This window comes from Actinomadura sp. KC216, assembly GCF_004348535.1.
GTDB lineage: Bacteria > Actinomycetota > Actinomycetes > Streptosporangiales > Streptosporangiaceae > Spirillospora.
Genome location: NZ_SMJX01000036.1, coordinates 1 through 42,131 on the forward strand (window position 1 = coordinate 1; position 42,131 = coordinate 42,131).

Below are 42,131 nucleotides of genomic sequence, written 5' to 3' on the forward strand. Positions count from 1 at the left end.
GCATCCACCCGTCCCCCCGGACCACCGCGCGCCGCAGCGCCGCCTCGCTGTGCCCGCCGACCAGGATCGGGAACGGCCGCGCCGGCGTCATCTTGATCGCCGGGATCTCGAAGAACTCGCCGTGGAACTCGAAGTACCCGCCGCCGCTGAGCCCCCGCACGATGTCGATGGCCTCGTCCATCCGCCGGCCGCGCCGCTCCCACGGCACGCCCATCACCGCGAAGTCCTCCCGCCACGGGCTGATCCCCACCCCGAGCCCGAGCCGCCCGCCGGTCAGGCACGCGGTCGACGTGGCCTGCTTGGCGACCAGCACCGGCGGCCGGACCGGCAGCTTCAGCACGAACGGCGTGAACCGGAGCGTGCTGGTCACCGCCCCCATCGCCGCGATGAGCGTGAACGTCTCGATGAACGGTTTGTCCTCAAGGAACTCCCTGCCGCCGTCCGCGGTGTAGGGATAGACCGAGTCCGACTCCTCCGGATAGACGAGCGAGTCGGCGACCGACATGCTCGTATACCCCGCCGCCTCGGCGGCCCGGGCCAGCGGCAGATAGAACGACGGATCCGTCATCGCCTCGGCGTAGGTGAACCTCATGCCCCGGATACTAGAACCTGTTCCACCTACTGGCCAGGCGGCGTCCACTCACCGGACGCGCAGAAGGAGGGGCGCGCAAAAGGGGCAGGGCGTGCGCTTCAGCGCACGCCCTGCCTTTGGGGTGGGTTCGTCAGTTGGTCAGCGGAGGCCGCCCACCGAGGCGGTTCTCGGGGAGTCCTGGGTCAGGACGTAGGACTTGCCTCCGAACGTGAGGACGAAGTTGGACGGTGTGGAGATGGGCAGTTTGTAGCTCAGGGCGATGTCGGCGGAACCGCCGTTCGGGATGCTCGACCAGGTCGGGACCGTCAGGGTCGCCTTGTGGAAGTCGCCCTTCAGGCCGCCGGTGTTGTTGCCGGTATGGCCCGGCTGGATGGAGAGCGTCCAGCCCGTCTGCTGGGACATGTCGCCCGGGGCGGACGTGCCGTAGTCGAACTTGAAGGTGGCGCCGCCCGGGATGGTCTGGCCCGACCTGTTGGTGATGCGCATCTTCGGGGTGATCGGGTAGTTGGCGTCGCCCACCGGGAAGTTGACCAGGTCGACCTTCACGTCGAGGACCTCGGTGGGCATCGTCGTGCTGGACTTGAGGTTCCCGTACGGGGCGGCGTTCTTCAGGCCGTCGTGGATCACGTTGATCAACGTCTTGCCCATGAAGTACTCGCCCTTGCCCTCGTTGCGGGCCGGGTCCCAGGCGTAGTCGCCGGACAGTTCCCAGATCATGATTCCGCCGATGCCCTTGTCGGCCACGTACTTGGCCTTGGCCGCGAGCGACTCCTCGTCCTCGGTGGACAGGAAGACCTTCTCGGTGGCGTTCCAGAGCCACGGCGTCTTCATGGTGCTGTTGTAGTTGCGGGTGTAGGTCCCGACGAGACGGTCGTCGGGGTCGGTCGCCGGGTCGAGGCCGTAGTCGCCGATGTAGCTGCCCTGGATTCCCTTTTCGAGGTTCTTGGCGTGCCACATCGGGTTGCTGCCCGACGCCATTTCCTTGCCGTTCTCGAGGTCGTGCCAGATGTTGTCGATGCCGATTCCTCCGTCGCCGCACGGCGTCGTGGAGCCGACATCTCCCGCGGTGCCCTTCGGACACTGCTTCTGGTCGGGCAAGGCGGACTTGCCCCACAACCCGTTCGTGCCGCCCTGGACGTTCTTCCACCCGCGGGTGTAGAACGGCACGCCGATGTTGATACGGCCGGCCTGCATCGAGCCTCGGAAGTAGTGGTAGGCCCAGTCGGTGTTCAGGTACCCGATTCCGTAGGCGTTGTAGACGCCGCCCTCCTGGAGTTCGTTGTCCTTGCCGTCGTCGTACAGGGCGGCGTTGGGACCGACGAAGTGGTTCCAGGTTCCGTGCAGGTCGTAGGTCATCATGTTGGCGAAGTCCAGGTACGGGACGACCTGGTAGCTGTCGTGCCCGCGCAGGATCCAGCCGGACGCCGAGACGGCGGCGGTCAGCAGGTAGTGCTTGCCGTCGGCCGCGCCGGCCGCGTCCAGCTTCTCGCGCAGCGTCTTCATGAGGGCCACGTAGCCGGCCATCAGCTTGGCGCGCCGCGGGTTCGAGAACTGGAAGTCGTCCGGGTGCCCGGCGTACTGCATCGAGGTGGCGTACTCGTAGTCGATGTCCGCGCCGTTGAACCCGTACTTGCGCAGGAACTCGACGACGGAGTCGGCGAACGTGTTGATCTTCGCCTGGCTGTCGGTCATCGTGTAGAACCCGCCGGAGGCGACGCGTTCGCCGTTCTCCTTGAGGTAGCCACCGGTCTCCGCCCAGCCGCCGATGGAGATCAGCGTCTTGACGTTCGGGTTCTGCTTCTTGTACTTGTTCAGCAGGTTGAAGTGGCCCTTGTACGGGAGGCTCGGGTCCAGTTCCGCGCCCGGAACCTCAGGCCATTCCATCCCGGTTGCGGGGTTGTTGGGGCTGTCCGCGCCGACCGAGACCTTGTTCTGCTCGTCGACGTGCGCGAACGCGTAGTTGATATGGGTGACCTTGTCCCACGGGATGTCGCTGGCGAGGTAGCGGGGCTTCTTGTCCTTGCCGGTCCGCCAGCTGGTGAAGTAGCCGATGGCGCGACGGGGGTGGCCCTCTCCCATCTTCTCGCGGCCGCCCTCGTCATAGACCTCGCAGTACGCGGGGGTGACGCCCGGCGTCTGGTAGAGGCCGTCGGGGCGGCAGCCGCCGGTGCCGGCACCGATGGTGGCGGTCACCTCGTTGCTCAGCTCGGAGAACTGGCCGATCGAGTCCTTGGCGCGGACGGCGAACCGGTAGCTTCCCGGGCGGAGGCCGGAGACCTTGGCGGTCGTGGCGGTGACGGTCTGGGCGACCGAGCCGTTCTGCAGCACGTCGTATCCGGCCACGCCGTTGTCGTCGGTCGCGGCCTTCCAGGCGAGCTCGACGGTGTCGCCCTCGGTCGAGACGACGCGCAGCTCGGCGGGCTGGGACGGGGGAGCGTCCTCGCCCGAGCCGGGGGTGGTGAAGGTGACGGGGGCGCCGACCTCGGAGAGCTGGTCGGCGGTGTCGCGGGCGCGGACGGTGAAGGTGTAGCGCGTGTTCGCCGTCAGCCCGGTGACCTTGGCGGTGGTGCCGGTGACGGTGGCGGCGACGGCGCTGCCGTTCAGCACGTCGTAGTTCTTGATCCCCTGGTCGTCGGACGCGTTGTCCCAGGCCAGGGAGACCGAGGTGGGAGTGACCTCGGTGGTCCGGAGGTTGGCGGGCGGGCTCGGCGGGGTGTCGGACGGGCCGCCGTCGCACGGCTGGCCGTCGAGCTTGCAGTTCTCCGGGCCGCTCAGCGTCCCGGTGAAGGACACCAGGAAGCCGAAGGAGGCGGCGCTGCCCGGGCTGATCGTGCCGTTGTAGTTCCGGTTGGTGAAGGTGTGGTGGGTGCCCGAACTGGTGAGGGAGGCGTCCCAGTACGAGCCCATCCGGACGGTGGAGGCGAGGTCGAACTCCAGCTTCCAGCCCGATGTGGCGGAGGTGCCGCTGTTGGTGATCGTGCAGGTGTACTGGGCTCCGCCGCCCCATTCCTGGACGGTGCGGCAGGCCGCGGTCGGGCCCGCCGCGGCGTTGGCGGGCGTGGTCATGGCCACGGAGAGGCCGAACATCAGGAGAAGCGCGGTGACTCCGGCGACGATGCGCCGGAGCGGGGGTCTGGTGCGCACGGCTATCTCAGTTCCCTTCAATAATTAGGAAACTATACTAATTGTGAGGAACATAACCGCACTTCAACAGGTGTGCAAGGACCAAATTTCTACCGTGCCATTCGGTTGGAACCGGTCCAGCATGCGGACTAGACCGGTGAAGGGGACGCCCGAAAAGGGCGTCCGGAGCCGAACGGGCGATCACCCGGCGTGGCCGTCCGGCGCCACTTCCGGCACAAGAGAACGGCCGCCGCGGTCATGCCGCGGCGGCCGTGTGAGCGCGATCCGTACTACCCGTGTTCGCCCGTGTTGGAGACCCGGACGATCGTGTGCTGGTCGAGGTCGGCGCCCGACAGGCGGGCGGCGACCTCGCCCCGGTAGAAGACCAGGACGCTGTGGCACAGCTCCGCCAGCTCTTCCAGGTCGGTCGAGGCGAGCAGGACCACCGCGCCGTCGGCCGCGGCCTTGCGGATCAGGTCGTGGATCTCGGCCTTGGCGCCGACGTCCACGCCCCGGGTCGGGTCGTCGAGCAGCAGGACCGTTGGCGCGGCGTCCAGCCACTTCGCCAGCACGACCTTCTGCTGGTTGCCGCCGGAGAGCAGGCCGACGCGCTGGTCCACGTCCCGGCAGCGGATCCGCAGCCGGTCCACGTGGCCGCGGGCCCTGCTGCGGAGCGCCGACTTGCGGACGACCAGGCCGTCGCGGCTCAGCCCGATGGAGCGGACCTGGCCGATGTTCTGCCAGATCGGCTGGTCGAGCATCAGGCCGCGGCCGCGCCGGTCGCCCGACACCACCGCGACGCCCGCGCCGATCGACCGGCGCAGCCCGCGGGGGACCGGGCGATCACCGGGCAGCCGGACGCTCCCGCTGGACGGCCGCCGCAGCCCCGCGACCAGCTCCAGGACGGCGAGGTGCCCCGCCCCGGCCAGCCCCGTCACGCCGATGATCTCGCCGGCGTGCACGCGGAGGTCGACGTCGGTCACGACGTCGTCCACCGACACCCTGTCCAGGCGCAGCTCCGGGCCGTGCGCGGCCCGCGGCGGGGCGGGCGGCGGCGCCTCCCGCTCGGACTGGGGGCCGAGCATCGCCGAGACGATGTCGTCGATCTGCAGGTCGGCGCGGTCGGCCCCGCTGAGGACCGTGTGGCCGTCGCGCAGCACCGTGATCGTGTCGCACAGCTGCATGACCTCTTCGAGGATGTGCGACACGAAGACGACGCCGACCTGGCGTTCCCGCAGGACCTCCAGGATGCCGAGGAGGCGGTCCGAGCCGTCCCGGTCCAGGGCCGAGGTGGGCTCGTCCAGGATGAGGACGCGCGGCTCGGCCAGCAGGGCGCGGGCGATCTCGACCAGCTGGCGCTGCCCGAGGGACAGCTCGCGGACGAGCGTGCGCAGGTCGACGTCCAGGCCGAGCCTGCTGAGGATCGGCGTGGCGGCGGCGACCATCGCGCGGCGGTTCAGGAACGGGCCCCGCCTGGGCTCGCGGAGCGGGAAGAGGTTGGCGAGGATGTCGAGGTCCGGAAACAGGTTCAGTTCCTGCGACACGACCGCGACGCCGTGGCGGACCGCGTCCGCCGTGTTGTGGAAGGCGACGGGCCGGCCGTCCATGGTGAGGGTGCCCGCGTCGGGACGGATCGTCCCCGCGAGCACCTTCACCATGGTCGACTTCCCGGCCCCGTTCTCGCCCAGAAGAGCATGCACCGAGCCCGGTTCGACGCTCATCGCGCCGTCGGCGAGCGCGGTGACGCCGCCGTAGGTCTTGGTGATGTTCTGTGCGCGGAGCACCGTCATGTCAGCTGGCCTTCACTGTCGGGTGGCCTTCACCATCAGTTGGCCTGGTTCAGCGGCTTGAGGTACTGGCTCGGGTTCTTGACCTGCTTCTCCGCCTCGGCCTTGAAGAAGGCGTTGCGGCTCTGCTCGTTGGCCTGGCGCTTCATGACCTCGTCGATGTTGCCGGAGTTGACGACGAGGGTGCCGGGGTTCCACCAGCCCTCGGGCAGCTTCTTGCCCTCGCGCTTGCTCTGGATCAGCAGCGAGATCGCGACGTAGCCCTTCAGCCAGTGCTCGGGAGAGGACAGGGCGAACAGCTGCCCGTCCTTCACGGCCTTCAACGCGGCAGGGTCGAGGTCGCAGGAACCCGCGAGGAACTTGCGCCCGGTCTGCTTCTGGATCAGCGGCAGCGAGACGCCGTCCTGGGCACCGACGCCCAGGTAGGCGATCGCCTTCGGGTTCGCCTTCACGATCGAGTTCCAGGCGTTGAAGTTCTCGGTCGGCTCCGACTTGGAGTCGAACGGGCCCTTGATCGTCAGCTCGGGACGTTCCTTCTTGATGACGGCGGTGAGCCCCTCGACGCGCTGCTCAAGGAGCCGGAGGCCCGGAATCGCGAGGCCGATGACGACCTCGCCCTTGGTGCCCGGCGGGACGCTCTTGACGAATTCCTCGCCGAGCGCGCGCCCGACCTCGGTGTTGCTGTTGCCGACGAAAAGGTTCGTCTTCGTCCCGGGCGGCGCCGCGGCGTCCACGGCGACCGTCGGGATGTCGCTCTCGGCGGCCTGGTTGAGGGGACGGACGAACAGGTCGGGCGCGAGGGCCTGCAAGCCGATGCCGTCGGGCGAGCTGCGGATCGCGGAGCGGAAGAGCTGGGTCTGAACCGGCCCGTTCACACCGGTGGGCGCGGACGCGTTGAGCGTCACATTCCCGTCGGCGTTGGCGGCGGCCTTCGCGCCGTACGCCATTTCCTGGAACGGGTTCTGCGTCGTGGTCGCGTAAATGAATCCGAGCTTAAGCCTTCCGGACTTCTTCTCGCCCGAGCCACCCGAGCCGGATCCGCATCCGGCCAGCGCGACCGAGCCGATCAGCACTGTGGTCAGGGTCAAAGCTCTGATCTTCACTTGTTCTCCTAGGGGTGCGGGGTGTCATAGACCGAGCTTGGCGCTCTCTCGCCGCCTGCGGCGGCGCACCAGGCTGTCCAGCGCGACGGCGGCGAGAATGACTCCACCCGTCGCGAACGCGCTCCAGTTGGCGGGAATGTTGAAGTACTGCAGACCACTGGTGACCACACTGAGGAGCACGGCGCCGAGACAGGCGCCGATGACGGTGGCGCTGCCGCCGCGCAACGGCGTTCCGCCGATGATGGCGGCGGCGATCGCCTGGAGTTCGAATCCGGTTCCGATGTTCGGGTCGCCGGAGGTGAAGAACGCCAGGCCGAGCACGCCCGAAAGACCGGCCAGCAGGCCGATCAGGACGAGCGCCTGCATGCGGACCTTCGCGATGGAGATGCCGGAGAACGTCGCCGCGTCCGGGTTGGACCCGATGGAGCGCACCCGGTAGCCGAACGGGGTGAACCGCAGGACCAGGGTGAGCAGCACGGCGACCAGGATCAGGACCCACACGCTCGTCGGGACCCCGAACGTCTTGCCGCCCAGCAGGGTGAAGAAGGAGCTCTCCAGGGGCAGGCCCGTGACCTGCTTGCCGTCGCTCAGCGCGAGCGTCAGGCCGCGGAACACCGACAGCGTGGCGAGGGTGGCCACGATCGCCGGGATGCCCACGAAGTGCACGATCAGTGCGTTGACGAGACCGAGGAAGCCGCCGAGCACGATGCCGAGGACCGCGGCCGGCCACGGCGGCAGCCCCTCGTTCATCATCAGCCCGGTCGCGACCACCGTGAGCCCGAACGTCGACCCGACCGACAGGTCGATCTCGCGCATCGACAGCAGATATGCCATGCCGCAGGCGAGGAGTCCCACGTAGACGGCGGACTGGAGGGTGTCCAGCAGCTGCCCGACCCGCAGGAACTCCGGATGCAGGATGCTGATGAACGCGACCAGGGCAACGGTCGCGACCAGAACGCTCGTGGCCTCCCCGCGCCCGGCCCTGACGGCGAGCGAGGGAAGCTTCGTCTGGGTCAGCGCTGCGGCATGTCCCCAGCTCCGAGGCGCCGGATCGACCTTTTCGCCGGTATCGGACTGCCGGTGGGCGGTCACTGGCGGCTCCCTTCTTCCTCCCCGATGGACGGTCCGGAAAGTCCACCGCCTTCTTCGCCGGTGCTCTTGGCTCTGGCGGAACAGTCCTTGTCTTTGGCGGCATGGCCTGCGATTTCCGGAATCTTACACAAATCCCCCCGAAGTACGCTCGCTTCACGCGAGTCACGTTCGTTTCAGCACGCATTCGCCCCGGGAGGCCATCCATGAGCGGTGAAAGTCGGCACCGGGCCGAGGTGATCGTGGTCGGTGCCGGGTCCGCGGGGGCGGCGCTCGCGCGCCGGGTGGCCGACGCGGGACGGGACGTGCTGGTCGTCGAGGCGGGCCCGCACCGGGACGAGCCCGCGGTGGACGATCCGTCCCGCATGCACGAACTGTGGGACTCGCCGCTCGACTGGGCCTTCCGCACCGTCCCGCAGGAGCACGCGCAGGATCGGCGGCTGCATCTACCGCGCGGACGCGTCGTCGGCGGATCGCACGCGCTCAACGCGATGATCTGGGTGCGCGGCAATCCGGCGGATTACGACCATTGGGCCTCTCTCGGCAATAAGGGCTGGTCATGGCGAGAAGTCGAACCGGTGTTCGCGCGGATCGACGGCCTCGGCACCGGCGAGCCCGGAACCCTCGACGTCCTCACCGGATACGAGCCGGACCCGGTGCACCGTTCGATCGTGGCGGCGGCACAGCAGGCCGGGGTGCCGTTCAATGTGGACTACAACGGCGTCCGGCAGGACGGCGCCTCCTACATGCAGTTCACGATTCGCGACCGGCGGCGCCTCACAACGGCCCGCGCCTATCTGACGCCCGTTTTGGGGTCTGGCGTCACACTCGTCCCGAATGCAAATGTGCGGCGGCTGCTCCTGGAAGGGCGGCGATGCGTCGGCGTCGAATGGGACCGCGACGGGATCGCGGAACGCGCCTACGCCGATGAGGTGGTGGTGTGCGCGGGCGCGATCGGGTCACCCGTCCTGCTCATGCGCTCCGGGATCGGGGACGCGGACGCGCTCGGCGGTGGCACGGCCGCCGTCCACCTGCCGGGCGTCGGCCGCAACCTCCAGGACCACTGGCTCGTGCCGGTGATCGCCTCCGTCGACCGGACGCCCACCTTCTCACCTGGGCTGCCCTACACGCAGAGCCATCTTTTCTGGCGGAGCCGTCCGGGCCTGCCGGTGCCCGACCTCCAGCCGATCCATTTCGGCGTGCCGCTCTACGAACCGTGGATGGACGGGCCGCCGGACGGCGTCTCCCTGATGGCGGGGCTGGTGCGCCCGGCGTCCCGCGGCGAGATCCGCCTCGCCGCCGACCCGTGGGACGAGCCGCTGATCGACCCGCGCGTGCTGTCGGACGGCGCCGACCTCGAAGCGCTCGCCGCCGCCGTCCGCCTCTGCCAGGAGATCGTGGCCGCCCCCGAGCTTCGCGGCACGTGGGGAGCGCGCGAGCTGTACCCGGGGCGGCTCGCGGAGAGCACCGACGTCCTGCACTCCTATATCCGCAGGTCGGTCCTCACCTATCACCACCAGGCGGGCACCTGCGCGATGGGCGTGGACGACGGCGCGGTCGTCGACCCGGAGCTGCGGGTCCATGGAGTGGAGGGCCTGCGCGTCGCGGACGCCTCGGTCATGCCGGTGATCCCGACCGGCAACACCAACGCGCCCGCGATCATGATCGCCGAGAAGGCCGCCGACCTCCTGACCGGTCAGGTCACGGCATCCGCAGGATCGGCTTGATGACCTCGCCCGCGTAGGAACGGTCCAGCGCGGTCTGGACGTCGGCGAGGTCGAAGTACTCCACGAGCCGGTCGAACGGGAAGCGGCCCTGCGCGTACAGGTCCATGATCGCGGTGATCAGCTCCTCGCTGCGCCCGCCGCCGCCCAGCACGCCGACGACCCGCTTGCCCCACAGGGTGGTCAGGTGGTCGAGCGCGAACTCCGCGCCCGCCGGCGCGCCGCCGATGAGGACGCAGGTGCCGAGCATCCCGACCGAGTCGGCGGCCTGCCGGACCACGTCGATCACCCCGGTGCATTCCAGCGCGAAGTCGGCGGGCCCGCCGCACAGGTCGTGGACGGCGCCGACGACGTCGTCCTTCGCGGCGTCGACGGTGCCGGTCGCGCCGAGCTCCCGCGCGAGGTCCAGCCGGGACGCGTGCCGGTCGACGGCGACGATCCGGGTGGCGGCCGAGTTCCGGGCGGCCATGATCGCGGCGAGCCCGACCGTCCCGGCCCCGAAGACCACCAGCCGCGCCCCGGGCCGCGGCCGGACGGTGTTGAACACCGCGCCCGCGCCCGTGGACACCCCGCAGGCCAGCGGCCCCATCAGCTCAAGAGGCAGGTCCCGGGGCACGGGCACCAGCGCGGCGGCGGTGGTCAGCGAATGCGTCGCGAACGCCGACTGGCCGAAGAAATGGCTGGACACGGGCTCGCCACCGGGACGGCGCAGCGCCGTCCCGCCGCCGTCGAGACGCCCGCCGCCGCACAGCGCCTCCGCGAGCCGCAGGCAGTACCTGGGCTCACCGGCCCGGCAGTTCCGGCACGCCGCGCACGACGGCCAGCCGATGACGACCGGGTCGCCCTCCGCGAAGCCGGTGACGCCGGGACCGACCGCCGCGACGGTGCCCGCGCCCTCGTGGCCGAGCACGCCGGGCAGGGGGAAGGGCAGGTCGCCGTGGCGGGCCAGCCCGTCGGTGTGGCAGATGCCGGTCGCGGCCAGCCGGACCAGGACCTCGCCGGGCCCGGGGTCGTCCAGCTCCAGCTCCGTGAGGACGAACGGGCCGTCCCGCTCTTCGACGAGGGCCGCGGTGATCTGCAAGACGACTCCTTCGGTCTTCCCTATGGACCTATAGGGTCAGGGGGCGTGAGCCAACCGTACGTCCCTGCGCAAACGCCGCCCACCGGACAGCCGTCCGGCGTCAAAGACCTGTTCAACGGTGTCGGATACCTGCTGCGCGGTATCGCGTGGATGGCGCGGCACCCGGCTCAGTGGCTTTTCGGGCTGATCCCGGCGCTGATCGTGCTGACCGTCTACGTGACGGCGCTCGTCTTCCTGGCCTTCCAGATCGACGACCTCGCCGGATGGGTGACGGGATTCGCCGACGACTGGTCGGACACGCCGCGGACCTGGGCCCGGATCGTCGCCGGGACCGCGATCTACGGGGCGGCGCTGTTCCTCGCCGTGCTCACGTTCACGGCCGTGACGCTGCTGGTCGGCGACCCGTTCTACGAGGCCATCGCGGTCCGCGTCGAGGAGTCGCAGGGCGGCGCGCCGCCGGAGCCGGACGTCCCGCTGATCGTCCAGATCGGGCGGGCGATCAAGGACGCGGTGCTGCTCGGCGCCGTCGCGCTGACGTTCGCCGTCGTGTTCTTCGTGTGCGGGTTCCTGCCCGTGGTCGGGCAGACGGTCGTGCCCCTGGTCGCGGCGCTGGTGTCCGGCTACTTCCTGGCGGGCGAGCTGACGTCGGTCGCGCTGGAGCGGCGCGGGATCCGGCGCACCGAGCGGTTCGCGCGGCTGAAGGCCAACCGCCCGCTGGCGATCGGCTTCGGCGTCGCGACGTTGCTGGTCTTCCTCGTCCCGCTGGGCGCCGTGCTGGCGATGCCGGGCGCGGTCGCGGGCGGAACGCTGCTGGCCAGGGAGCGTCTCGCGGACCCGCCGCAGGCGAAAGAGGCGCTGGTCACACCCGGAGAGGGCGGACCGGCGTGGAGCGGCTGAGGCGTTGGGAAGATGTGTCCTGAGCGTGATTCCAGGCCGGAACCGAGCCGGTGATCTTGGCGTAACGTGTCCCGCATGTCCGATCAGGGGGAGCGCGGCGCGCGCTGGACCGACATGAGCGAGCCCGGCCGGGCCGGCCGCACCGAGTTCTCGGACGAGCCCGCGTCGGCGCACGACGTCTGGGGCAAGGTCGAGACGCCGCCCCCGGCCGCGCGGGACGAGAGCCCGTGGGCCGGAGACGCGCAGGCCGAGGAGGGCGAGGAGGGCGGCGACGTGCAGGTCGCGCCCGCCCGGGAGGACGAGCCGCCGCACTGGGAAGGGTCGCTGTTCGACGAGGCCGACGGCGAGGACGACGGCGGCGGCGACGAGCGGTACGTCCCGGCCGTCCCCACCGGCGCGGGCCAGCCGGCGAAGCCCGGCAAGCCGAGCAGCGGCAACTGGCAGATGCCCGAGTGGATGGCGGACGAGGCCGCGGCCGACGCCAAGCTCGGCGCGGCCGGCAGGCCGAGGCGCGACGTCCTGGACGACGGCACCGGCCGGTCCCGCGTCGTGCTGATCGGCGGCGTGGCCCTGCTGGTGGCGGCGGTGATCGCGGCCGCAGCCGTCTACCTCCTCAAGGGCGACGGCGAGCCCGCGACGTCGGACTCGGGCGCCAACGCGGGCCGTGCGGCGACGGCGGAGCAGTCGGAGGCGGCGCGGGTCGAACTGCCGCCGGACAAGCGGCTCAAGGTGTTCCCCGGCAGCCCGAGCAGGACGCTGGGGCGGGTCGCGGACGTCCACTCCGGCCTGTCGTACCCGCGGCTGGCCGCGCCGTGGAAGGTCCCCACCAAGCGGAACAGGCTGGGCACGCCGGGATGGTCCGGGCAGCAGATCCTGGTGACGGAGAAGAACGGTGCCCGGCTCTGGTACGGCCAGCTGCTCACCGGCACGCTGCTGCCGAGCCTGCAGAGCGCCTACCAGGGCCCGGGCAGCATCAAGAACGTCGCCGGGCTCGTCGCGAAGGGGTTCGAGGCGCAGTACTACGGGTTCCCGCACAGGTCGGCGCCGCTGGCGTCGCAGCCGCTGAACGTGGACGGCCGCCAGGGCTGGCTGATCGCCTCGTACCTCACCTACAAGCGGGACGGGGTCCGGGCGACCGGCGAGCTCTACGCCACGGCGGTGATCGACACCGGACGGCAGGCGCCCGCCGTGGTGTTCGCGTCCGTGCCGAACACGCACAAGAGGATGTACCCGGACGTCAACGCGTTCTTCAGCGGCCTGAAGATCGCGCCCGGCGCCCCGCCTGCATCCTGACGACCCGCGACCCGGCAACTGGCGTCCTGACAGCCGAATGACGTTCTAATAGGCTTTGTTCCACTTCGAGGAGAGGTGGGGCGTCATGGCGATCGGGCTGACCGAGGAACACGAGGCGCTGGCGGCGTCCGTGCGCGGGTTCGCCGAGCGGAACATCACGTCGCGGACCGTCCGGGACGCGGACACCGGCTTCTGGCCCGCGCTCGCCGCGCAGGGGCTGCCCGGCCTGCACCTCCCCGAAGGCGCGGGAGGCCAGGGCTTCGGTCTCCTGGAACAGGCGGTCGCGGTGGAGGAGCTCGGCCGCGCGCTGGCGCCCGGGCCGTACACGCCGACCGTCCTGGCGTCCGCGATCCTGCACGCTGCCGGCGCTGAAAAACTGCTGCAGGGCCTGGCGGACGGCTCGCGCAAGGCGGCGGTGGGCTTGTCCGGCAGCCTGGACGTGGACGGCTCCACAGTCTCCGGAACGGTGCAGCCAGTGCTGGGTGCGCCGCTGGCCGACCTCTTCTTGCTTCCGGCCGGTGACCGCTGGGTCGTCCTAGAACGGGACGACGTAACCCCGGGGCCGCTGGAGTCTCTCGACATCACGCGTCCGGTCGGGTCGGTCACGGTCGACGGCGTGGCCGTCGCCGATGAACGCTTCCTCAGCGAAGTGGACGCGCATGCGTTCGCCGTCGTCCTGCTGGGGGCCGAGGCATGCGGCGTCGCAGGACGCGCGCTGGACGACGCCGTCGGCTACGCGAAGCTCCGCGAGCAGTTCGGCCGTCCGATCGGGCAGTTCCAGGGCGTCAAGCACAAGTGCGCCCGGATGCTCATCGCCGTCGAACGCGCCAGGGCGGCCGTGTGGGACGCAGCCCGCGCCCTGGACGAGCCAGAAGAGCAACGCGCCTACGCGGTCGGAGTCGCCGCGACCCTGGCCGCGGACGCCGCCGTCCTCTGCGCGGAAGGCAATATCCAGGTCCACGGCGGTATCGGCTACACCTACGAACACGACGCGCACCTCCTCTACCGGAGGGCGTTGACGCTGCGTGCGCTGCTGGGCCGGGCGAGCAAGCACCGGGCGGACGTCGCCGCGCTCGCCGTCGCGGGCGTCCGGCGGCCCATGAGCGTCGAGCTCGCCGAAGACGCCGAGCCGCTGCGCGAGGAGATCCGCGCCCGCGTCGCGGAGCTGGCCGCGATGGAGCCCCTCGAACAGCGCGCCGCGATGGCGGACGGCGGCTGGGTCACCCCGCACCTGCCGGAACCGTGGGGGCGCGGCGCCGGGCCGCTGGAGCAGGTCGTCGTCCAGCAGGAGCTGAAGGCGGCCGGGGTGCGCCCGGTGCCGCTGATGATCGCGGCGTGGGTCGTCCCGTCGCTGGTCCAGTACGGCACGCCTGAGCAGCAGGAACGGTTCCTGCCGCCGACGCTGCGCGGCGAGACCGTCTGGTGCCAGCTGTTCTCCGAGCCGGGCGCGGGCTCCGACCTCGCCGGGCTCAGGACGCGCGCCGAACGCGCCGAGGGCGGCTGGACGATCACCGGCCAGAAGATCTGGACGTCCCTCGCCCGCGACGCGCACTGGGGCATCTGCATCGCCCGCACCAGCCCCGACCGCCCGAAGCACGACGGCATCACCTATTTCCTGGTGGACATGTCGTCGCCGGGCATCGACATCCGCCCGCTCCGCGAATGCACCGGCGACGCCGTCTTCAACGAGGTGTTCCTGGACGGCGTGTTCGTCCCCGACGACCTCGTCGTCGGACCGGTCGACGCGGGCTGGCGCGTCGCCCGCAACACCCTCGCCAACGAGCGCGTTGGCCTGACCAGCACGTTCCAGCTCGGCGGCGACCTGCCGAAGCTCCTCGACCTCGCCGCCGAGCTGGGCCTGGACGGCGACCCGGTCGTGCGCGACGGCCTCGGGCGGCTCGCCTGCGACGAGCACGCCTTCGCGCTCCTCGGCCTCCGCGCCACCCTCAAGCAGCTCTCCGGGACGGACCCGGGCGCGACGGCGAACGTCCGGAAGCTGGTGGCGATGGAGCACGGCCAGCAGGTCACCGAGTTCGGGTTCACGCTGCTCGGCGAGGGCGGCGCGCTGACCGGCGGCTGGAACGAGCCGCTGCGCGCCCGCTGGACCCGGTACCTCCTCGCGTCCCGCGCCATGACGATCGGCGGCGGCACCACCGAGGTCAACCTGAACGTGATCGGCGAGCGCATCCTGGGGCTGCCGCGTGACCCCTAGCCTGCGCGGTTGCCGGGGGGCGTGGGGGGTCGTCCCCCCACAGGGAACAGGTGAGGTAGCGTCCAGGCGCACATGACGGCGGAGCGGACGCGGCACCTGGTGGCCGCGCTGACCGGGCTGGGGCTCGGGCTGGCGGCGCTGGGGCCGGGGCTCGCGCCCGGTTTCGTGCTGTCCTACGACATGGTGTTCGTGCCCGACCCGGCGTTCACCCGCATGACGTTCGGGCTGACGGGGGTCGTGCCGCGCCACGTCCCGAGCGACGCGTTCGCGACCGCGCTCGGCACCGTCCTCCCGGCGGACCTGGCGCAGAAGCTGATCCTGCTGGCGATCTTCGTGATGGCGTGCGCGGCGGCGGCCTCGCTGGTGCCGTCCCCGCGGCTCCTGCCGCGCCTGGCCGCCGGGGTCTGCTATGCCTGGAACCCGTTCGTCGCGGAGCGGCTGCTGCTCGGCCAGTGGGCCCTCCTTCTCGGCTACGCGGCGCTGCCCTGGGTGGTCGCCGCCGCGTCCCGGCTGGACGAGCCGCGCGGCGGGCGGCGCCTAGTCCTCGCCCTGCTCCCGGCGGCCATAGGCGGCTTCGCCGCCCTTACGATCTCCGCGCTCACGGCGTTGACCGTCGCCCTGGTGACAGGCCGCGCTCGCTACGCCGCCCAGGTGGCCGGAGCCGTCGCGCTGCTGAGCCTTCCGTGGCTGGTGCCGGGTCTGCTCCGGCCCGCCGGGCTCCCGGAGGACGGGACGGCGGCCGTCGACCTGTTCGCCGCTCGCGCGGACACCCCGTTCGGCACGCTCGGGAGCCTGCTCGCGCTCGGCGGCGTGTGGAACGGAGAGACCGTCCCGGCCGGGTACGGGGCGCCGGTGACCGCGACGATCTGGCTGGCCGTGGTCGTGGGTGCGCTCGCCGCCTACTGGAAGTGGTGCCGGGAGCCGGGCTGGCGGCGCGGTGCCGCTGCGGCGGCGGTCGTCGGGTTCGTGGTGGCGGGTATGGGCGCGGTCGCCGCGCCCGTTCTGGAGTGGATGGTCGGGCTGTGGCCTGGGTTCGCGGTCTTCCGGGACGGCCAGCAGTACGTGGCGCCGCTCGCCGTCGTGATCGCGGTGGGGCTCGGCGTGGCCGCCGACCGGGCGGCCGAGGCGCGGTGGACGGGAGCCGCCGCCGGAGCGATCGCCGTGCCGGTGATCCTTCTGCCGACGCTGGCATGGGGCGCGGCGGGTGATTTGCGGGCCGTCCGCTATCCGGATGATTGGGAAAGAGCCCGACAAATCATCCACGCCGACCCGGTCGGCGGGGACGTGCTCGTGCTGCCGTGGGCGTCCTATCGCAGCTACGCGTGGAACCACGGCCGCCGCGTCCTCGATCCGCTGCCGCGGTTCCTGCACCGGCGGGTCGTCGTGAACGACGCCGTCACCGTGGGCGACTTGACCGTCCCTGCCGAAGATCTGCGAGCCGTCGAACTGGGGCCGGACGCGAGGGCCGGTACCCCATCTGCGGCTACGCTGCGTGACGAAGGCATCCGCTATGTTCTGGTGGACGCCGAGATCACCGCGAACCGCCCGTCGGGCCCGGCCGTCGAGGTGCTGCGGGGCCGTGACCTGGCCGTCTACCGGATCGACGGGAGCGGCGCCGGGTCCGGAGACGGGGTTCCGGTCGGGGCCGTAGTGGTTGCCTGGATTGTCACGAGTGGGGTTGTTATCTGGTCAATTCTCCCCTCTGGTATTACTCTGAGCCCTCCGTTACTCGGGAGTATCAACCCCCGCGGTTCAAGACGAAGGACTCCCTGATGCGCATCGTCATCGCAGCCCTGGTCGGCGTCCTGGTGGCCGCCGGAGCATCGTTCGGCACCGTCCAGCTGGTGAACGCCTCGCAGGACGATCCCGTCGTCAAGCCGCTGTACAACTACGGCGCCCGCTGACGTGTAGGCCCTGATGGGCACGTTGCCTGACGGCTCCGCCGTCCTGGAGATCGTCGTTCCCGCCTACAACGAGGCTGGCCGGCTCCCGGCCGGCCTCGGCCTGCTCTGCGCCAAGCTCGCCCGGTTCCCGGTGCGCTCCGAGGTCATCGTCGTCGACAACGCCAGCACCGACGGCACGGACGAGATCGTCCTGTCCTGGGACGCCGGGTCCGTTCCGGTCCGGCTGGTGCGGTGCGCGCGGCGGGGCAAGGGAGCCGCGGTCCGGGCGGGGCTGCTGGCCACGAACGCCCCGTACGTGGGTTTCATGGACGCCGATATGGCAACAGACCTCGCCGCACTGGACGAAGCCATCGTCCTGCTGCGCGAGGGCCGCCCGGTCGTGGTCGGGTCAAGGCGCCACGGTCGGTCGGTCGTCCAGGGGTACTCGCTGCCGGTCAGGCGGCTCGGCGCGATCACGTTCAACCGGGCCGTCCGGGATCTGGCGGGCGGCGTCGCCGACACGCAGTGCGGGTTCAAGTTCTTCGACGGGCCGCTGGCGCGTGCCGCCGCCGCCGACCTGCGCACGGAGGGGTTCTCGTTCGACGTCGAGCTCCTCGCCCACTGCGTCCGGCGGGGAGCGTCCGTGACGGACATCCCGGTGGTGTGGCGTGACCGTCCCGGCTCGACGTTCTCCGTGCGGCGGCACTCCCTGCAATGCCTCCTCGACCTGGCCCGCATCCGCGCCCGCGTGAACCGCACGCCCATCGTCCCCGTCCCCGCGCCCGTGCCGGTGTCCGCGTTGCCCCCGGTGCCGATGACCGGCCCGGTGGCGCCGACCGTCAAGCCGGGATGAGCGCGAGCCCTGCGGACCCCGAGGGAAATCCCGTGCCCCTTCGGCTGGCCGTCGTCAACTGGCGGGATCCCTGGCATCCCGCCGCGGGCGGGGCCGAACGCTACGCCTGGGAGATCGCGCGCAGACTGGCCGCTGAAGGGGCCCGCGTTCACTACGTGACGTGCAGGGCGCGCGGGCAGGGACGCAGGGAACGGGTCGAGGACGTCGATTTCGTGCGGCTCGGCGGCCGGTTCACCGTGTATCCGCTCGTCCTGCTGTGGATGCTGGCGCGCCGGTTCCGGCGGGGCGGTTCGTTCGACGCGGTCGTCGACTGCCAGAACGGCATCCCGTTCTTCACACCCTGGGTGCTGCCTCGCCGTGTGCCGGTGTTCTGCGTCGTCCACCATGTGCACGACGCCCAGTTCGGCTTGTATTTCCCGGCATGGCTGGCCTGGGTCGGACGGTTTCTAGAGGGCCCGGTGAGCCGCTGGACGTACCGGCGTCATGCGCTCGTGGTCGTCTCGCCGTCCACCCTGTGCGCCGTAAGGGAACGGCTCGCCTGGACGGGTCCCACCTATGTCGTGCCCAACGGCGCAGTGGTCGCAGACCCCACCGGCGTGGTGCCGGAACCCGCCGGCAGCCCGGATCTGGTGTGCGTGACACGGCTCGTCCCTCACAAGCGCCTGGACCTGCTGCTCGACGTCGCGCAGCGGCTCGCGGAGAGCCGCCCTGACCTGAAGCTCCACGTCATCGGTGAAGGGCCAGAGGCACCCGCGTTGAGATCCGGGATCGCCGCGCGGGGCCTGGACGGTGTCGTCGTCGCGCACGGATACGTGGACGAGGAGACCAAGGCGGCCCTGGTCGCCCGCGCCGACCTGCATCTGAGCACGTCCCAGGGCGAAGGGTGGGGGCTGAGCGTGATCGAGGCCGCCGCGCTCGGCGTCCCGACCGTGGCGTCCGACGTCGACGGGCTGCGCGACGCCGTCCGCGACGAGATCACCGGCTGGCTCGTCCACGCCGGCGAGGACCACGCCGACGTGGTCGAACGGGCGCTCAAGGAACTGGACGACCCGGACCGCCGCGACGAGGTCGCCGCCGCCTGCCGCGCCTGGGCGGGCGAGTTCGACTGGGCGCGCTCGGCCGCCCGGATGCGCGACCTCGTCACCGCCGCCGTCCGCGACCGCCGCGGACGCCGGTGAAGGAGACCATGGCGGACGGCTCCGGCACGCACGCGGTCGAGCGGCTGGGGGAACGGCTGCGGGACGGGCTGCGCGTCCTCGCCTGCTGCATGACGCTGACCGCGCTCGCGTTCGGCACGCGTCCCGGTGCGATCCTCGCCGACACCAAGATCGACATGGCGGTGAACCCGCTCGGTTTCCTCGGCCGGGCGCTGCACCTGTGGGACCCGGAGCAGTTCGGCCAGCTCCAGAACCAGGCCGTCGGCTACCTGTTCCCGATGGGCCCGTTCTTCGCGCTCGGCGACCTGATCGGGATGCCCGCGTGGATCACGCAGCGATTCTGGCTGTCGCTGCTGATGTGCCTGGCCTTCACCGGCATGTGGCGGCTGGCCGGACGGCTCGGTGTCGGCCGCCCGTGGACGCGCCTGTTCGCGGCGATGGCCTACGCGCTCGCCCCGAACGGGCTGGCGACGCTCGGGCAGATCTCGTCGGAGTACCTGCCGGTCGCGATGCTGCCGTGGATCGTCCTGCCGCTGGTCGGCGCGGTGATGGGGGACACCGGGCGGATCCGGGCGGCGGCCCGCTCGGGGCTGGCGATCGCGTGCTGCGGCGGCATCAACGCGACCGCGACCGTCGCCGTCCTGGTCGTCCCGGTCGTGTACGTCGTGACGCGCCCGCGCGGCTCGTTCCGGGTGCGGACGCTGGCGTGGTGGTCGGCCGCGGCGGGAGCGGCGGCGGCATGGTGGCTCGTCCCGCTGCTGCTCACCGGGACCTACGGGTTCTCCTGGCTGACCTACACCGAGAAGGCGGAGACGACGACCGGCCCGACCGGCCTGATCAACGTGCTGCGCGGCGCCGAACGCTGGGTCAACTACCTGATCGTGGACGGGCAGGTGTGGTGGCCGGTCGGGCACGCCCTGTCCGTCAACCCGGTGCCGATCATCTGCACCGGTGTGGTCGCGGCGCTCGGCCTCGCGGGCCTGCTCGGCGGACGGCGGCTCCCGGAGCGGACGTTCCTGCTGCTCACGCTGCTGGCCGGGCTGGCGATCGTCTCCCTGGGGCACATCAGCGACATCCCCGGCCCGTTCGCCGCGCAGCTGCGCGACCTGCTGAACGGACCGCTCGCGCCGATCCGGAACCTGCACAAGTTCGACGCGGTCGTCCGGCTGCCGCTGGCGCTCGGCCTGGCGCACCTGCTCGGCACGGTCACCCGCCCGGCGCTCGGCGGGTCGGTGAGAGCGCTGGTCAGCCTGCCCGTGGCCGCCGCCGTGGCGATCGGCGGCATCGGCGCCACGGCCGCCTCGCACGGGCTCTCCGGGCCGGGCGAGTTCAGGGAGGTGCCCGGGTACTGGCGGGACGCGGCGTCGTGGATCAACGCGCGCGCCGGGCGGCAGGGCGTGCTCGCCGTCCCCGGCGCGCCGTTCGGCGAATACCTGTGGGGCCGTCCGATGGACGACATCGTCCAGCCGCTGCTGACCGCGCGGTGGGGCGTCCGGCAGCTCGTCCCGGCCGGATCGCCCGGATACACCAGGGCGCTGGACGCCATCGACCAGCAGGTCAGATCGGGCCAGAGGTCGCCGGGGCTGAGCGCGTTCCTCGGCCGGATGGGCGTCCGGTACCTGCTGGTCCGCAACGATCTGCGGCGGGAGACGCTGCGCGGCGCCTGGCCCGCCCGCCTCCACCAGGCGCTGGCCGGCTCGCCCGGCCTGAGCATGGTCGCCTCGTTCGGCGAGCCGGTGGGCGGCGACGCGGACGACGCCGTGTCGGCCGTCGACCAGAAGCGCCCCGCGCTGGAGGTGTACGAGGTCGAGGGCGCGGCGGGCGTCGCGAGCCTCGCGGACGCGACCGGCCCCGTCCGCGTGTACGGCGGGCCGGAGTCGCTGCTCGCCATGGCCGACGACGGCGCCCTGCCCGCCGGTCCCGTCCTCCTGGACGACGACGCCGCCGACCTCAGGGGCACCCCCGTCGTGACCGATTCGCCCCGGCTGCTCCGCCGCAACTTCGGCGAGCTGCACCAGACCTCCCCGACGCTGAGCGCCGCGCGCCGCGCCGAGGCGTCCGACGTCCTGGACGAACGCTGGAAGCGGTACGCCACCCACGTCACCTACGGCGGGGGCGTCCGCGACGTCACGGCGTCCACGTCGGCGGCCGGTGACGACGTGGTGCCGCTGCTCCGCGAGCCGGGCGCGACCCCGTTCGCCGCGTTCGACGGCAACCCGTTCACCGCCTGGGAGACCGGCGGCTGGCGGGGCCCGGTCGGGGAGTGGCTGCGCGTCGACTTCGACGGCCCCCGGGACGTGCGGGGCCTGACCGCCGCGTTCGCCGGGGACCCCTCGAACGGCCCGCCCGTCTCGCGCGTCGCGGTCGAGACCGAGCGCGGGAGACTCGAACAGGACGTCCAGAAGACGGCCGCGGTCCAGCCGCTCCGCGCGCCCGCAGGCCCGACGCGCTGGCTGCGGCTGCGCATCACTCACCTGGCGTCCAAGCCCGTCCTTCCGGATCTGGCGAAGGCGGCGGTGGCGGAGGTGTCGATCAGCGGCGTGACCCCCACGCGCACGTACACGCTCCCCGCGCCCGCCGCCGTCGACGGCCCGGCCACCTATGTGATGAGCCGGACGCCCGGCGCGACGGACGCGTGCATGAAGGGCAGCCGCCGCTGGGTGTGCCGGCCTTCCCTCGGCTCCTCCGACGAGGAAGGCCCCGGGTTCGACCGGACGTTCACGTCCGCCACGTCCACCAAGGCGCCCGTGACGGGGACGGCGACCCTGACCAGCCGCCCGCTGATCGAGCGGTTCACGGCCGTGCGGGGCCAGCCGTCCGTCACGGCGAGCTCGACGCTGTCCGGCCATCCGGCCGACCAGGCGAGGTCGGGTTTCGACGGCGATCCGGCGACGTCCTGGATCGCGGGGCAGGACGACCCGTCGCCGAAGTACAGCGTCCGGTGGAACGGGCGCAAGCGCCTGTCGGCGATCACGGTGCAGCGCCCGCCCGGCGCGGCGGGCCCGGTCCGGATCCGGGTAACGGGCGCGGGCGGCGCGACGCGCGAGGGGATGACCGACGACCGGGGCAGGCTGTCGTTCGCCCCGATGATCACCGACCGGCTGACGCTCACCCTCTTCCGGGGGAGCCGCGTCCAGCCGATCCAGGTGTCCGACCTCGTCATCCCCGGTGTGAAACCGATGCCGGACGTGCGGACGTTCCCGCTCCGCCTGGCCTGCGGCTTCGGGCCGAGGCTCCGGATCGGGACGGCCGAGGTCCCGGCGAGGGCCGAGGGCACGTTCGGCGACCTGCTCGCGGGCGACCCGCTCCGCTTCACCGCCTGCACGCCCGCGGCACTGCGACCCGGCGAGAACCGCCTCACGTCCGCGCCCTTCGACCCGTACCGCATCGACACGGTGACCGTCGGCGCCAAGCCGGGAGCGCGGAACACCCCCGCCACCCGACCTCAGCCGGTGAAGGTGACCAGCTGGAACGCAAGCTCCCGGAAACTGAAGGTGGACGCCTCGGCGACCTCGTTCCTCACCGTGAACGAGAACTTCAACACCGGCTGGCGCGCCACGATCGCCGGGACCGAGCTGCGCCCCGTCCGGCTGGACGGATGGAAGCAGGGCTGGATCGTCCCGGCGGGGACCAGCGGCAACGTCGAGCTGACGTACCTGCCCGACAGGGCGCAGCGCGTCGCCGTGATCGCGGGACTGAGCCTGCTCCTCGTCCTACTCCTCGTAGCCGTCCGCCCCCGAAAACCGAGAACACGGGAAGAACGCCGCAGTCCCGCCCCCGGAAAGGGCTGGCCCGCGTGGGCGGCGATCGGGCTGGCCGCCGCGCTGGGCGGATGGGTTGCCGGGGCGCCCGGCCTGGCCGTGACCGCCACCGTCGCGGTCATCTCCACCTGGGCGCGCACCCGCCCGTCGTCCTTCACCGCCCGCACGATCGCGTCCCCCTGGACGGCCGCCACCGCGATGCTCGCCGGGACGGCCTGCCTGGCCGCCGGGGCATGGCTGGACGCGATCGGCAACCCGTCCGCGCCGTCCGGGCTCCTGGGCGACATCGCCCCGCAGCTCCTCGGGCTGGCCGTCGCCGGACGCATCGCGGCGGAGCTGTGGCACCCCAAGCCGTCCGCCACCGGCCCCGCCGACTCCGCCGGCTCCGGCGGGGGGATCGCGGTCAGCTGGACCGCGCCGGAGCCGGAACCGGAACCGGAACCGGACGAGGACGGCCGCGGCCACCCCGCCGAGCCACCCGCTGGCACGGCCGTTCCACCAGGTAGTAGCTCAGCGTCGCCGCTGCGATGGTCGCCGCCGCCATCAGCGGAAGATCCGTCGCGACATTCCCCCGGAAGCCGCGGTCCATCGCCTCGTACCAGCTGACGATGATCAGCGACTGCCACAGGAACAGGCCGTAGGAGATCCGGCCGAGGAACCGCATCACCCGGTTCCCGAGCACCGCGCCGAAGACCGGGTGGTCCGGCGGGGCGAGCGCCACCGGGGCGACCAGCGCCGCCGCGCACAGCCCGTGCACCACCATGTGGAGCGCGGACGTCCAGAACGAGTCCGAGTACTGGAGGCCGATCGGGCCGGTCGCGGGGGTGGCCGACACCACGAACAGCATCGCCGCCGCGACCCAGCACGCCGCCCACGAGTCGGACACGACCCGGCACATCGCCGCGACGGGACCGCGCTCGTCCAGCCGCGCCCAGACCGTCACCACCGCGAGGGCCATCCCGACCGCGAACCAGACGAAGAACCGCGGAAGCCACAGCCCCATCTGCGAGTGCCACTCCGGCACGAACATGAACACCGTGTAGACGAGCGAGATCCCCGCATAAGCCCCAAGGCCCGCCAGCAACCGCCTGGCCCGCACACCGACGTCATCGCTGCGGGCCCGCCGCGCCCACCAGGACAGCACGGCCGCCGTGAACGGCAGCGCGACGTACCACGCGACCTCGACCACCAGGCTCCACAGCTGCCCGAGATGCGCCGGACCCAGGCCGCTGATCCACCACGGGTCGGGCACGTAGGTCTGCGTGAGCGTGAGCAGTGAGCCCCATGTGAGCGGGTCGTCGATGTGGTCCCGTCCTGCCGTGAGCATGAAGACCACGACCACGACCCACAGCGCGGGCATGATGCGGAAGAAGCGCTTCCACAGATACTCGCCGACACGCGGCGCGGGCCGCTCACCCAACACGGCCGCCGCCCAAGGCCGGTAGAGCAGAAGCCCCGACAGGATGAAGAAGATGGGCACGCCCACCTGGCCGCCGTTGAACAGCCACCGCGCCCCGGCCGGATTGCTGATGGAACCCGCCGCGCTCGCCACGTGGAACACCAGCACACCCAGCGCCGCGACCGCCCGCACCCCGTCCAGCGCGTGCTGGCGCCCGGAAATCTGCGGCGCCGCGGACATGACCACCTCGCATTCGGGACGGTGACGCGGATCTTACCGGCCGGTATGCGAAACGGTAAGGTGCCGGACACGGTCCCGCCGGTCGGTCGGCGGCGGCCCCCCGGAGGTGTGCATGCGGCGACAGGCCGGCCTGATCCTGATCGGCGTGGGGGCCTTCTTCCTCGCGCTCGCACCGCTGGTCCGCTTCTACGTGTCCGACCGGGTCATCGTGGCGCCGCCGAACCGCTACGAGGTGACGCGGCTGGAGTCGAAGGACTCCACGTACTTCGACCAGGCCCGGCTCAAGCTGAGGACGGGCGTCACGCTGCTGGCCAAGAACACGGTGCGCGGCGACGTCCGGGCGAACGGGAACGACAGCGGCATCGCGGTCTGGGACTCCACCACCAACCTCTACGACACCGCCGTCCCGGACAAGCCCATCGAGATCCAGAGCTACCGGATCGCCTTCGACCGGAAGACGTCCCGGCTGGTCAACTGCTGCGGCTCCCACGTCGACGGCAACGCCGCCGTGCGGATGTCGGGGTACGGGCTGCTGTTCCCCACGGCGAACGTCGACAAGCGCGACTACCCCTTCTACGACATGACGACCAGGCAGACGGTGCCGATGCGGTTCAACGCCGTCGAGAAGGTCCGCGGCCTCACCGCGTACCGCTTCACGCAGGCCGTCCCCCTGACCAAGACCGAGGCGATCGACGTCAGGATGCCCGCCAGGATGCTGGGCCTCCCGCCGGGAACCGCGGACCAGAAGGTCGACCGCTACGCCGAGGCCTACAACACCGTCTGGGTGGACCCGCGCACCGGCATCCCCGTCAAGCACCGCAAGAACGTCCGCAGCACCCTCCGCACCCCGGACGGCAAGGGCTCGATGATCATCGCGCAGGCGGACCTCGTCACCGTCGGCAAGGACCAGCAGAAGCTGGTCGACACCGCCAACGGCAAGGCGCTGCAGATCGACGCCGTCCGCACCTACATCCCCGGCGCCGCGATCCTCATCGGCCTGGCCCTCCTCGCCGCCGGCGCCTACACGGCCCTCACCCGCACCGGCGACTCGCCGCCTCCGGCGCCCCCGCGCCGCCCCGACGGCAAGTTCGGCGACACACCCCCGCCCGACTGATACCTGTTCTAGGCAGACCCCGGAAGTAACACAACGACGCCTTTTGCAACTAGAACCTGTTGCAGTTTTCTCGGACCCGACCTAGGGTCGGGGATGTGCGGACACGAGTCACCGAACTATTCGGCATCGAGTACCCGATCTTCGCGTTCAGTCATTGCCGCGACGTGGTCGCGGCGGTGAGCCGCGCCGGCGGCATGGGCGTCCTCGGCGCCCTGCACTTCACCCCCGAGGAACTCGAACTCGAGCTCAAGTGGATCGACGAGCACGTCGGCGGCAGGCCCTACGGCGTGGACGTGGTCATGCCCGCCAAGTACGAGGGCGCCGACCTGGGCGACGCCGAGGAGCTGCTCGGCAAGCTCCAGAGCATGATCCCCGCCGAGCACAAGAAGTTCCTGGAAGACCTCCTCGCCGAGCACGGCGTCGACCCGCCCACCGAGAAAGCGGGCAAGGCCCTCCTGGGCTGGACGGACGTCACAGCCCGCCCCCAGGTCGAAGTGGCCCTCAAACACCCGATCGCCCTCCTCGCGAACGCACTCGGCCCGCCCCCGGCGGACGTCGTCGAAGAGGCGCACCGCCACGGCGTCAAGGTCGCGGGCCTCGCGTCCAACGCCCGGCACGCCCGCAAGCAGGTGGACGTCGGCGTCGACATCATCGTCGCGCAGGGCACCGAAGCGGGCGGCCACACCGGCGACGTCGCCACCATGGTCCTGATCCCCGAGGTCGTGGACGCCGTGGGCGCCGACACGATCGTCCTGGCCGCCGGTGGCATCGGACGCGGCCGCCAGATGGCCGCGGGCATGGCCCTGGGCGCGGACGGCGTCTGGACGGGCTCGATCTGGCTCACGGTGGACGAGGCCGACACCCCGGAACGCGCCCTCCCGAAACTCCTCAGCGCCACGTCCCGCGACACCGTCCGCTCCCGCGCCTGGACGGGCAAACCGGCCCGCTTCCTCAAGACCGCCTGGACGGAGGCCTGGGAGAGCGAGAAGTCCCCGGGCTACCTCCCGATGCCCATGCAGTTCATGCTGATCGCCGACGCCCTGCCCCGCATAGCCCGCTCCGGCGACGGCGAACTGGTCACCTTCCCGGTAGGCCAGATCGTCGGCTCCATGAACCAGGTCAAACCGGCCGCCCAGGTCGTCTACGACCTGATCGAGGAATACGTGGAAGCGATAGACCGCCTGAACACCATCACCACCGCGGACTGAGTCACTCGGCCTTGAGGAGGTCGGCGGTGGCCTGTTCCGGGGCCAGGGTGCGGCCCGACTGGAAGGCGGTGGTGAACGCGCCGCCGGTGAGCATGGTGCGGGCCGCCGTGAGGATGCGGACGCCGTCCGGTGTCTCGATGGGGCGGATGGTCGCCGCGGTGCCGAGCAGGCGTGCGGCGCGATCGCCGTGTCCGGCCAGGATCTGCGCGCCTGCGAGGCCCTCCAGCGCGGTGGCCGTGGCGGTGGCGTCGTTGGCGAGGCGTGCGGCGGTCAGCCTGTCCAGGTGGTGGGCGGTGGCGGCCTCGGCCAGGGCCTCGCCCAGCCAGAGGCTCGTGTGCTTGGTCCGGCCGCGTTCGATGCGGTACCAGGCGAGCGCCGCCGTCAGGCGCAGCGCGAGTTTCGTGTTCTGGCGGCGTCCCGCGCTCTCCAGGGAGCGGCGCAGGTTGGCGGTCTCGGCGTCCAGCCGGGCCAGCCAGTGTTGGCGGGCGGGGCCGGTGCGGTACTCCTCGGCGCATTCGGCTAGGAGGACGTAGTACTCGTCGCGACGTTGTTCGGTGTCGTCTTGTTCGCCTGCTTCCTCCAGGCGCTCCTCGGCGTAGGCCGCTACCGACTCTAGGAGGCGGTAGCGGACGCCGCCGGGGCCGTCCGATGCCATGACCAGCGAGCCGTCCACCAGCCGGACGATCACGTCCATGACCTCGGCGGCGTCCACGCCGTCGCCCGCGCAGGTCTGCTCGGCCGCTTCCAGCGTGCAGCCGCCCGGGTGCGCGGACAGGCGGCGCAGGACGGCCCGTTCGGTGCCGTCGAGCGGCTCCCAGCTCCAGTCGATGGCGGCGCGGAGCGTGCGCTGCCGCCACGGCGCGTCGCGGTGGGGTGACCGCAGCAGCCGGAAGCGGTCGTCCAGGCGCGCGGCCAGCGTCTCGGTGCCCAGGGCGCGGACGCGGGCCGCCGCCAGTTCCAGCGCCAGCGGGATGCCGTCCAGGCGGCGGCAGATCGCGGCCACGGCCGCGGAGTTCGTGGGGTCGAGGGTGAAACCGGGCGCGGCGGCCGCCGCGCGGGTAGTGAACAACTGGACCGAGGCTGTGTTGGCCAAGGTGGCGGGGTCGTTCTCGGCCGGGTGTGGGACATCCAGCGGCTGGACGGCGTACAGCCGTTCGCCGGGGACGCCGAGCGGCTCCCGTCCGGTGGCGAGGATGCGCAGTTCCGGGCCTGATCTCAGGAGCTGGGCGGCCAGTTCGGCCACGGGGTCGGCCACGTGCTCGCAGTTGTCCAGGACGAGGAGGGCCCGGCGGTCGCCGAGCCGTTCCGCCGTGGCGTCGGGGGAGTCCTGACGCAGGCCCACGACCTCGGCGACGACCTCCGCGACCTTGTCCGCCGAGACGGTTCCGCGAGGCAGTTCGGCAAGCTCGATCAGGAAGACGCCGTCCGGGTGAGTGTCGCGGAGCCGTCGCGCCGCCTCCAGGGCCAGGGTGGTCTTGCCTACCCCGCCCGGGCCGGTCAGCGTCATCAGCCTGGTCTGCTTTATGCGCGAGACGACCTCGTCCAGTGTGGTGGAGCGGCCGATCAGGTCGGTCAGGGGTACCGGCAGGTTCGACCGTGGGAGCGGTGCGGGGGCGGGCGCCTGCAAGCCCGGGTCCTGTCTGAGGATCGCCTGGTGCAGGCCGGCCAGTTCGGGGCCCGGGTCGAGGCCCATCTCGTCGCGCAGGCGGTCGCGCAGGCGGCGGTGGTGATCCAGGGCCTCGTGCTGGCGTCCCGACCGGTAGAGGGCCAGCATCAGCGCGGCGGCCACACGTTCGCGCAGCGGGTGCCGGTCGGCCAGATCGGTCAGCTCGGCGACCAGGGCGTGATGCTCGCCCAGTGCCAGCCGGGCCTCTGCCAGCTCTTCCAGCGCGGTCAGGCGTTGCTCGTCCAGGCGGGCCGCCGGGCCCCGGGCGAAGTCCTCGTCGGCGAAATCCGCGAAGGGCGTGCCGCGCCAGAGGGTGAGGGCGTTGGTGAGCAGCGACGCTTTGGCGGCGGGGTCGGTGGTGCCGTGCGCGCGGGCGAGGTCCGCCTGGAAGCTCCGGGCGTCGACATTCTCGGACGCGAGCACGTAGCCGGGTGGTCGTGATCGGACGAGGGCGCGGCCGCCGTCCTCCACGTCCAGGGCCCGGCGCAGTTGGGACACCTTCGCGCGCAGCGCGGCGGCGGGGTCGGCCGGCGGCTCGTCGCCCCACAGGTCCTGGATCAGGCGGCCGGACGACACCGGGCGCCCGCCCGCGGCCAGCAGCGCCGACAGCAGCAGGCGCACCTTCAGCTCTGGGACCGGAACCGGGCGTCCGTCGTCGGTCAGGACCTCCAGCGGGCCCAGCACCCCGAAGCGCATGGCCCCACCGTAGCCGGACCATAACCCGGTCCGAACCCCTCCATAACGTCCTGGCCGCACGGTGGACGCACAGGTTTCGATCATTGAAGAGAGGCGACCGCCATGTCGACCATCGAATCCACCGCCGGCGCGGCACGAGCCGGAACACGGGAATGGGCCGGGCTGGCCGTGCTCGCCCTTGCCACCCTGCTGCTCGCCCTGGACGCCACCGCGCTGTTCCTCGCCCTCCCGCACCTCACCGCGGACCTGCGCCCAGGCCCCACCGAGATGCTCTGGATCATGGACGCCTACGGCTTCATGATCGCGGGCTTCCTGGTCACGATGGGCGCGCTCGGCGACCGGATCGGCCGCCGGCGGCTGCTGATGATCGGGGCGGTGGCGTTCGCCGGCGCGTCCGTGCTGGCCGCCTACTCCGCCAGTCCGGGCATGCTGATCGCGGCGCGGGTGCTGCTGGGCGTCACCGGCGCCTCGCTCATGCCCTCCGCGCTCGCCCTGATCACCGTCATGTTCCAGGACGCGCGGCAGCGCGCGATGGCGATCGGGGTGTTCACCGCGTGCTTCATGGGCGGCGGCACGCTCGGCCCGGTCATCAGCGGCGCGCTGCTGGAGCGCTTCTGGTGGGGCTCGCTGTTCCTCATCGGCGTGCCCGTCATGGTCGTCCTGCTCGTCGCCGCGCCGCTGCTGCTGCCCGAGTCCCGCGGCACCGAGTCGGGACGGCTCGACCTTCCCAGCGTGCCGCTGTTCCTGGCCACCGCCCTGCCCGCCGTCTACGCCCTCAAAGAGGTGGCGAAGGACCCCGCGCGCCCGTGGGCGTACGGCGCGGCGGCGGTCGCGGTCGTGTTCGGGGTCCTGTTCGTCCGGCGCCAGCGCGCCCTGGCCGACCCGCTGCTGGACCTGCGCCTGCTGCGCAGCCGGACGTTCAGCGCCGCACTGGTGATCCTGCTGGCGGGAATGGTCATCCAGGGCGGGCTCTACCTGTTCATCAGCCAGTACCTGCAGATGATCGAGGGACTGTCGCCGCTGCGCGCGGGGCTGTGGCTCGCCGTGCCCGCGCTGGCGCTGGTCGTGGGCTCGCTCCTGGCCCCGATCGTCGCCCGCCGCGTGCGGCCCGGCACGATCATCGCGGCCGGGCTGGTCCCGGCGGCGGGCGGGTTCCTGACGGCCGCCTGGGCCGGCGACACCCTCGTCCTGATGATCGGGGTCACGGTCGGCTTCCTCGGCATGTCCCCGCTCGGGGCCCTCGGCATCTCGCTCGTCGCCGGGTCCGCCCCGCCGGAGCGGGCCGGGGCCGCGTCCGCGATGGCCGAGACGTCCGGCGAGTTCGGCATCGCCTTCGGGGTGGCCTCCCTGGGCAGCCTCGGCACCGCCGTGTTCAGCGCCGCGATCTCGGTGCCGGAGGGCGTCCCGCCGTCCGCGCGGGACTCGATCGGCGACGCCGCCACCGCCGCCGGGGAGCTTCCGCCCGCCTCCGCGGCCGCCTTCCTGGAGAGCGCGCGCGACGCGTTCCTCACCGGCTTCGGCGTCGTCGGGACGGTCAGCGCGGTCCTGCTCATCGGCCTCGCCGTGCTGTCCGCGTGGCTGCTGCGCGGGCTGCGGCCCATCGGCGCCGAAGCCGGGCCTCCGGCGGAGAGCGAGGTCATTCGCCCCGGTAAACCGGTGGACGCTTCTCCTTGAAGGCGCGGGAGCCCTCCTTCGCGTCCTCCGAGCCGATGACCGGCCAGCCGATCTCGTCGGAGACCTTGAAGGCGTCCTCCTCGGACAGGTGCTCGGTCTCGCGGTAGGTGCGCAGGATCCCCTGGACGGCGAGCGGCCCGCACGCGGCGACCTGGTCGGCCAGCGCGCGGGCCGCGGCGAGCGCCGTGCCGTCCGGGACGACCTTGTTGATCAGTCCCATGGCGAGGGCCTCCCGCGGGGTCACCGAACGGGCGGTGAGCAGGATGTCCATCGCGTTGGCGTAGCCGATCTGGCGAGGGAGCCGGATCGCGGAGCCGCCCATCGGGAACAGGCCGCGCTTCGCCTCGTAGAGGCCGAGCGTCGCGCCCTCGGCGACGACGCGCAGGTCGGTGCCGACGAGAAGCTCGGTTCCTCCGGCGACCGCGTAGCCCTCGATGGCGCAGATCAGCGGCTTGGTCGGCCGGCCCTCGCGTAGCAGCCCCTTCCAGTGGAAGTTGGGAATCCGCGCCATCCGCTCCTGGACGCGGGGGTCGGACGGCTGCTGCCCCATGGCCTTCAGATCGGCGCCGGCGCAGAAGGTCCCTTCGGCTCCGGTGAGGATGCCGACGCGGACCTCCGGGGTCTCGGACATGTACGCCCACGCCTCGGCGAGGCCCACCAGCATGGCGGAGCTGAGCGCGTTGCGCGCCTCCGGGCGGTTCATCGTGACGACGACGACATGGCCGTCGCGCTCGATGGTGCAGTGCTCGGTGCTGATCGGCAGCCGTTCCGCCATGGTCCCTCCAGCGTCAAGGAAATGAGAACAGATTCTAGTTAAGGTCTCGCCTTGCTGGTAGGGGTTGATATGGAAAACGAGAACGTGATCTACTTTGGGCTCCGGACGGCGGAGGGAGAGCCGATGGGGTCGTTGGGGTTTTGGCGGCTGGCGCAGGCCGATCCCGGGTGGATCGCGTCGGTCGATCCGGACGGGACGGAGCACACCGCGGGCGACCTGCTGACCCGCGCGAACCGGCTCGTCCACGGGCTTCGGGCGCTCGGGCTGGAGAAGGGCGACGGGATCTGCGGGCTCGTCCCGAACGGGTCCGAGGGGCTCGTGCTGTATCTGGCGGCGCTGCAGGCCGGGTGGTACTACACGCCGGTCAACTGGCATCTGACCGGCCCGGAGATCGGCTACATCGTCGCCGACAGCGAGGCGAAGGCGTTCTTCGTCCACGAGCGGTACGCGGCCGAGGGCGCGCGGGCCGGCGAGGCGATCGAGGCGCGGCGGCGGTTCGCGTTCGGGAGCGTCGACGGGTTCCGCGCGTACGAGGAACTGGTCGAGGGGCAGCCGGACACGCTGCCGGGCGATCGGACCAACGGCGCGACGATGCACTACACGTCCGGGACGACCGGGCGCCCGAAAGGCGTCAGGCGGGCGCTGATGGGCATCGACCCCGACGACAGCGCCGAGCTGCTGGCGTTCCTGCTCGGCATGTTCGGCATCGAGCCGGGACGTCCGGCGGGCGGCGCGCAGCAGGCGCATCTGATCACCTCGCCGAACTACCACACGGCCGTCACCCAGTTCGGCGGCACCGCCCTGCACATGGGGCACACGCTCGTCTACATGGACAGGTGGGACGCCGAAGAGACCCTGAGGCTGATCCAGGAGCACCGCGTCAGCAACACCCACATGGTGCCGACGCACTTCAAGCGGCTGCTGGCGCTGCCCGAGGACGTCCGGGCACGGTACGACGTGTCGAGCATGAAGCACGCGATCCACGCGGCGGCGCCGTGCCCGGTGCCCCTCAAGCAGCAGATGCTCGACTGGTGGGGCGACTGCATCTGGGAGTACTACGCGGCGACCGAGGGCGGCGGGACGATCGCCAGCCCCGCCGACTGGCGCGCCCACCCCGGGACGGTCGGGAACGCGTGGCCGATCAGCGAGCTGCTCATCGTGGACGACGACGGCGAGCCCGTCCCGCCAGGGACGCACGGCACGATCTACATGAAGATGGGTGGCCTCGAGTTCGAGTACAAGGGCGATCAGGAGAAGACGGAGAAGAGCCGTTTGAAGGACTTCTTCACCGTCGGCGACATCGGCTACCTGACCGAGGACGGGTTCCTGTTCCTGTCCGACCGCAAGTCCGACCTGATCATCTCGGGCGGGGCGAACATCTATCCGGCCGAGATCGAGAACGAGATCATCCTGCATCCGAAGGTCGCGGACGTGGCCGTGTTCGGCATCCCGGACGAGGAGTGGGGCGAGCAGATCAAGGCCGTCGTCGAGCCCGCCGAGGGCGTCGAGCCGGGCCCGGCGCTGGTGGAGGAGATCCTCGCGTCGCTGGAGGGCCGGCTCGCGAAGATGAAGTGGCCGAGGTCCATCGACTTCATCGAGACGATGCCGCGCGAGCCCAACGGGAAGCTCCTCAAGCGCAAGCTCAGAGCCCCGTACTGGAAGGACCGCGCCAGTGCGATCTGAGCCGAACCACGTCCTGGAGTTCCCCGGCGGCTACACGCGCTCGGTCGGGCCGATCATCGGACGGTTCCTCAGCGAGCTGCGCGACGGGCGGCTGGTCGGCGTCCGCACGGCGGACGGGCGGGTGCTCGTCCCGCCGTCCGAGCACGACCCTGAAACGGGCGAGGACGTGACGGGCGAGTTCGTCGGCGTCGGCCCGGCAGGGACGGTCACGACGTGGTCCTGGGTGCCGCGCCCGGCGAAGGAGCACCCGCTCGACCGCCCGTTCGCGTGGGCGCTGATCCGTCCGGACGGCGCCGACACGGCCCTGCTGCACGCGCTCGACCTGGGCGTCTTCGAGGAGGGCGCGCAGCCGCCGAAGTTCCTCAAGACCGGGATGCGCGTCCGGCCCCGGTGGCGGGCGGAGCGCACCGGCGGGATCGGCGACATCGAGTGCTTCCAGCCCGAGGTCACCCTGATCAGCGCGCCGACGCGGCTGGAGTACGACCTGCGCGGCGGCAGGGCGCTGCGGCGCTTCCTCGAAGGCATCGCGGAGGGCCGCATCCTCGGGCACCGGTGCCCGGTGTGCGAGCAGGTCATCGTCCCGATGAAGGGCCTGTGCCCGCGCGACGGCGTCCCGACGGCGCAGGAGGTGGAGCTGCCCGACACCGGCACGGTCACCACCTTCGCCGTCAACAACATCCCCGACCCGCGCGCCCCCGAGGTGCCGTTCGTGTCCGCGTACGTGCTGCTGGACGGCGCCGGGCTCACGATGCTCACGCTCGTCGCGGGCGTCCCGGCGGACCAGGTCCGGATGGGCATGCGCGTCAAGGCGGCCTGGCGCCCCCGCGAGGAATGGGACCACAGCATGAACAACATCAAGTGGTTCGAGCCCATCGACGAGCCCGACGTCCCCTTCGACGAGATCAAGGACTACCTGTGATGCGCGAGATCGCCGTGGTCGCGTTCGCGCAGACCCGGCACAGCGGCGAGGACGAGGGGCTCGCGGAGATCGAGATGCTCGCCCCCGTCATCACCGAGATCAAGGAGCGGACGGGCCTGGCGCGGTTCGGCTTCACCTGCTCCGGGTCGTGCGACTACCTCGCGGGCGCGCCGTTCGCGTTCGTGTCGGCGCTGGACGCGATCGGCGCCTGGCCGCCGATCTCCGAGAGCCATGTCGAGATGGACGCGGCCTGGGCCCTTTACGAGGCGTGGGTGAAACTGCTGCACGGCGACATCGACACCGCGCTCGTGTACGGGTTCGGGAAGTCGTCCCAGGGGAACCTGCGCGCGATCCTCACCCAGCAGCTCGACCCGTACCATCTGGCGCCGCTCGGCATCGACGCGGTGTCGCTGGCCGCGCTCCAGGCCCGCGCCTACATGGAACGGACGGGCGCGAAGGAGGACGACCTGCGCGCCGTCGCGGCCCGCTCGCGCGCGTCCGGCCGCGGCAACCCGTACGCGCTCCACCTGGAGGAACCCGGCGAAGAGGAGTACGACGTCGCGCCGCTGCGCCCGTACGACGTCGCGCCCATCACGGACGGCGCCGCCGCGATCGTCCTGGCCGCCGGGGACAAGGCGCGGGAGCTGTGCGAACGTCCAGCGTGGATCGCGGGCATCGACCACCGCGGCGAGCCGCACGCGCCCGGCGTCCGCGACCTGACCCGCTCGGAGGCGACGCGCGTCGCAGGCGAGAAGGCGGGCGCGGCGGGCGTCGAGGTCGCCGAGCTGCACGCCCAGTTCAGCCACGAGGAGCTGATCCTGCGCGAGGCGTTGGGCCTGGGTGATGGTGTGACGGTCAACCCGTCCGGCGGCGCATTGTCGGCCAATCCCATGATGGCGGCCGGGCTGATCCGGATCGGTGAGGCCGCGGCGCGCATCCACGACGGGACGGCGTCCCGGACGCTGGGGCACGCGTCGTCCGGTCCCTGCCTCCAGCAGAACCTGGTGTGCGTCCTCTCGGGAGAGAACGATGGGTAACCGCTGCGCGATCATCGGCGTCGGGCAGACCGCGTACCGGACCCGGCGGCTGGACGTCTCGATGCCCGGCCTGCTCCGCGAGGCGGCCCGCCGGGCGCTCGACGACGCCGGGCTGACCTGGAAGGACATCGACGCCGTCGTCGTCGGCAAGGCCCCCGACCTGTTCGAGGGCGTGATGATGCCGGAGACGTTCCTCGCGGACGCGCTCGGCGCCGCCGGGAAGCCGCTCATGCGCGTGCACACGGCCGGGTCGGTCGGCGGGTCCACGGCGATCGTCGCGGCGGGGTTGATCCAGGGCGGCGTGCACGAGCGCGTCCTCACGGTGGCGTGGGAGAAGCAGTCGGAGTCGAACGCGACGTGGGCGCTGACGGTGAACTCGCCGTTCACGACGTCGCTGGTCGTGGGCGCGGGCGGCTACTTCGCCCCGCACATCCGCGCGTACATGCGCCGCGCGGGCGCCCCCGGCCACATCGGCACGCTCGTCGCCGTGAAGGACCGGCAGAACGCGCTGCGGAACGAGTACGCGCACCTGAAGATCCCCGGCATCTCCCGCGAGATGGTCGAGTCGACGCCGATGCTGTGGGAGCCGATCCGCTACCTGGAGACCTGCCCGTCGTCGGACGGCGCCTGCGCGATGGTCCTGGCCTCGGAGGACGCGGCCAAACGGGCGCCGTCCCGCCCGGCCTGGGTGCACGGCACGTCGATGCGCTCCGAGCCGATGATGTTCGCCGGTCGCGACTCCGTCAGCCCGCAGGGCGGCAAGGACGCGGCGGCGGACGTGTACCGCCAGGCCGGGATCACCGACCCGCGCAGCGAGCTCGACTGCGCGGAGGTGTACGTCCCGTTCTCCTGGTACGAGCCGATGTGGCTGGAGAACCTCGGGTTCTGCGGCGAGAACGAGGGCTGGAAGCTCACCGAGGCGGGCGCGACGGCGATGGACGGCGACATCCCGTGGAACCCGTCCGGCGGGGTGCTGTCGTCCAACCCGATCGGCGCGTCCGGGATGATCCGGTTCGCGGAGGCGGCGCTACAGGTGCGCGGTCAGGCGGGCGAGCACCAGGTGGACGGGGCGCGCCGCGCGCTCGGCCACGCCTACGGCGGCGGCGCCCAGTTCTTCGCGATGTGGGTCGTCGGCAGCGACAAACCCTGATTCCTTGGTAGAGGCGCGATGACCCATCCGGAGGACGTCCGATGGAGTACAACCACGCTGACCTGTTCGAGGGAGTCGCGGACGCGGTCGGTGAGCGCGTCGCCCTGGTCTGCGGTGACCGGCGGCTCACCTACGCGGAGCTGGACGAGCACGCGAACCGCCTCGCCCACCACCTCATGGACGCGGGCGTGGGCCCCGGGCAGCATGTCGCCGTCCAGCTCTACAACGGGATCGAGTACGCGGCGGCGCTGCTCGCGACGCTGAAGATCCGGGCCGTGCCGATCAACGTCAACTACCGCTACGTGGAAGGCGAGCTGCTCTACCTGTACCGGGACTCCGACAGCGTCGCGCTGCTCTACGACGCCGAATTCGAGGACCGCGTCGCCGCCACCGCGCCCGAGGCGCCGAAGCTGAAGCATCTCATCGCGGTCGGCGGCACCACCCCCTCCGTTCCCGGCGCGGTCGCCTACGACGAGGCGCTCAAGGCCGCGGACGGAACCCGCACCGGCCTGCCCGCCCGCTCCGCCGACGATCTCTACATCATCTACACGGGCGGGACGACCGGGATGCCGAAAGGCGTCATGTGGACGACCGAGCACCTGCTGTTCGCGTTCTGGAACCCGACGCTCCCGCGCCCGGCGAAGCCGGAGGACGTCGTCGAGCTGGCGCGCGGCGGCGGCCCGCTGGTGATGATGCCGGTCGCGCCGCTGATGCACGGCGCCGCGCAGGTCGCCTCGTTCATCTGCTGGTTCATGGGCGCCACGCTCGTCTACACCCGCCGGTTCGACGCCGCCGACATCTGGCGGACGATCGAGCGCGAGAAGGTCAACTCGCTCACGATCACCGGTGACGCGATGGCGGTCCCGATGGCGGACGAGCTGGCCCGCGGCGGCTACGACACCTCCTCGCTGCTGGCGTTCGTCTCGACGGGCGCGATCTTCACCGGGACCGTCCGCGACCGCGTCCAGGCCCTCCTCCCGAACACGATCATCATGGACCGGTTCGGCTCGACGGAGTCGGGCTCGACCGCCGAGGCGGTCGCGGGCTCGACCCCCGAGAAGGGGTTGCGTTTCGCGCCCGACGTGACGGACGTGACCGTCCTGGACGACGCGCTCCGGCCGGTCGAGCCGGGCTCAGGCGTCATCGGGCAGGTCGCCCGCACCGGGCACATCGCGCTCGGCTACTACAACGACCCGGACAAGACCGCGCGGACGTTCCCCGAGGTCGACGGGCGGCGCTGGCTCCTCACCGGCGACATCGCGACCGTGGAGCGGGACGGGTCGATCGCCGTGTACGGGCGCGGCTCGCAGGCCATCAACACCGGCGGGGAGAAGGTGTTCCCGGAGGAGGTCGAGGCCGTCCTGAAGGGGCATCCGGCCGTGTACGACGCGGTCGTCACCGGCATCCCGGACGAGCGGTGGGGGAACCGCGTCGCGGCGGTGATCCAGCCGGCCGGCGACGGAGGCGACGGGCGGCAGCCGTCGCCCGACGACCTGGACGCGCACTGCCGCAGGGAGCTGTCGGGGTACAAGGTGCCGCGCGTCTACGCCTTCGTCGACGAGATGAAGCGCTCCCCGGCGGGCAAGGCCGACTACCGCTGGGCGAAGCAGGTGGCGGAGGGGGCGGCGGACGCCCGATAACACCTGACAGCGCGGTCCGCCACGCGTGATGCGGCCCCCGGCTGGTCCCGTCCGGATCCGGCCACTAGACTCTCCAGGAGAGTCGCTCTTGTAATGAGCCTCTCCATATGCGAGCAATTAGGGGAGAGTGGGGCCGTGTCGACCCCGGAGCGCGAACGGATGGCGGGCGAGCTGCAGATGGCGATGCAGCGCAGCACGATGTTCACGGTGCTGCTGCACCATGCCACCGCGAGCAAGGCGGGCATGAACGTGACCGACGCGCAGTGCGTGAACGCGCTGTCGCTGGACGGGCCGCAGACCCCGGGCCAGCTCGCGCAGCTCATGGGCATCACGACCGGCGGCGCCATCACCGCCGTGATCGACCGGCTGGAGAAGGCGGGCTACGTCCGGCGCACCCGCGACCCCGACGACCGCCGCCGCGTGATCGTCGAGCTGGTCGAGGAGAACGTCGCCCGGTTCGGCCGCTACTTCGAGCCGATCGGCCGGGTCTTCCGCGACCGCCTCGACGGCTACACCGACGAGCAGATCGCCTTCCTGCTCGACTGGATCCGCCACAACAACGAGGCGATGCCCCGCGTCATCGAGGAGATCAGAAAACTCCCGTAGGGGCACCCGTCGTGGGTTGGTCCGGGAACAGCCGCGGCGGTCCCCCCGGCCGCGGGCGGCCGCTCCCGGAACTCGTGCCGCCGAAAGGGCGACACCTGTCACGTGACCGCTCCGCGGCGGGTCACACGGATCCCGGACGGTGACTTCGGTCACATCGCCACATATCGGACAGCGGGCCTGCCCGGCTCGCCCCGGTTCGCCGGGCCGCCGCCCGAAGTGAGAGCATGCGCGCGTCGCGCGCATGAAAGGACGACGTCTGACCGTGGAACCGCTGCGTCCCGAGGACCCATCCGAGATCGGCGGCTACCCGCTGATCGCCCGCATCGGCGCCGGCGGCATGGGCCAGGTCTATCTGGGACTCACCGGTGCCGGGCGGCACATCGCCCTCAAGGTGATCCGCGAGGACTTCGAGGGCCCGCAGGCGCTCGCCCGGTTCCGGCGGGAGGTCGCGACCGTCGAGCGGGTGCGCAGCCGGTTCGCCGCCGCGATGGTCGGCGCCGGGCTGGACGCCCCGCCCTACTGGCTCGCGACCGAGTACGTCCCGGGCCCGACGCTGCGGCAGGCCGTCGCCGAGAACGGCCCCCTGCCGCCCGACACCTGCGTACGGCTCCTCGCCGCCCTCGCCCAGGGCCTGCTGGAGATCCACCGGCACGGCGTCCAGCACCGCGACCTCAAGCCCGGCAACGTGATCCTCGCCCCGGACGGGCCGCGCCTCATCGACTTCGGCATCGCGCGCGGCGAGGGCCAGACGCAGATCACCCAGACCGGCGCGTGGAACGGCACGCCCGGCTACGTCGCGCCCGAGGTCGTCCGCGAGCAGGAGCCCGTGCCCGCGTCCGACGTGTTCTCGCTCGCCGGGACCATCGCCTACGCCGCGACGGGACGCCCGCCGTTCGGCGGCGGCCGCATTGAGGCGATCATCCACCGCACGCTCAGCGGCGACATCGACCTCGACGGCGCCGACCCGCGCGTCGCCGAACTCGTCCGGCTGTGCGCGGAGAAGGAGCCCGGCTCGCGGATCTCGCTGGAGCGGCTGCTGGAGATCGCCGCGTCCACCGCCGCCCTCGCCGACGACCCCGCCTACCGGCGGATCGTGGGCGTCCCGCAGCCGGCGCCGGCCAGCGTCGCGGACGCCGCCGCGTCCGGGCTCGTCCCGCCGAACCGCACCCGGACGACGGTCACCGGCGGCGGCACGCGCCTCCGCTCGCGCGCCGCCGTCATCGCCGCCGGCGCCGGGGTGGTCGCGGTCGTCCTGGGCGGCGCGTTCGTCGCGCGCTCCGTCCTCAACGGCGACGAGGGCGGGAACCGGGCGAACGGGGCGCGGGGCGGCCAGAGCCCGGACGGTGGCGGCGGTCCCGCCACGACGCCCGGCGGCTCGCCCGCCGGGCAGACCCGCGACCCCGGCGGCCCTCCGCCGGACGAGGTCCAGGTGAGGCTCCCCACCAAGGAGTTCCAGGCCGTGGGGTACTCCCCGCGGGACGGCGTCTGCCTGCCGCTGCCCACGGCCGAGGACCGGGCCCTCTCCGGCCAGATGCAGGTCTCGGCGCCGCGCACCCCCGTAACCGGGGCGACCGTGAAGTTCGGCATGCGCTTCAAGTACGAGTGGCCGGAGAACTACTACGTGACCGCACAGGTCCGCCCGCCCGGGCCGCACGGCAGCGCGGGACCGGGCTGGGTGTACAGCAAGCCGCGCCTCCTGCCGAGCGACGGCACCTGGCTCGACTTCACCTTCCCGGCCGACTTCCGCTGGGACGGCTCGGGCGCCGGGGCGGACACGCGGCTGCGGCCCGGCACGTGGACGGTCGTCTGGATGCACGTCCACTCCAGCGGCGACGCCTACTACATCGGCTGCGACGGCTTCACCGCGCGGTAACCGCCCGGTGGGTAGCTGACTGACGCGTCAGTAACGTCATCGGTACAGTGAACCGAGTCGGATTCTGCCCGGCGTGCCCAGAGGTAGGGAGAGTGCGGATGCGGACTGGACTTCAAGGGAAGACGGCCCTGGTCACCGGGGCCTCCCGGGGGATCGGCAAGGCGATCGCCACCGCGCTCGCCGCCGAGGGCGCGAACGTCGTCCTCTCCTCGCGCAGGCAGGAGGGGCTGGACGAGGCCGCCAAGGAGATCACCGCCGCGCATCCGGGCGCGGGCGTCCTCGCGAAGGCCGCGCACGTCGGCGACGCCGACGCGGCCGCCGCCTGCGTGGACGCCGCCGTCGCCGAGTTCGGCGGGATCGACGTCCTGGTCAACAACGCCGGGACGAACCCCTACTTCGGTCCGATGGCCGACATCGAGCAGTCCGCCGCCGCGAAGACCGTCGAGGTCAACCAGTTCGCCGTCGTCCAGTGGACGGGGCTCGCCCTGCGCGCGTCGATGGCCGAGCGCGGCGGCTCCATCATCAACATCGCGTCCGTCGGCGGCCTGGTCACCGAGATCGGGATCGGCTACTACAACGTCACCAAGGCCGCCGTCATCCACCTCAGCCGCCAGTTCGCGATGGAGCTGGCGCCGAAGGTCCGCGTCAACTGCATCGCGCCCGGGCTGGTCAAGACCCATCTCGCCCGCGCGCTCTGGGAGAACAACGAGGAGGAGATCAGCAGGCACACGCCGCTCGGCCGCATCGGCGAGCCCGAGGACATCGCCGGCGCCGCCGTCTTCCTCGCGGGCGACGCGTCGTCCTGGATGACCGGGCAGACGCTCGTCGTGGACGGCGGCGCCACCATCCGATCCTCGATCGCCTGAAAATGGGGGAACACATGTCGCGCTGGGGACTGACCTTTCCGGTCCACGGGCTGCCGCTGGCCGAGCACCGCGAGATCGTCGCCGAGCTGCCGTCCCTCGGCTACACCGACGCCTGGACGGCCGAAGTGAGCGGGGCCGACGCGTTCACCCCGCTGGCGCTCGCCTCGCAGTGGGCCCCCGAGCTGCGGCTCGGCCCCGCGATCGTGCCGGTCTACACCCGCGGCCCGGCCCTGCTCGCGCAGCACGCGGCCACGCTCGCCGACCTCGCGCCCGGACGGTTCGTGCTCGGCATCGGCACCTCCTCCGACACGATCGTGGAGCGCTGGAACGGCATCCCGTTCGAGAACCCGTACCGGCGGGCCCGCGACATGCTGCGCTTCCTCCGCAAGGCCCTCGCGGGGGAGAAGGTGAAGGAGGAGTTCGAGACCTTCGCCGTCCAGGGCTTCAAGCTGGAGACGCCCCCGGCCGTGCCGCCGCCGATCGTCCTCGCCGCGCTGCGCCCCGGCATGCTGCGGCTCGCCGTCCGCGAGGCGGACGGCGCGATCAGCAACTGGCTGGCCCCGAAGGACGTCCGGACGGTCCGCGGCGTCCTCGGCGACGAGCCCGAGCTGCTGGCGCGGCTGTTCGTCTGCCCGACCGGGGACGCGGCGGAGGCCCGCGCGATCGGCCGCTGGATGATCGCCGCGTACATGACGGTCCCTGTCTACCGCGCCTACCACGAGTGGCTCGGACGCGGCGAGGCGCTGCGCCCCATGAACGAGGCGTGGGCGGCCGGCGACCGCCAGAAGGCCCTGGACGCCATCCCGGACGAGGTCGTCGACGACCTGATCGTCCACGGCACCCCGGCCGAGTGCCGGGCCCGCATCCGCGAGTACGTCGGCAACGGGCTCACCACGCCCGTCCTGGCGATCCTGCCCGGCGGCGGGCTGTCCCCGGCCGAGGCCGTCCGCGCCCTGGCGCCGTCCGCCGGCTGACATTTCGCGCCCGGACGGCCGGTGCCGCCGATGTTTACGGGCGTGGGGATCGGGGA

Annotated in this window: 29 protein-coding genes and 1 pseudogene; 21 read left to right on the forward strand and 9 right to left on the reverse strand. The window is 71.9% G+C overall.

Going from position 1 to position 42,131, the window contains the following annotated elements; translation table 11 throughout:
- From E1264_RS08940 to E1264_RS08960, 5 genes are all read right to left on the reverse strand, one after another.
- On the reverse strand, positions 1–592 hold a 592-nt coding region (locus E1264_RS08940), incomplete at its 3' end, for an LLM class flavin-dependent oxidoreductase (protein WP_132171523.1).
- Positions 593–730: 138 nt separating this feature from the next.
- The gene (locus E1264_RS08945) at positions 731–3,736 is read right to left on the reverse strand and encodes a glycosyl hydrolase family 18 protein (RefSeq protein ID WP_243710828.1); all 3,006 of its coding nucleotides are present in this window, start codon (positions 3,734–3,736) and stop codon (positions 731–733) included.
- A 269-nt stretch (positions 3,737–4,005) separates the two neighbouring features.
- Complete coding sequence (locus tag E1264_RS08950) at positions 4,006–5,505, reverse strand: sugar ABC transporter ATP-binding protein (protein ID WP_132171525.1); 1,500 nt, start codon at positions 5,503–5,505, stop codon at positions 4,006–4,008.
- Between the two features lie 35 nt (positions 5,506–5,540).
- A complete protein-coding gene (locus tag E1264_RS08955) occupies positions 5,541–6,590 on the reverse strand; it encodes a sugar ABC transporter substrate-binding protein (RefSeq protein ID WP_207935802.1) in 1,050 nt (349 codons plus the stop codon).
- A gap of 39 nt (positions 6,591–6,629) precedes the next feature.
- Positions 6,630–7,697 carry an ABC transporter permease gene (locus E1264_RS08960; RefSeq protein WP_207935803.1) on the reverse strand — a complete coding sequence of 356 codons (1,068 nt, stop codon included), beginning with the start codon at positions 7,695–7,697 and terminating at the stop codon, positions 6,630–6,632.
- A gap of 203 nt (positions 7,698–7,900) precedes the next feature.
- Here E1264_RS08960 and E1264_RS08965 point away from each other — a divergent pair, with 203 nt between their 5' ends.
- On the forward strand, positions 7,901–9,421 hold the full coding sequence (locus E1264_RS08965) for a GMC family oxidoreductase N-terminal domain-containing protein (RefSeq protein ID WP_132171527.1): 1,521 nt from the start codon (positions 7,901–7,903) through the stop codon (positions 9,419–9,421).
- On the opposite strand, the gene E1264_RS08970 is transcribed toward E1264_RS08965, so the two are convergent.
- Positions 9,396–10,499, reverse strand: a complete 1,104-nt coding sequence (locus tag E1264_RS08970) for an NAD(P)-dependent alcohol dehydrogenase (protein ID WP_132171529.1) — start codon at positions 10,497–10,499, stop codon at positions 9,396–9,398. The two genes, E1264_RS08965 and E1264_RS08970, sit on opposite strands and share 26 nt — an antisense overlap.
- 45 nt (positions 10,500–10,544) lie before the next feature.
- Here E1264_RS08970 and E1264_RS08975 point away from each other — a divergent pair, with 45 nt between their 5' ends.
- From E1264_RS08975 to E1264_RS45185, 8 genes and pseudogenes are all read left to right on the forward strand, one after another.
- On the forward strand, positions 10,545–11,396 hold the full coding sequence (locus E1264_RS08975; RefSeq protein WP_243710829.1) for an EI24 domain-containing protein: 852 nt from the start codon (positions 10,545–10,547) through the stop codon (positions 11,394–11,396).
- 75 nt (positions 11,397–11,471) lie between these two features.
- On the forward strand, positions 11,472–12,689 hold the full coding sequence (locus E1264_RS08980) for a hypothetical protein (protein WP_132171531.1): 1,218 nt from the start codon (positions 11,472–11,474) through the stop codon (positions 12,687–12,689).
- 85 nt (positions 12,690–12,774) lie between these two features.
- Complete coding sequence (locus E1264_RS08985; protein ID WP_132171533.1) at positions 12,775–14,901, forward strand: acyl-CoA dehydrogenase; 2,127 nt, start codon at positions 12,775–12,777, stop codon at positions 14,899–14,901.
- 72 nt (positions 14,902–14,973) lie between these two features.
- Positions 14,974–16,674: a hypothetical protein gene (locus E1264_RS08990; RefSeq protein ID WP_132171535.1), complete on the forward strand. Its 1,701-nt coding sequence runs from the start codon at positions 14,974–14,976 to the stop codon at positions 16,672–16,674.
- Positions 16,674–16,805, forward strand: a complete 132-nt coding sequence (locus E1264_RS45885; RefSeq protein WP_279490185.1) for a hypothetical protein — start codon at positions 16,674–16,676, stop codon at positions 16,803–16,805. The genes E1264_RS08990 and E1264_RS45885 overlap by 1 nt, the downstream gene beginning before the upstream one ends.
- A gap of 13 nt (positions 16,806–16,818) precedes the next feature.
- Positions 16,819–17,637: a glycosyltransferase gene (locus E1264_RS08995; RefSeq protein ID WP_132171537.1), complete on the forward strand. Its 819-nt coding sequence runs from the start codon at positions 16,819–16,821 to the stop codon at positions 17,635–17,637.
- A 32-nt stretch (positions 17,638–17,669) separates the two neighbouring features.
- Positions 17,670–18,815, forward strand: coding sequence for a glycosyltransferase family 4 protein (locus E1264_RS09000; RefSeq protein WP_243710830.1), 1,146 nt, complete (start codon positions 17,670–17,672; stop codon positions 18,813–18,815).
- Between the two features lie 89 nt (positions 18,816–18,904).
- Positions 18,905–20,827 (forward strand): annotated as a pseudogene (locus E1264_RS45185) (alpha-(1->3)-arabinofuranosyltransferase family protein); the annotation flags it as partial.
- Positions 20,828–22,958: 2,131 nt separating this feature from the next.
- On the opposite strand, the gene E1264_RS45190 reads toward E1264_RS45185, so the two are convergent.
- Entirely contained in the window at positions 22,959–24,194 is a 1,236-nt protein-coding gene (locus tag E1264_RS45190) for an acyltransferase (protein ID WP_132171543.1), read from the reverse strand.
- A gap of 112 nt (positions 24,195–24,306) precedes the next feature.
- On the opposite strand from E1264_RS45190, the gene E1264_RS09015 reads away from it, so the two are divergent.
- Together E1264_RS09015 and E1264_RS09020 are read left to right on the forward strand one after the other, a co-directional pair.
- Positions 24,307–25,308 carry a DUF3068 domain-containing protein gene (locus tag E1264_RS09015; protein ID WP_132171545.1) on the forward strand — a complete coding sequence of 334 codons (1,002 nt, stop codon included), beginning with the start codon at positions 24,307–24,309 and terminating at the stop codon, positions 25,306–25,308.
- A 95-nt stretch (positions 25,309–25,403) separates the two neighbouring features.
- Positions 25,404–26,516 carry a nitronate monooxygenase gene (locus E1264_RS09020; RefSeq protein ID WP_132171547.1) on the forward strand — a complete coding sequence of 371 codons (1,113 nt, stop codon included), beginning with the start codon at positions 25,404–25,406 and terminating at the stop codon, positions 26,514–26,516.
- Position 26,517: 1 nt separating this feature from the next.
- Here the strand turns inward: E1264_RS09020 and E1264_RS09025 are convergent, their stop codons facing one another.
- Positions 26,518–28,878 carry a BTAD domain-containing putative transcriptional regulator gene (locus E1264_RS09025; protein WP_132171549.1) on the reverse strand — a complete coding sequence of 787 codons (2,361 nt, stop codon included), beginning with the start codon at positions 28,876–28,878 and terminating at the stop codon, positions 26,518–26,520.
- 102 nt (positions 28,879–28,980) lie between these two features.
- Here E1264_RS09025 and E1264_RS09030 point away from each other — a divergent pair, with 102 nt between their 5' ends.
- Positions 28,981–30,552, forward strand: coding sequence for an MFS transporter (locus E1264_RS09030; RefSeq protein ID WP_132171551.1), 1,572 nt, complete (start codon positions 28,981–28,983; stop codon positions 30,550–30,552).
- Here E1264_RS09030 and E1264_RS09035 read toward each other — a convergent pair.
- Positions 30,515–31,327 carry a crotonase/enoyl-CoA hydratase family protein gene (locus E1264_RS09035; protein ID WP_132171553.1) on the reverse strand — a complete coding sequence of 271 codons (813 nt, stop codon included), beginning with the start codon at positions 31,325–31,327 and terminating at the stop codon, positions 30,515–30,517. The two genes, E1264_RS09030 and E1264_RS09035, sit on opposite strands and share 38 nt — an antisense overlap.
- 123 nt (positions 31,328–31,450) lie before the next feature.
- Between E1264_RS09035 and E1264_RS09040 the strand changes: the two genes are divergently transcribed.
- The 9 genes from E1264_RS09040 (at position 31,451) to E1264_RS09080 (ending at position 42,075) form a co-directional block, all read left to right on the forward strand.
- Positions 31,451–33,010: an acyl-CoA synthetase gene (locus tag E1264_RS09040; RefSeq protein WP_132171555.1), complete on the forward strand. Its 1,560-nt coding sequence runs from the start codon at positions 31,451–31,453 to the stop codon at positions 33,008–33,010.
- The gene (locus E1264_RS09045; RefSeq protein ID WP_132171557.1) at positions 33,000–33,929 is read left to right on the forward strand and encodes an OB-fold nucleic acid binding domain-containing protein; all 930 of its coding nucleotides are present in this window, start codon (positions 33,000–33,002) and stop codon (positions 33,927–33,929) included. The genes E1264_RS09040 and E1264_RS09045 overlap by 11 nt, the downstream gene beginning before the upstream one ends.
- Complete coding sequence (locus E1264_RS09050) at positions 33,929–34,966, forward strand: thiolase domain-containing protein (protein ID WP_132171559.1); 1,038 nt, start codon at positions 33,929–33,931, stop codon at positions 34,964–34,966. Before E1264_RS09045 ends, E1264_RS09050 begins: the two co-directional genes overlap by 1 nt.
- A complete protein-coding gene (locus tag E1264_RS09055) occupies positions 34,959–36,116 on the forward strand; it encodes a thiolase domain-containing protein (RefSeq protein ID WP_132171561.1) in 1,158 nt (385 codons plus the stop codon). The genes E1264_RS09050 and E1264_RS09055 overlap by 8 nt, the downstream gene beginning before the upstream one ends.
- Before the next feature lie 41 nt (positions 36,117–36,157).
- The gene (locus E1264_RS09060) at positions 36,158–37,756 is read left to right on the forward strand and encodes an acyl-CoA synthetase (RefSeq protein ID WP_132171563.1); all 1,599 of its coding nucleotides are present in this window, start codon (positions 36,158–36,160) and stop codon (positions 37,754–37,756) included.
- 135 nt (positions 37,757–37,891) lie between these two features.
- A complete protein-coding gene (locus E1264_RS09065; RefSeq protein WP_207935804.1) occupies positions 37,892–38,362 on the forward strand; it encodes a MarR family transcriptional regulator in 471 nt (156 codons plus the stop codon).
- Positions 38,363–38,603: 241 nt separating this feature from the next.
- Entirely contained in the window at positions 38,604–40,235 is a 1,632-nt protein-coding gene (locus E1264_RS09070) for a serine/threonine-protein kinase (protein ID WP_132171565.1), read from the forward strand.
- A 98-nt stretch (positions 40,236–40,333) separates the two neighbouring features.
- Positions 40,334–41,101 (forward strand): SDR family oxidoreductase, encoded by a 768-nt coding sequence (locus tag E1264_RS09075; protein WP_132171567.1) that lies wholly within the window; start codon positions 40,334–40,336, stop codon positions 41,099–41,101.
- A 14-nt stretch (positions 41,102–41,115) separates the two neighbouring features.
- Positions 41,116–42,075 carry an LLM class F420-dependent oxidoreductase gene (locus E1264_RS09080; protein ID WP_132171569.1) on the forward strand — a complete coding sequence of 320 codons (960 nt, stop codon included), beginning with the start codon at positions 41,116–41,118 and terminating at the stop codon, positions 42,073–42,075.
- Positions 42,076–42,131 lie beyond the last annotated feature (56 nt).

What these genes read in the sequence shown, in the direction of transcription:
- E1264_RS09070 (WP_132171565.1), top strand. Translation starts at nt 38,604, where the DNA reads ATGAAAGGACGACGTCTGACCGTGGAACCGCTGCGTCCCGAGGACCCA.
- E1264_RS08995 (WP_132171537.1), top strand. Translation starts at nt 16,819, where the DNA reads ATGGGCACGTTGCCTGACGGCTCCGCCGTCCTGGAGATCGTCGTTCCC.
- E1264_RS08980 (WP_132171531.1), top strand. Translation starts at nt 11,472, where the DNA reads ATGTCCGATCAGGGGGAGCGCGGCGCGCGCTGGACCGACATGAGCGAG.
- E1264_RS45885 (WP_279490185.1), top strand. Translation starts at nt 16,674, where the DNA reads ATGCGCATCGTCATCGCAGCCCTGGTCGGCGTCCTGGTGGCCGCCGGA.
- E1264_RS08985 (WP_132171533.1), top strand. Translation starts at nt 12,775, where the DNA reads ATGGCGATCGGGCTGACCGAGGAACACGAGGCGCTGGCGGCGTCCGTG.
- E1264_RS09035 (WP_132171553.1), bottom strand. Translation starts at nt 31,327, where the DNA reads ATGGCGGAACGGCTGCCGATCAGCACCGAGCACTGCACCATCGAGCGC.
- E1264_RS09055 (WP_132171561.1), top strand. Translation starts at nt 34,959, where the DNA reads ATGGGTAACCGCTGCGCGATCATCGGCGTCGGGCAGACCGCGTACCGG.
- E1264_RS09040 (WP_132171555.1), top strand. Translation starts at nt 31,451, where the DNA reads ATGGGGTCGTTGGGGTTTTGGCGGCTGGCGCAGGCCGATCCCGGGTGG.
- E1264_RS09030 (WP_132171551.1), top strand. Translation starts at nt 28,981, where the DNA reads ATGTCGACCATCGAATCCACCGCCGGCGCGGCACGAGCCGGAACACGG.
- E1264_RS09075 (WP_132171567.1), top strand. Translation starts at nt 40,334, where the DNA reads ATGCGGACTGGACTTCAAGGGAAGACGGCCCTGGTCACCGGGGCCTCC.
- E1264_RS08950 (WP_132171525.1), bottom strand. Translation starts at nt 5,505, where the DNA reads ATGACGGTGCTCCGCGCACAGAACATCACCAAGACCTACGGCGGCGTC.
- E1264_RS45190 (WP_132171543.1), bottom strand. Translation starts at nt 24,194, where the DNA reads ATGTCCGCGGCGCCGCAGATTTCCGGGCGCCAGCACGCGCTGGACGGG.
- E1264_RS09080 (WP_132171569.1), top strand. Translation starts at nt 41,116, where the DNA reads ATGTCGCGCTGGGGACTGACCTTTCCGGTCCACGGGCTGCCGCTGGCC.
- E1264_RS09050 (WP_132171559.1), top strand. Translation starts at nt 33,929, where the DNA reads ATGCGCGAGATCGCCGTGGTCGCGTTCGCGCAGACCCGGCACAGCGGC.
- E1264_RS09025 (WP_132171549.1), bottom strand. Translation starts at nt 28,878, where the DNA reads ATGCGCTTCGGGGTGCTGGGCCCGCTGGAGGTCCTGACCGACGACGGA.
- E1264_RS08990 (WP_132171535.1), top strand. Translation starts at nt 14,974, where the DNA reads ATGACGGCGGAGCGGACGCGGCACCTGGTGGCCGCGCTGACCGGGCTG.
- E1264_RS08965 (WP_132171527.1), top strand. Translation starts at nt 7,901, where the DNA reads ATGAGCGGTGAAAGTCGGCACCGGGCCGAGGTGATCGTGGTCGGTGCC.
- E1264_RS09060 (WP_132171563.1), top strand. Translation starts at nt 36,158, where the DNA reads ATGGAGTACAACCACGCTGACCTGTTCGAGGGAGTCGCGGACGCGGTC.
- E1264_RS09015 (WP_132171545.1), top strand. Translation starts at nt 24,307, where the DNA reads ATGCGGCGACAGGCCGGCCTGATCCTGATCGGCGTGGGGGCCTTCTTC.